Annotated in this window: 40 protein-coding genes; 25 read left to right on the forward strand and 15 right to left on the reverse strand. The window is 71.0% G+C overall.

The window, feature by feature from the left end; genetic code table 11:
- The coding region (locus tag MKK67_RS15240) for a methyl-accepting chemotaxis protein (protein ID WP_279601652.1) at positions 1 to 333 on the forward strand (333 nt) is incomplete at its 5' end.
- Positions 334 to 439: 106 nt separating this feature from the next.
- Here MKK67_RS15240 and ppsR read toward each other — a convergent pair.
- Together ppsR and MKK67_RS15250 are read right to left on the reverse strand one after the other, a co-directional pair.
- Positions 440 to 1885: a transcriptional regulator PpsR gene (gene ppsR, locus MKK67_RS15245; protein WP_243965896.1), complete on the reverse strand. Its 1446-nt coding sequence runs from the start codon at positions 1883 to 1885 to the stop codon at positions 440 to 442.
- A gap of 30 nt (positions 1886 to 1915) precedes the next feature.
- Complete coding sequence (locus MKK67_RS15250) at positions 1916 to 2827, reverse strand: B12-binding domain-containing protein (RefSeq protein WP_243965898.1); 912 nt, start codon at positions 2825 to 2827, stop codon at positions 1916 to 1918.
- Positions 2828 to 3151: 324 nt separating this feature from the next.
- Here MKK67_RS15250 and bchF point away from each other — a divergent pair, with 324 nt between their 5' ends.
- From bchF to MKK67_RS15330, 16 genes are all read left to right on the forward strand, one after another.
- The gene (bchF, locus tag MKK67_RS15255; protein ID WP_243965899.1) at positions 3152 to 3658 is read left to right on the forward strand and encodes a 2-vinyl bacteriochlorophyllide hydratase; all 507 of its coding nucleotides are present in this window, start codon (positions 3152 to 3154) and stop codon (positions 3656 to 3658) included.
- On the forward strand, positions 3655 to 4929 hold the full coding sequence (locus MKK67_RS15260; RefSeq protein WP_243965900.1) for a ferredoxin:protochlorophyllide reductase (ATP-dependent) subunit N: 1275 nt from the start codon (positions 3655 to 3657) through the stop codon (positions 4927 to 4929). Before bchF ends, MKK67_RS15260 begins: the two co-directional genes overlap by 4 nt.
- Positions 4930 to 4933: 4 nt before the next feature.
- A complete protein-coding gene (gene bchB / locus MKK67_RS15265) occupies positions 4934 to 6529 on the forward strand; it encodes a ferredoxin:protochlorophyllide reductase (ATP-dependent) subunit B (RefSeq protein WP_243965901.1) in 1596 nt (531 codons plus the stop codon).
- Positions 6519 to 10247, forward strand: a complete 3729-nt coding sequence (locus MKK67_RS15270; RefSeq protein WP_243965902.1) for a magnesium chelatase subunit H — start codon at positions 6519 to 6521, stop codon at positions 10245 to 10247. The genes bchB and MKK67_RS15270 overlap by 11 nt, the downstream gene beginning before the upstream one ends.
- Positions 10244 to 11137, forward strand: coding sequence for a ferredoxin:protochlorophyllide reductase (ATP-dependent) iron-sulfur ATP-binding protein (bchL, locus tag MKK67_RS15275; RefSeq protein WP_243965903.1), 894 nt, complete (start codon positions 10244 to 10246; stop codon positions 11135 to 11137). Before MKK67_RS15270 ends, bchL begins: the two co-directional genes overlap by 4 nt.
- Positions 11137 to 11991 carry a magnesium protoporphyrin IX methyltransferase gene (gene bchM / locus MKK67_RS15280; RefSeq protein WP_243965904.1) on the forward strand — a complete coding sequence of 285 codons (855 nt, stop codon included), beginning with the start codon at positions 11137 to 11139 and terminating at the stop codon, positions 11989 to 11991. Before bchL ends, bchM begins: the two co-directional genes overlap by 1 nt.
- On the forward strand, positions 11988 to 13415 hold the full coding sequence (locus MKK67_RS15285) for a BCD family MFS transporter (RefSeq protein WP_243965906.1): 1428 nt from the start codon (positions 11988 to 11990) through the stop codon (positions 13413 to 13415). Before bchM ends, MKK67_RS15285 begins: the two co-directional genes overlap by 4 nt.
- Before the next feature lie 18 nt (positions 13416 to 13433).
- Positions 13434 to 14213, forward strand: coding sequence for a photosynthetic reaction center subunit H (gene puhA / locus MKK67_RS15290; protein ID WP_243965907.1), 780 nt, complete (start codon positions 13434 to 13436; stop codon positions 14211 to 14213).
- A complete protein-coding gene (puhB, locus tag MKK67_RS15295; protein WP_243965908.1) occupies positions 14210 to 14866 on the forward strand; it encodes a photosynthetic complex putative assembly protein PuhB in 657 nt (218 codons plus the stop codon). Before puhA ends, puhB begins: the two co-directional genes overlap by 4 nt.
- A gap of 11 nt (positions 14867 to 14877) precedes the next feature.
- The gene (gene puhC, locus MKK67_RS15300) at positions 14878 to 15357 is read left to right on the forward strand and encodes a photosynthetic complex assembly protein PuhC (protein WP_243965910.1); all 480 of its coding nucleotides are present in this window, start codon (positions 14878 to 14880) and stop codon (positions 15355 to 15357) included.
- On the forward strand, positions 15357 to 15653 hold the full coding sequence (locus tag MKK67_RS15305; RefSeq protein ID WP_243965912.1) for a hypothetical protein: 297 nt from the start codon (positions 15357 to 15359) through the stop codon (positions 15651 to 15653). The genes puhC and MKK67_RS15305 overlap by 1 nt, the downstream gene beginning before the upstream one ends.
- Positions 15650 to 16738, forward strand: coding sequence for a magnesium-protoporphyrin IX monomethyl ester (oxidative) cyclase (acsF, locus tag MKK67_RS15310; protein ID WP_243965914.1), 1089 nt, complete (start codon positions 15650 to 15652; stop codon positions 16736 to 16738). The genes MKK67_RS15305 and acsF overlap by 4 nt, the downstream gene beginning before the upstream one ends.
- A gap of 1 nt (position 16739) precedes the next feature.
- The gene (puhE, locus tag MKK67_RS15315; protein WP_243965915.1) at positions 16740 to 17534 is read left to right on the forward strand and encodes a putative photosynthetic complex assembly protein PuhE; all 795 of its coding nucleotides are present in this window, start codon (positions 16740 to 16742) and stop codon (positions 17532 to 17534) included.
- 111 nt (positions 17535 to 17645) lie between these two features.
- On the forward strand, positions 17646 to 18863 hold the full coding sequence (gene hemA, locus MKK67_RS15320) for a 5-aminolevulinate synthase (RefSeq protein WP_243965916.1): 1218 nt from the start codon (positions 17646 to 17648) through the stop codon (positions 18861 to 18863).
- A 176-nt stretch (positions 18864 to 19039) separates the two neighbouring features.
- Positions 19040 to 20056 (forward strand): magnesium chelatase ATPase subunit I, encoded by a 1017-nt coding sequence (gene bchI, locus MKK67_RS15325; protein WP_243965917.1) that lies wholly within the window; start codon positions 19040 to 19042, stop codon positions 20054 to 20056.
- A gap of 77 nt (positions 20057 to 20133) precedes the next feature.
- The gene (locus MKK67_RS15330; protein ID WP_243965918.1) at positions 20134 to 21912 is read left to right on the forward strand and encodes a magnesium chelatase subunit D; all 1779 of its coding nucleotides are present in this window, start codon (positions 20134 to 20136) and stop codon (positions 21910 to 21912) included.
- 39 nt (positions 21913 to 21951) lie between these two features.
- On the opposite strand, the gene MKK67_RS15335 is transcribed toward MKK67_RS15330, so the two are convergent.
- Positions 21952 to 22197 carry a hypothetical protein gene (locus MKK67_RS15335; RefSeq protein WP_243965919.1) on the reverse strand — a complete coding sequence of 82 codons (246 nt, stop codon included), beginning with the start codon at positions 22195 to 22197 and terminating at the stop codon, positions 21952 to 21954.
- A gap of 108 nt (positions 22198 to 22305) precedes the next feature.
- On the opposite strand from MKK67_RS15335, the gene bchO reads away from it, so the two are divergent.
- From bchO to MKK67_RS15365, 6 genes are all read left to right on the forward strand, one after another.
- Positions 22306 to 23211 (forward strand): alpha/beta fold hydrolase BchO, encoded by a 906-nt coding sequence (gene bchO / locus MKK67_RS15340; protein WP_243965920.1) that lies wholly within the window; start codon positions 22306 to 22308, stop codon positions 23209 to 23211.
- A 200-nt stretch (positions 23212 to 23411) separates the two neighbouring features.
- A complete protein-coding gene (locus MKK67_RS15345; protein ID WP_243965923.1) occupies positions 23412 to 24194 on the forward strand; it encodes a gamma-glutamyl-gamma-aminobutyrate hydrolase family protein in 783 nt (260 codons plus the stop codon).
- A 294-nt stretch (positions 24195 to 24488) separates the two neighbouring features.
- The gene (gntA, locus tag MKK67_RS15350) at positions 24489 to 25247 is read left to right on the forward strand and encodes a guanitoxin biosynthesis heme-dependent pre-guanitoxin N-hydroxylase GntA (RefSeq protein WP_243965925.1); all 759 of its coding nucleotides are present in this window, start codon (positions 24489 to 24491) and stop codon (positions 25245 to 25247) included.
- A 69-nt stretch (positions 25248 to 25316) separates the two neighbouring features.
- Positions 25317 to 25913, forward strand: coding sequence for a DUF1989 domain-containing protein (locus tag MKK67_RS15355; RefSeq protein ID WP_243965927.1), 597 nt, complete (start codon positions 25317 to 25319; stop codon positions 25911 to 25913).
- Between the two features lie 302 nt (positions 25914 to 26215).
- Positions 26216 to 27955, forward strand: a complete 1740-nt coding sequence (locus MKK67_RS15360) for a methyl-accepting chemotaxis protein (protein ID WP_243965928.1) — start codon at positions 26216 to 26218, stop codon at positions 27953 to 27955.
- A gap of 108 nt (positions 27956 to 28063) precedes the next feature.
- Positions 28064 to 28447 (forward strand): VOC family protein, encoded by a 384-nt coding sequence (locus MKK67_RS15365; RefSeq protein WP_243965929.1) that lies wholly within the window; start codon positions 28064 to 28066, stop codon positions 28445 to 28447.
- A 420-nt stretch (positions 28448 to 28867) separates the two neighbouring features.
- On the opposite strand, the gene MKK67_RS15370 is transcribed toward MKK67_RS15365, so the two are convergent.
- The 3 genes from MKK67_RS15370 to MKK67_RS15380 are packed head-to-tail and all read right to left on the reverse strand — an operon-like array spanning position 28868 to position 31653.
- Complete coding sequence (locus tag MKK67_RS15370; RefSeq protein ID WP_243965930.1) at positions 28868 to 30121, reverse strand: cytochrome P450; 1254 nt, start codon at positions 30119 to 30121, stop codon at positions 28868 to 28870.
- Positions 30122 to 30131: 10 nt separating this feature from the next.
- Positions 30132 to 31406 (reverse strand): NAD(P)/FAD-dependent oxidoreductase, encoded by a 1275-nt coding sequence (locus MKK67_RS15375; protein WP_243965931.1) that lies wholly within the window; start codon positions 31404 to 31406, stop codon positions 30132 to 30134.
- A gap of 1 nt (position 31407) precedes the next feature.
- Complete coding sequence (locus tag MKK67_RS15380; RefSeq protein ID WP_243965932.1) at positions 31408 to 31653, reverse strand: ferredoxin; 246 nt, start codon at positions 31651 to 31653, stop codon at positions 31408 to 31410.
- Between the two features lie 284 nt (positions 31654 to 31937).
- On the opposite strand from MKK67_RS15380, the gene MKK67_RS15385 reads away from it, so the two are divergent.
- The gene (locus tag MKK67_RS15385) at positions 31938 to 32486 is read left to right on the forward strand and encodes a hypothetical protein (RefSeq protein ID WP_243965934.1); all 549 of its coding nucleotides are present in this window, start codon (positions 31938 to 31940) and stop codon (positions 32484 to 32486) included.
- Here the strand turns inward: MKK67_RS15385 and MKK67_RS15390 are convergent.
- The 9 genes from MKK67_RS15390 to MKK67_RS15430 form a co-directional block, all read right to left on the reverse strand.
- Positions 32453 to 34225, reverse strand: coding sequence for a class I adenylate-forming enzyme family protein (locus MKK67_RS15390; protein WP_243965935.1), 1773 nt, complete (start codon positions 34223 to 34225; stop codon positions 32453 to 32455). The genes MKK67_RS15385 and MKK67_RS15390 overlap by 34 nt on opposite strands.
- Positions 34222 to 34992, reverse strand: coding sequence for an SDR family NAD(P)-dependent oxidoreductase (locus MKK67_RS15395; RefSeq protein ID WP_243965937.1), 771 nt, complete (start codon positions 34990 to 34992; stop codon positions 34222 to 34224). Before MKK67_RS15395 ends, MKK67_RS15390 begins: the two co-directional genes overlap by 4 nt.
- 241 nt (positions 34993 to 35233) lie before the next feature.
- On the reverse strand, positions 35234 to 36016 hold the full coding sequence (locus tag MKK67_RS15400; RefSeq protein WP_243965939.1) for an SDR family NAD(P)-dependent oxidoreductase: 783 nt from the start codon (positions 36014 to 36016) through the stop codon (positions 35234 to 35236).
- A 1-nt stretch (position 36017) separates the two neighbouring features.
- Positions 36018 to 37076: a phosphotransferase family protein gene (locus MKK67_RS15405; protein ID WP_243965941.1), complete on the reverse strand. Its 1059-nt coding sequence runs from the start codon at positions 37074 to 37076 to the stop codon at positions 36018 to 36020.
- The gene (locus tag MKK67_RS15410) at positions 37073 to 38308 is read right to left on the reverse strand and encodes an acyl-CoA dehydrogenase family protein (RefSeq protein WP_243965950.1); all 1236 of its coding nucleotides are present in this window, start codon (positions 38306 to 38308) and stop codon (positions 37073 to 37075) included. Before MKK67_RS15410 ends, MKK67_RS15405 begins: the two co-directional genes overlap by 4 nt.
- A gap of 215 nt (positions 38309 to 38523) precedes the next feature.
- A complete protein-coding gene (locus tag MKK67_RS15415; RefSeq protein WP_243965942.1) occupies positions 38524 to 40029 on the reverse strand; it encodes an ATP-binding cassette domain-containing protein in 1506 nt (501 codons plus the stop codon).
- Positions 40026 to 40946 carry a branched-chain amino acid ABC transporter permease gene (locus MKK67_RS15420; protein ID WP_243965944.1) on the reverse strand — a complete coding sequence of 307 codons (921 nt, stop codon included), beginning with the start codon at positions 40944 to 40946 and terminating at the stop codon, positions 40026 to 40028. The genes MKK67_RS15415 and MKK67_RS15420 overlap by 4 nt, the downstream gene beginning before the upstream one ends.
- Positions 40947 to 41157: 211 nt before the next feature.
- Positions 41158 to 42033: a branched-chain amino acid ABC transporter permease gene (locus MKK67_RS15425; protein WP_243965945.1), complete on the reverse strand. Its 876-nt coding sequence runs from the start codon at positions 42031 to 42033 to the stop codon at positions 41158 to 41160.
- Between the two features lie 24 nt (positions 42034 to 42057).
- Positions 42058 to 43317 carry an ABC transporter substrate-binding protein gene (locus MKK67_RS15430; protein WP_243965946.1) on the reverse strand — a complete coding sequence of 420 codons (1260 nt, stop codon included), beginning with the start codon at positions 43315 to 43317 and terminating at the stop codon, positions 42058 to 42060.
- Positions 43318 to 43635: 318 nt separating this feature from the next.
- On the opposite strand from MKK67_RS15430, the gene MKK67_RS15435 reads away from it, so the two are divergent.
- Positions 43636 to 44661, forward strand: a complete 1026-nt coding sequence (locus MKK67_RS15435) for a cyclase family protein (RefSeq protein ID WP_243965948.1) — start codon at positions 43636 to 43638, stop codon at positions 44659 to 44661.
- The last annotated feature ends 182 nt before the right edge of the window (positions 44662 to 44843 follow it).

The following is a 44843-nucleotide window of genomic DNA, read 5'->3' on the forward strand; positions in this document are numbered from 1 at the left end:
GCGACGATGGCCGACCGTGCGAGCGTGGACGCGGCCGGTACCCACGAGCTGAAGCAGGTCCTGTCCCGAGGGACGGAACAGATCAGGGACGTGACTGGCCTGATCGCCGGCATCGCCGGGCAGACCAACCTGCTGGCGCGGCACGCCACCATCGCGGCCGCCCGGGCCGGCGAGGCGGGCAGGGGCCTCGCGCCTGTCGCCGGGGAGGTGCAGGCGCTGGCGCGGCCGACCGCCGACGCCCGCGACACGCGCGCCGGCCAGCCCGCGCCCCGGCCGGGCGATCCCTGGAGGCCTCCTTCGAGGCCTCCGCTGCGCTTCGGCGCCTCAGGATGAGGGGGTTGGGTTGGAGACCCCGCCCTTCCAACCCAACCGCATCACAGCATCATCGCATCCGGGCCAACCCGGGCCGAAGACGCCGCGCCCAAAACCCCCAAAAAAATCAATCGTCTTCGCCGGGGGCGTCGAGGTCGCCGACGCCGTAGCGGCGCATCTTGGCGTAGAGGCCCTGGCGGCTGAGGCCGAGCATCTCGGCGGCCGAAGCGCGGTTGTCCCGGGTGATCCGCAGGGCCGCCTCGATGCATAGCTTCTCGATCAGGTCGGTGGTCTCGCGGACCAGGGTCTTCATCGAGACCCGGCCGACCAGCTCGGCCATCTGCTCCACCGAACGCGGCACGTCGCGGCTGCCGGCGAGCCGCCCCTCCGGGATCCGCCGCGGGGCGGAGCGGATCGCGAAGCCCAGGCACGGACGCGACCCGGGCACCGAAACGGCGGCGACCTCGACATCCTCGACGCCGCCATAGGTGCCGCGGATCACGGTGGCGAAGCGGCGCACGGAACCGTGGTCGACCAGACTGGAGAACAGGGCCTGCGCCTCGGTATCCTCGCGGCCGAGCCACTGGTCGAGGGGCCGGCCCCTGGCTTGGCTCTCGGTGGCGAGCTGCGCCAGTTCCAGGAAGGCAGCGTTGGCCATCAGGACCCGGCGGGTGGAATCGGTCACGACGAAGCCCTCGGGCATCGCCTCGATCACTGCGCGGGTCGGCGCCTCCTGGTCGGAGCCCGCCTCGGCGGCGGCCGGATCGGCCACGAGCCGCATCAGCGCGCTCGGGCCGCCCTCGCCCCGGAACAGCGAGACCGCGACCGTGACCTCGCCGCGCCCGTGCTGGAGGGCGGCGCGGACCTCTCCGGCCTGACCGGTCGCCCGCAGGGCGGCGAACTGCGCCTCCAGGGAGCGGGCGCTGCCGGCATCGAACAGGTCGACGGCATCCTGCCCGGTCAGGCGCTTGGCCGGGCGGCCGAGCAGGCGCGCGGCGGACGGGTTCGCCTCCGCGACCCGGCGGGTGCCGGCATCGACCACCAGCACCGGCTCGCCGGAGATCTGGAACAGCAGGCGGTAGCGGGTCTCGGCGGCGCGGAGGCGGTCGTAGTCGCGCTCCAGGGCCTGCTGGGCGTCGGTGAGCCGGCGCTGGAGTGCGGCCACCGCCCGCATGTCGCGGCCCAGGATGACGATCGGGCCGCCCTCGCCGGAGCGGATCGAGGCGTAGCGAATCGGTAGGTCGATGCCGCTGGGAGAGGGGTGGTTGATCTGGCGCCAGCGGGTGATGCCGTCGGGCCGGGCGTCGCGCAGCAGGGCGTCGACCTTCGGCCGGCTCTCGATCGTCACGATGTCGATCCAGCGCCGCCCGAGCCAGCCGGGGATGTTCTCCGCTTCGAGATCGGCCGCGGCGGTCGCGTCCCGGATCACCCCGTCGGCATCGACCACCAGGGACAGGTCGGCGGACGCCGCGACGAGACGCCCGACCGCCTCGCCGTCGAGGTGGTCGGCCACCTGGAGCAGTGCCGGAGGTGGCGACTGCGGGGTGGGGTGAGGCTGGGGCGTCACGGTCACCGTATTGTGATGGTTGATGTGGCAGCCCTTTCAGCAGGCCAAGGCGCGTCTGTCCAGCAACGCTTCGGCCGTGGCCGGCGCCAGGAACCCGTCCGGCGCGCAGGCATCGGCGCCGACGATGCCCGCCTCGCCGCCGTAGCGAGCGAAATACGGGCCGCCGACAATCACCCGGATCTCCTTGTTGCTGGAGGCGCGCCGGACATCCGTCACCGTGCCGGACAGGGCCGGCAGGAACACGTCGCAGGACAGCGACAGGCCGACCACGTCGAACCACTCGGAGCGCAGGAGGGTCAGGGGGTCGACCTCCGGGCCGGGGACCGCCGTGGTCACGTCCCAGCCGGCCTCGCGGAAAAAGCTCGCGACGATCGACAGGCCGAAATGATGGGTCTCGCCGGGGCAGGGCAGCAGCAGCACGCTGCGGCCGTTGGCCTGCACCGAATCGTCCTCGAGCTGCGCGCAGAGGCGCCGGCTCACCGCCTGCAGCCGTCCGAGCCCCTCGGTCACGGCCAGGAAATCGCAGGCGTCGTCTTCCCAGAGCTCGCCGAGGTGGCGCGCCGCCGGGGCGAGCAGGTCGAGGAGCAGGCGCGGCAGCGGCAGCCCGCCCTCGCGCAGGGCGGCGACCTGGGCGTCGAGGTCGATCGGCCCGGGGGCCAGCAGGAGCGCGCTGAAGGCGGCGATCTCGTCCGGGCTCGGCGCCCGGTCGGGCTGGGCGCGGCGGCCGGCGGGCCGGTGGGCCAGCATCAGCCGGGGCAGGATCTCCGCCTCGACCAGGCGGGCCAGGGCATCCGGCACCGCCTTGTCGTCGGAGGAGGGGCGCGGGATGGCCTGGTGGCGGACTCGCGGCCCGTCGCCGAAGACGGACCGGCCGTCGCTCATCGCGCCACAACCGCCGGCAATCGGCCCAGGGTCCAGACGCTCACCGAAATGCCTCCAGTCTCCCATCGGCATCCCTCCCAGAAGCGGCCCCGGCCCGGGTGGGCCGGCGGTTCCGCAAGCGCGTCGAGTGCGGCGTTGCCCGCCGGTCTTCTCAAGTCTTCGTCGCCGCAGATCCTCGGATCGAACCAGCCGAGCTGCCAAAACCAGAGGCCAGCGTTTGGAACGATACCCGAGTCGTCGATCTTGGCAATGACTGGAACAAAGAAAATATGTCAAACCCCATGTCACCTCATTCGAGCGTAAAGCGCACTTGACACTTTTGGGGCTGCGGCCCTAGCCTCTGTCAACGACGGCGCTCTCAGGCGTCGCCGAGCACAGGGGAGCGGATGCATGGGTCCCGGGGACCGGCCATCACGACCGCTCTACACGGCCGCCGAACGGCAGCTTCGCGACGCTTCGCCCTGGACTCTGGTGCAGGGGGTGCTGGCCCCGGTGCAATTCCTGATCTTCCTGGCGAGCCTGGTCCTAGTGCTGCGGGCGCTCGCCACCGGGCAGGGCCAGCTGGCCGCCGAGGCCTCGGTGGTGGTCAAGACCCTGGCGCTCTACGCGATCATGATCACCGGCTCGATCTGGGAGAAGGCCGTGTTCGGCCGCTGGCTGTTCGCCCCGGCCTTCTACTGGGAGGACGTGGTCAGCATGCTGGTGCTGGCGCTCCACACCGCCTACCTCGCCGCCCTCGCCACCGGCGCCCTCGGCGGGCAGGCCCTGCTGATCCTCGCGCTGGCGGCCTACGCGACCTACGTGGTCAATGCCGGCCAGTTCCTGCTCAAGCTCCGGGCCGCCCGCCTGGAAGGCGCCGGACCGCGCCAGCCGCATTTCGCGGAGGCGCTGTCGTGAACGCGCCCGTCCCGCCCCCCACCGCCTGCGGCGGTATCGATTTCCATCAGGAGAACGGCCAGCGCGCGGTGTTCTGCGGGCTCACCGGCATCGTCTGGCTGCACCGGAAGATCCAGGACGCCTTCTTTCTGGTGGTCGGCTCGCGCACCTGCGCCCATCTGATCCAGTCGGCCGCCGGGGTGATGATCTTCGCCGAGCCGCGCTTCGCCACCGCGATCATCGACGAGCGCGACCTGGCCGGGATCGCCGATGCCAACGAGGAACTCGACCGAGTCGTCACCCGGCTGATCGAGCGCCGGCCCGACATCAAGCTGCTGTTCCTGGTGGGCTCCTGCCCGTCCGAGGTGATCAAGCTCGACCTGTCCCGGGCAGCCCAGCGCCTGTCGGGGCGCCTCGCGCCGGTGCGGGTGCTGAACTATTCCGGCTCCGGCATCGAGACGACCTTCACGCAGGGCGAGGATGCCTGCCTCGCCGCCCTGGTGCCGGAACTGCCGCGGGCGCCGGCCGAGGCCGCGCCGTCGCTCCTGATCGTCGGGGCGCTCGCCGACGTGGTCGAGGACCAGTTTCTTCGGATCTTCTCCGCGATGGGGATCGCCGACGTCCGGTTCCTCCCGGCCCGCCGTGCCGGCGCGATGCCGGCCATCGGGCGCGGGACCCGCTACCTGCTGGCCCAGCCGTTCCTGGCCGACACCGCCCGCGCCCTCGACGAGCGCGGCGCGCACCGGCTCGCCGCTCCGTTCCCGCTCGGCGCCGAGGGCACCACCGGCTGGCTTCAAGCGGCCGCCGACGCTTTCGGCGTGGACGACACGACCTTCGCGGCGGCGACCGCCGCGGGGCGCGGCCGGGCCGAGACCGCGCTCGCCCCCCACCGCGAAAAACTCGGCGGCAAGCGGGTGTTCTTCTTCCCCGATTCACAGCTCGAAGTTCCGCTGGCGCGCTTCCTCGCCCGCGAACTCGGCGTGGCGCTGGTCGAGGTCGGGACCCCGTACCTGCACCGGGCGCATCTGGCGGCCGAGATCGAGATGCTGCCGGCGGGCACACGCGTGACCGAAGGCCAGAGCCTCGACGACCAGATGGATCGCTGCCGGGCGGCGCGGCCGGACCTGACAGTCTGCGGCCTCGGCCTCGCCAACCCGCTGGAGGCCGAGGGCCTCTCGACCAAGTGGTCGATCGAGCTGCTGTTCACGCCCGTGCAGGGCTACGAGCAGGCCGGCGACCTCGCCGAATTGTTCGCGCGCCCGCTCCGGCGCCGCGCGCTGCTGGAGGTGTAGGGCGATGCAGCTCACCCTCTGGACCTACGAAGGCCCCCCGCATATCGGCGCGATGCGCGTCGCCACCGCGATGACCGGGCTGCACTACGTGCTGCACGCGCCGCAGGGCGACACCTACGCGGACCTGCTGTTCACGATGATCGAGCGGCGCGATGCGCGCCCGCCCGTCACCTACACCACCTTCCGGGCCCAGGATCTCGGCCGCGACACCGCCGAGCTGTTCAAGACCTCGGTGGCCGCCGCCTACGCGCGCTTCCAGCCCCAGGCGATGATCGTCGGCGCCTCCTGCACCGCCGAGCTGATCCAGGACGATCCCGGGGGGCTCGCCAAGGCCCTCGACCTGCCGATCCCGGTGATCCCGCTGGAGCTTCCCGCCTACCAGAAGAAGGAAAACTGGGGCGCGTCCGAAACGTTTTATCGGTTGGTCCGGGCGCTTGCCGGAGCCCCCGCACCGCGTCTCGCGCGGGAGCCGGGCCGGCGCCCGACCTGCAACATCCTCGGCCCGACGGCTCTGGGCTTCCGCCACCGGGACGACCTGATCGAAATCCGCCGGCTGCTCGACAGCCTCGGGATCGACGTGAACGTCGTCGCGCCGCTCGGCGCCAGCCCGGCCGATCTCGGCCGGCTCAAGGATGCCGACTTCAACGTCGTGCTCTATCCGGAGACGGCCCGCAGCGCGGCCGAGTATCTCAAGAAGAGTTTCGGGCAGCCGTTCACGCGGGAAGTCCCGCTCGGCGTCGGCGCCACGCGCCGCTTCGTCGCCGAGGTCGCGGCTCTGGCCGGTATCGATCCGGCGTCGTTCCTCGACGGCCCCGGCTCGCGCCTGCCCTGGTATTCGCGTTCGGTCGATTCGACCTACCTGACCGCCAAGCGCGTCTTCGTGTTCGGTGACGCGACCCACGCGATCGGCATCGCCCGGATGGCGGCGCGGGAACTGGGCTTCACCGTCGTCGGCCTCGGAACCTACAGCCGCGAATTCGCCCGCGAGGTCCGGGCCGAAGCCGCCGAGCACGGCATCGAGGCCCTGATCACCGACGATTACCTCGACGTCGAGGCCGCGATCCGCGCCGCCGCCCCCGAACTGGTCCTCGGCACCCAGATGGAGCGCCATGTCGCCAAGCGGCTGGGCATCCCCTGCGCGGTGATCTCCGCCCCGGTCCACGTCCAGGATTTCCCGGCCCGCTATGCCCCGCAGATGGGTTTCGAGGGTGCCAACGTCCTGTTCGACACCCTGGTCCATCCGCTGATGATGGGCCTCGAAGAGCACCTGCTGGGCATGTTCCGGGAGGATCCCGAATTCCACGACGGCGTCGGGCCGTCGCATCTCGGCGGCAACCCGCGCGCGGCCTCCACGGCGGAGGCCCCCGAAGTCACGCAAGCGGCCGATCCGGTGCCGGCGGCCGCTCCGATCCTCCTGGACGAGGACGTGGTGATCACGGCCGCCCCCTGGGCGCCCGAGGCCGAGAAGGAACTCAAGAAGATCCCGTTCTTCGTACGCGGCAAAGCGCGCAGCAACACGGAGAAGTTCGCCCGTGAGCGGCGGCTGCCGCTCATCACCCTCGAAACCCTCTACGACGCCAAGGCGCATTATGGCCGCTAGAGCGCTCTCCCCCGGACGCGAGGCCGGCTCGACGCGCCGCCCGCCGATCCGCGTCGTCATCGTCACGCTCGACAACCACCTGGCGAGCGCGGTGGAGCGGGCGCGCCTGCGCCTGCGCTCCGAGATGCCGGGGCTGGTGCTCGACTTCCACGCCGCGGCCGAATGGGACACCGATGCGTCGGCGCTCGACGCCTGCCGCAGCGACATCGCACAGGCCGACATCGTGCTCTCGGCCATGCTGTTCATGGACGAGCATGTCCGGGCGATCCTGCCGGCGCTCGCGGCCCGGCGCTATGCCTGCGACGCGATGGTCGGCTGCATGTCGGCGAGCGAGGTGGTGAAGACGACCAAGCTCGGCCGCTTCGACATGAGCGGCGACAAGCGCAGCGCCCTCGATTTCCTGAAGAAGCTGCGCGGCAAGCCCGGCCAGCAGGGCAATGCCGGCCGGCAGATGGCCCTGGTGCGCAAGCTGCCGAAGATCCTGCGCTTCATCCCGGGCTCGGCGCAGGACGTGCGCGCCTATTTCCTGACCCTGCAATACTGGCTGGCCGGCTCGGACGAGAACGTCGCCGCCCTGGTCCGCTTCCTGGTGCACCGCTACGCCGCCGGCACCCGCGCGGTGTGGCGCGAGGGACCGGCCGCACCGGCGCCCCTCGATTACCCCGAGACCGGCCTCTACCACCCGCGCCTGCCTAGCCGGATCGGCCAGGATCCGTCCCGGCTGCCGCGCTCGGCGGACACGCGAGGCCGGGTCGGGCTGCTGCTGATGCGCAGCTACGTGCTGGCCGGCAACACCGCCCATTACGACGGGGTGATCGCCGCCCTGGAGGCCAAGGGCCTCGACGTGGTGCCGGCCTTCGCCAGCGGCCTCGACAACCGTCCGGCCGTGGACGCCTTCTTCATGCGGGATGGCCGCGCCCGGATCGATGCCCTGGTGTCGCTCACCGGCTTCTCGCTGGTCGGTGGCCCCGCCTACAACGACGCCGCCGCCGCAGAGGCGATGCTGGCGCAGCTCGACGTGCCCTACCTCGCCGCGCAGGCGCTGGAATTCCAGACGATCGAGCAATGGGAATCCGGCGAGCGCGGCCTGTCGCCGGTCGAGGCGACCATGATGGTCGCGATCCCCGAGCTCGACGGCGCCACCGCCCCGATGGTGTTCGGCGGACGCTCCTCGGCGTCGGGCAGCGACAACGCCCGGGACATGCGCGCGCATCCCGAGCGGGTCGCGCGGCTGGCCGAGCGGGTCGAGCGCCTCGTCTCCCTGCGCCGCACCCCGAAGGCCGAGCGCAAGCTCGCCGTGGTGCTGTTCAACTTCCCGCCCAATGCCGGCGCCACCGGCACGGCCGCGTTCCTGTCGGTCTACGCCTCGCTGCTCAACACCCTGAAGGGCCTGGCGGCGGACGGCTACGCCGTGGAGATCCCGGAGAGCGTCGACGCCCTGCGCGAAAAAATCCTGGACGGCAACGCCAAGCGCTACGGGACCCAGGCCAACGTCCATGCCCGCATCCGGGCCGAGGACCATGTCCGGCGCGAACGATACCTCGCCGAGATCGAGACCCAATGGGGTCCCGCGCCCGGCCGCCACCAGACCAACGGCTCCGACCTGTTCGTGCTCGGCGCCCAGTTCGGCAACGTCTTCGTGGGCGTCCAGCCGGCCTTCGGCTACGAGGGCGACCCGATGCGGCTGCTGTTCGAGCGCGGCTTCGCGCCGACGCACGCGTTCTCGGCCTTCTACCGCTACCTGCGTGAGGATTTTTCCGCCGACGCCGTGCTGCATTTCGGGACGCACGGCGCGCTCGAATTCATGCCCGGCAAGCAGACCGGCCTGTCCGAGGCGTGCTGGCCGGAGCGGATGATTGGGGCGCTGCCCAACATCTACCTCTACGCCGCCAACAACCCGTCCGAGGGGACGCTGGCCAAGCGCCGCTCCGCCGCGACGCTGGTGAGCTACCTGACCCCGAGTCTCGCCACCGCCGGGCTCTATCGCGGCCTGCTCGACCTGAAGAGCTCCATGGAGCGCTGGCGCGGGCTCGATCTCGAAGCGGTCGCGGAACGCGAAACCCTCGCCAGGCTGATCCAGGAGCAGGGCGCCGCCGTCGATCTCGTGCCGGCCGAGCCGGCCTGGACCGGCGATCTCGGCGCCCGGGTCGCAAACCTCTGGTCCGCCGTGCAGGAGCTGGAGCAGACTCTGATCCCGCACGGGCTGCACGTGGTCGGCGAAGGCGTGCCGGCGGAGGAACGGATCGACCTGCTGCTCGCGCTGGCCGAGGCCTCGCACGGGCTGAAGCCCGACCGCGCCGCCATCGCCGCGCTGGTCGCGGGAGAGGGTGCCGAGGCGGCCTTCGCGGTCTCCGGGCTGCCCGGCGACCCCGAGACCCGCGCCGCCTTCGCGGTCCTCGCCCAGACCGACAGCTTGCTGGCGCGGGACCACGAGCTCCCGGCCCTCTTGCGGGCGCTCGACGGCCGGTTCATCCCGCCGGTGGCCGGGGGCGACCTGTTGCGCAACCCCGCGATCCTTCCGACCGGGCGCAACATCCACGGCTTCGATCCGTACCGCCTGCCCTCCGCCTTCGCGGTGGCCGACGGCGCCCGGCAGGTCGAGCGCATCCTCGAGCGCTTCGCCGCGGACGGGAAACCCTGCCCGGAGAGCGTCGCCCTGGTCCTGTGGGGCACCGACAACCTCAAGAGCGAGGGCGGCCCGATCGCCCAGGCGCTGGCCCTGATCGGTGCTACCCCACGCTTCGACGGCTACGGTCGGCTCAGCGGCGCCGAGCTGATCCCGCTGGACACCCTCGGCCGCCCGCGGATCGACGCGGTCGTCACCCTCTCAGGCATTTTTCGCGATCTCTTGCCTTTGCAGACGAAGCTGCTGGCCGAAGCCTCGTATCTCGCCGCCACCGCCGACGAGCCATTAGACAAAAATTTCGTCCGGAAGCACGCTCTGGCGATCCAGGCCGAGCAGGGCTGCGATCTGGAAACCGCGGCGCTGCGGGTCTTCTCCAACGCCGAGGGGGCCTACGGCGCCAACGTCAACCAGTTGGTCGATTCCGGGGCCTGGGACGACGATGCCGAGCTGTGCGAGACCTTCTCGCGCCGCAAGAGCTTCGCGTATGGCCGCTCGGGCAAGCCGGCGCCGCAGCGGGCGTTGATGCAGGCGGTGCTGGCTTCCGTTGACATGGCCTACCAGAACCTCGACTCGGTCGAGGTCGGCGTCACTTCCGTGGACCATTACTTCGACGGGCTCGGCGGCATGGGCCGGGCGGTGGCGAAGGCCCGCGGCGCGGCGGTGCCGATCTACATCAGCGACCAGACCCGCGGGGAGGGCCGCGTGCGCTCCCTGGAGGAGCAGGTCGCGCTGGAGACACGCACCCGCATGCTCAACCCGAAATGGTACGAGAGCCTGCTCGGCCACGGTTACGAGGGCGTGCGCCAGATCGAATCCCACCTGACCAACACGGTCGGCTGGTCGGCCACCGCCAACGCGGTCCAGCCCTGGATCTACGAGCGGATCACCGAGACCTACGTGCTCGACCCGGCCATGCGCGAGCGCATGGCCTCCCTCAACCCTACCGCCTCCGCCAAGGTCGCCCAACGGCTGATCGAGGCTCACAAGCGCGGCTTCTGGACCCCCGACGCAGCGATGCGGGACGCCCTCGATCGGGCCGAGGAGGAACTGGAAGATCGTCTCGAAGGCGTCACCACAGGAGTCGCCGCATGAACATCGCCATTCGCAACCCGGTCGTTGCCCGGAAGGAAGAAGGCAGCGTGCAGGTCGATCTCGACCCGGACCTGAAGATCGAGACCGCGAAGGTGTTCGCGGTCTACGGCAAGGGCGGCATCGGCAAGTCGACGACTTCGTCGAACCTGTCGGTGGCGTTCTCGAAGCTCGGCAAGCGGGTGCTGCAGATCGGCTGCGACCCCAAGCACGACTCGACCTTCACCCTGACCAAGCGCCTCGCCCCCACGGTCATCGACGCCCTCGAAGCCGTGAACTTCCACTCGGAGGAGCTGCGCGTCGAGGACTTCGTGGTCGAGGGCTATAACGGCGTCATGTGCGTCGAGGCCGGCGGCCCTCCGGCCGGCACCGGCTGCGGCGGCTACGTGGTCGGCCAGACGGTGAAGCTCCTGAAGGAGCACCACCTCCTGGAGGACACCGACGTCGTGGTGTTCGACGTACTCGGCGACGTGGTCTGCGGCGGCTTCGCCTCGCCGCTCCAGCACGCCGACCGGGCGCTGATCGTCACCGCCAACGACTTCGACTCGATCTTCGCGATGAACCGGATCGTGGCGGCGATCCACGCCAAGGCCAAGAACTACCCGGTGCGGCTCGGCGGCGTCATCGCGAACCGCTCGGCCAAGACCGACGAGATCGACCGGTTCAACGACGCGGTCGGCCTGAAGCGGCTGGCCCATTTCCCCGATCTCGACATTGTCCGCCGCTCGCGGCTCAAGAAGTCGACCCTGTTCGAGATGGACTCCTCCCCCGAACTCGACGCGGTGACGGCCGAGTACATGCGGCTCGCCGAGACGCTCTGGGCCGGCGGGGAGCCTTGCGAGGCCATCCCGATGAAGGACCGCGACCTGTTCGAATTTTTGGGATTCGATTGATGGCGGGCGCGAGCTACGACACCCGCAGGGGTGAACTGACCACCTACTTCGACCGCACCGCGGTCGAGGCCTGGTCGCGGCTGACCTCCGACGCGCCGGTGAGCCGGATCCGCGCCACCGTGCGGGCCGGCCGGGACGCGATGCGCGGGACGCTGCTGTCCTGGCTTCCCGCCGACATGACCGGCCTGCGCCTGTTGGACGCCGGCTGCGGCACCGGGGCGCTCAGCGTCGAGGCCGCGCGGCGCGGCGCCGAGGTGGTCGCCATCGACGTCTCGCCGACTTTGGTCGGCCTCGCCCGGGAACGGCTGCCAACGATCCCCGGCGCGGGCAGCATAGATTTCCGCGTCGGCGACATGCTCGACCCCGGCCTCGGCCGGTTCGACCACGTGGTCGCGATGGATTCGCTGATCCATTACAGCGCCGCCGACATCGTCCGGGCGCTCGCGGCCCTCGGCGCCCGCACCGACGGGTCGGTGCTGTTCACGGTGGCGCCGCGCACGGCCCTGCTGACCGTGATGCATGCGGCCGGACAGTTCTTTCCCCGCGGCGACCGCTCGCCGGCGATCGTGCCGGTGACCGAGGGTGGCCTCCGGCGCCGGATCGCTGCCGAACCGGCACTCGACGGATTCACCTGGTCACAGAGCCATCGGATCAACAGCGGCTTCTACCTGTCGAACGCGATCACGCTGACACGCGCCTCCCAACCACGCCCTCATCCTGAGGCGCCGAAGCATAGCGGAGGCCTCGAAGGAGCCCTCCAGCCAGCTGCGCGATCCCTGGAGGGCTCCTTCGAGGCTGCTGCGCCGCACCTCAGGATGAGGGGGATGGACGAAACGGGGGGGACCGCCGCATGAGATCCGGCCGCGCCCTGACCAAAGCCCTGATGCGCCTCGGCCCGGCGATCCTGCCCTTCGCCGATGCCGCCACCGTCGAGCTGCCGCTCGGCCGGCTGCTGCGGCTCGCCTTGTTCCAGGTGACCGTCGGCATGGCGGCGGTGCTGCTGATCGGGACGCTCAACCGGGTGATGATCGTCGAGCTCGGCGTCCCGGCCTGGATCGTCGCGGTGATGCTGGCCCTGCCGCTGATCTTCGCGCCGTTGCGGGCCCTGGTCGGGTTCCGGTCGGACACGCACCGCTCGGTGCTGGGCTGGCGGCGGGTGCCGTATATCTGGTTCGGCACCCTGCTCCAGTTCGGCGGCCTGGCGATCATGCCGTTCGCGCTGCTGATCCTGTCGGGCGATACCACCGGCCCGCTCTGGGTCGGGGATGTGGCGGCGGCGTTCGCGTTCCTGCTGGTCGGGGCCGGGCTGCACACCACCCAGACCGTCGGTCTCGCGCTCGCCACTGACCTCGCCCCCGCGCATGCCCGGCCGAAGGTGGTGGCGCTGCTCTGCGTCGCCCTGCTGTTCGGCATGATGGCGAGCGCCCTGCTGTTCGGGCTGTTCCTCGCGCATTTCTCACCCGTGCGGCTGATCCAAGTGATCCAGGGCGCGGCGCTCGTCACCATCGTGCTCAACGGGATCGCCCTGTGGAAGCAGGAGCCGCGCGACCCGAACCGGAGCCGGGCCGCCCCGGCGCGGGACTTCCGCGCCTCCTGGCGCGACTATGCCGGGCAGGGCACCGCGCGCCGCCGCCTCGTGGCGATCGGGCTCGGCACCGCCGGGTTCTCGATGCAGGACATCCTGCTCGAGCCCTATGGCGGCCAGATCCTGCACCTCTCGGTCGGGGCGACCACGGCGCTGACGGCGCTGCTCGCCGCCGGTGGCGGGCTCGGCCTGCTGATCGCCGCCCGCTGGCTCGGGCGCGGCGGCGACCCGTTCCGGGTCTCGGCCGTCGGCGTCGGCATCGGCATCCTGGCCTTCTCGGCGGTGGTCTTCGCCGCGCCGCTCGCCTCGGCCGACCTGTTCGCGGTGGGCGTCAGCCTGATCGGATTGGGCGGCGGCCTGTTCGCCCACGGCACGCTCACCGCCTCGATGAACCGGGCCGGCCCCGAGGATACCGGGCTGGCGCTCGGCGCCTGGGGCGCCGTCCAGGCCAGCGCCGCGGGGATCTCGATCGCCGCCAGCGGCGTGGTGCGCGACATCGGCGGCGCCATCGCCCAATCGGGGGTGCTCGGCGAGGGCATGAACGAGCCCGCGATCGGCTACCTGATCGTCTACCACATCGAGATCGCTCTCCTGTTCGCGGCCCTGATCGCCCTGGGACCGCTGGTTCGGGAGGACGCGCGTGCAGCAGGGAAAAATCGGCTCGGCGGCACTCTTGCCGAACGGGCGGCCTGAGACTCGGGGAGGACAGCCATGCCAACCGGCGCCATTACGGGTTACGTCGACGTCGCCCAGGTCGTGCTCTACGCCTTCTTCATCTTCTTCGCCGGGCTGGTGTTCTGGCTGCGCCGGGAGGACCGGCGCGAGGGCTACCCGCTGGAGAACGAGATCGTCGGCCGCCGCAAGGCGCCGGACCCGGTCCTGATCCCACGGTCCAAGGCGTTCCACCTGCCGGGCGGCGAGACCACCTACGCCCCCCAGGCGGTGCAGGGCCGCGACGACATCGAGACCGGCATCCCGGCCCGCAAGGTCGAGCCCTGGCCCGGCGCCCCCTACGAGCGGACCGACACGTCGCTCCAGGCCGGCGTCGGCCCCGGCTCGTGGGTCGTCCGGCACGACGTGCACGACAAGACCTGGGACGACGAGTACCGGATCGTGCCCCTGCGGGTCGCCAAAGCCTTCGTCATCCACGAGGCCGGCCCGAACCCGATCGGCATGACCGTGTTCGGCACCGATAACGGGGTGGCGGGTGTCGTCAGCGATGTCTGGATCGACCGCGGCGAGTCGCTGATCCGCTACTACGAGGTCGAATTGCCCACGGGCGGCCGCCGGCTGATGCCGTCCACCTTCTGCCGGGCCGGCGGCTTCACCAAGACGGTGAAGTCCGAGGCCCTGCTCGCCGCCCAGTTCGCCGACATCCCGGCGACCCGGGATCCCGACAGCGTCACCTTCCTGGAGGAGGAGCGGATCATGGCCTATTTCGGCGCCGGCACCCTCTACGCCACCCCGGCCCGGGCGGAGCCCCTGCTATGAGCGGCGATTTCCTCCCCGAGGGCACCCTGCGGGGTCTGCCCGGCCCGCTGCCGGCGAACGAGCGCATCCTGTGGCAGGGGGCGCCGACCACCAGCGGCCTCTGGGTCCGCGCCTATCATGCCCGCCTGGTCGCCGCCTGGTTCGCTGCCTGCGCCCTGGCCTTCGGGCTGATGGCCGGCTCGCCCGTCTCGGCGCTCACCACCGTCGGCCTGACCCTGCTGGTCGGCGGGGTCGGCCTCGCCCTGCTCTGGCTGTTCGCGTGGCTCAGCCACCGCACCGCGGTCTACACGATCACCGACCGCCGGATCGTGCTGCATGCCGGCATCGCCCTGCCGGTGACCCACAACGTGCCCTTCGCGCAGGTCGAGGGTGCGGCGTTGCGTGCCTTCACGGACGGGAGCGGAGATCTGCCGCTCCGGTTGCGGCCGGGCCTGCGTATCGCCTACCTTCAGCTGTGGCCGCATGCCCGGCCCTGGCGTCTCGCCCGGACCGAGCCCATGCTGCGTTCCGTACCCGATGCGGAGGCGGTGGCGACGCTGCTGGCGCGGGCGATCGAGGCCCATGCCGAGGCGTCGCAGACGGTGCGGCCCCTGATCGTCCCGCGTCCGCGGGCGGTCCAAGACAATCCCGGCCGCGTCGTCGCGGCCGAATAGGGAGAGGCGCGATGGGCGAGCGGGCGGAGAGCGTCGGCCGATCCGCAGGACCGGCACCGGCCCTGCTGATGATCGGCGCCGGCGCGCTGATGGGCTTCACCATGCTGGCCGTCCTGGTCGGGCGCAGCGAGGGCATCGGCATGATCGCCCTGCCGCCGGCCAAGCCGGTCACGCGGCTCGAATTCCGCGCCGAGGACCAGGTCGACGGCTCGATCGCCCTGCGCAACGCCGCCGACCGGCAGATCGTCGCCTGGATCCGCCCCGGCGAGGACGGTTTTCTGCGCGGGACCCTGCGCGGTCTGGCCCAGGCCCGCCAGCGCGACGGCCTCGGCCCGGAGCAGCCGTTCAGCCTGACCCGCTACGATGACGGCCGCCTCGCGCTGGCCGACGACGCCACCGGCCGCCGGGTGCCGCTCGAAGCCTTCGGCCCGACCAATGCCGGGGCCTTCGCCCGGCTGCTCGCCGTCCCCGCCGGCACGGAGACGCGCTGATGGGCCTGTTCGGGAGCCGCACCGTCACCGTGCCCTGCACGATCGAGATCGAGCAGACGCCCGAGAGCCTGCACGCGCACGTCACCCTGGATTCCGGCTTCGAGATCGAGCCCGGTGACGAGGTCCAGGTCCACGACGCCCCGACCTCCGTACCCTATGGCGAGCGGCTCACCGTCCGCCGCACCGCCACCGTCACCCGGGCCGGCCCGCTGGAGCGGGCCTGGACCAAGCTCGTCGCCCATCTCGAACTGACCGAACTCTACGAAGTCAGTTTTTCCGAGAGGAGGAAGCTGTGAACGCTCCCGTCCCGCCGCTCTCCGGCCAGCCGGTTCCGAAAACGCCGGTCAACGAATCGACCAAGGCCGCCCAGGAGACGACCTTCCTGAGCCCGCGCTTCTACACCACCGATTTCGACGAGCTCGACCGCACCAACGTCGAGCCGGTGCGCCGGGATTGGGACCTGCTCATCGCCGAGCTGCGCGCCGACCCGAACAAGCGCCACTTCACCCGCAACGCCGACTTCGACTGCGACCTGTCGCAGATGGAGCCCGAGCTGCGGAAGGAGTTTTTGGATTTTCTGGTGTCTTCGATCACCGCCGAGTTCTCCGGCTGCGTGCTCTACGCCGAGATGAGAAAACGCGCGAAGAACAAGGACATCAAGGAGCTGTTCGGTTTCATGAGCCGTGACGAGGCCCGCCACGCCGGCTTCATCAACGACACGCTGAAGGATTTCGGCATCGGCGTGGACCTGGGCTTCCTGACCAAGTCCAAAAAATACACGTTCTTCCGGCCGAAATTCATCTTCTACGCGACGTATCTGTCCGAAAAGATCGGCTACGCCCGCTACATCACCATCTTCCGTGAGCTGGAGAAGCACCCGGAGCGGCGCATCCACCCGATCTTCAAGTGGTTCGAGCTGTGGTGCAACGACGAGTTCCGCCACGGCGAGGCGTTCGCGCTGCTGATGCGCGCCAACCCGAAGCTGACCAGCGGCATCAATCGCTACTGGATCCGGTTCTTCCTGCTGGCGGTGTTCGCCACGATGTATGTGCGCGACCATCACCGCCCGGCCTTCCACGCCGCGCTCGGGGTCGATCCCACCGACTACGATTACACGGTGTTCCGCATCACCTCCGAGATCTCGCGGCAGACCTTCCCGCTGGAGCTCGACCTCGACAACCCGAAGTTCCACGCCGGGCTGGAGACCCTGCTCGCCTGCTCCCGGGCGATCGCCGAGGCTCGGGCCCAGGGCGGCGTCCTGGGCAAGCTCAAGCACGGCATCCAGGTGCTGCGCGCGGCCGCCACCTTCGTCCGGCTCTACTTTCTGCCGGTCAAGGCGAACGCCCTGCCGGCCGACATCCGCCTCCAGCCGGTCTGGTAGGATGGCGACTTACGCCGCCCCGGTCGTCTATGCCCTGGTGCTCTGGTGGTTCTCCACCGGGCTGATCCTGCTGCTCGACCACGCCCCGCGGCGCACGCATCCGTGGAGCATGGCCGGCGCGACGCTGCTGCTCGCCGGCGCGCTGGTGGCGATCCGCACCAGCGCCCAGGATACCAGCTCGACGGGGGCCTACACGGCGTTCACGGCGGCCCTGGTGGTCTGGGGCTGGCAGGAGATGAGCTATTACATGGGCTTCGTGTCGGGCCCGAAGCCGGCGGCCTGCGCACCGGGTCTGCGCGGCCTCGACCGGTTCCTGGCGGCGCTCGCCACCAGCCTGTGGCACGAATTCGCCATCGTGATCGGCGGCCTGGCGATCCTGGCCTTGGTCTGGGGCGGGGCCAACACCATCGCCCTGTGGACCTACGGCGCCCTGGTGGTGATGAACCTGTCGGCGCGGCTCAACCTGTTCCTCGGGGTGCGCAACCTGCACGCCGAGTTCCTGCCGGACCATCTCGGCTACCTGGCCTGCTACCTCTCGCGAAAACCGATGAACCTGCTGTTCCCGGTCTCGGTCAGCCTCGGGACCATCGCGGCAGGCCTGCTCGGGCGGGCGGCCCTCGGGCCGGACCTGCTGGCGCACGAGTTGATCGGCTTCACCGTCCTGGCGACCCTGATCGCGCTGGCGACGCTCGAACACTGGTTCCTGATGCTGCCGCTGCCCTCGGCCGAGCTGTGGCGGTGGAGCCTGCCGACGCGCAATCCGGACGGCGCGGCGCGGCCGGGGGACAACGGCTAGATCCGACCATCACAGCGGGATTTCGCGCGCGCACCACTTTGGAACTGGTCTCGTGCGAAGGACGAACCTCACAGGCGGGGACAACCCGCGAACCAATCGGGGAGAGGCGACATGGACTACGAGACCTTCTTCGGAGCCGAGATCGCCGGACTCCACCGCGAGGGACGCTACCGGGTCTTCACCGATCTGGAGCGCCATTCCGGCAACTTCCCGCACGCCACGCATCACCATCCGTCCGGCACGCGCCCGGTCACGGTCTGGTGCTCCAACGACTATCTCGGCATGGGCCAGCACGCCTCCGTCACCGGGGCGATGCACGAGGCGATCGACCGCTGCGGCGCCGGGGCCGGCGGCACCCGCAACATCTCCGGCACCAACCACTACCACGTGCTGCTGGAGCGCGAGCTCGCCGACCTCCACGGCAAGGAGGCGGCCCTGCTGTTCACCTCCGGCTACGTCTCGAACTGGGCGGCGCTCGGGACCCTGGCCTCGCGGCTGCCGAACTGCGCCGTCTTCTCCGACTCCGAGAACCACGCCTCGATGATCGAGGGCATCCGGTTCTCCCGGGCCGAGCGTCACATTTTTCGTCACAACGACCCGGAGGACCTGAACCGGAAGCTCGCATTGGTCGATCCGGCCCGGCCGAAGCTGGTCGCGTTCGAATCCGTGTATTCCATGGACGGCGACATCGCCCCGATCGGCGAGATCTGCGACGTGGCCGAGGCCCACGGGGCGCTCACCTATCTCGACGAGGTCCACGCGGTCGGCCTCTACGGCGCGCGGGGCGGCGGCATCTCGGAGCGCGACGGCGTCGCCCACCGCCTCGACGTGATCGAGGGCACCCTCGGCAAGGCGTTCGCGGTCCATGGCGGCTACATCACGGCCTCGGAGAAGCTCTGCGACTTCGTGCGCAGCTTCGCCTCGGGCTTCATCTTCACCACCTCGCTGCCCCCCGCGGTGGCGGCGGGCGCGGCGGCCTCGATCCGCCACCTGAAGGTCAGCGGCACCGAGCGCGCCCGCCATCAGGAGCGCGTCGCCAAGGTCCGCCAGGCGCTGGAAGCCGCCGACATCCCGGTGATGCCCAACGACAGCCACATCGTGCCGGTGATGGTCTGCGATCCGGTGCTGTGCAAGGCGATCTCCGACACCCTGCTCGACGAGTTCGGCATCTACGTGCAGCCGATCAACTACCCGACCGTGGCCCGCGGCACCGAGCGGCTGCGGATCACCCCCTCGCCGCTGCACACAGACAAGGACATCGCGCATCTGGTCGGGGCGCTCTCCACGATCTGGGCGCGGATCGGGCTCCGGCAGAAGGCGGCGGAGTAGGGGTTCCCTTCTCCCACCCGCTCCCGCATCCTGAGGTGCCCGCGTCAGCGGGCCTCGAAGGAGCCCTCCAGCCGGCAGCACGATCCCTGGAGGCCTCCTTCGAGGCCTCCGCTGCGCTTCGGCACCTCAGGATGAGGGGGTGGATTGGAAGCCCCCTCGCAGCATCGAGTCAGCGCGTGCCAACCTTCCCCTTCTCGGCCATCGTCGCGCAGGACGAGATGCGCCAGGCGCTGCTGATCGCGGCGGTGGATCCGTCCATCGGCGGCGTGCTGGTGTTCGGCGACCGCGGCACGGGGAAATCCACCGCGATCCGGGCGCTGGCCGCCCTGCTGCCGCCGATGCGGGCGGTGGTCGGCTGCCCGTACAATTGCGACCCCGACAACCCGGCGGAGAGCTGCCCGCACTGCGCGAGCCTGCCGGGCACGCGGAGAAAGTCCGAAAAAAAGCCGGTGCCGGTGGTGGATCTGCCGCTCGGGGCGACCGAGGACCGGGTGGTCGGCACCCTCGACCTGGAGCGGGCGCTCGGCGCCGGCGTGAAGGCGTTCGAGCCGGGGCTGCTCGCCCGGGCCAACCGCGGTTTTCTGTATATCGACGAGGTGAACCTGCTGGAGGACCACTTGGTCGATCTCCTGCTCGATGTCGCGGCCTCCGGGGTCAACACCGTCGAGCGCGAGGGCCTCAGCTTGCGCCATCCCGCAAAATTCGTCCTGGTCGGCTCCGGCAACCCGGAGGAGGGGGAGCTGCGCCCGCAGCTCCTCGACCGGTTCGGGCTGGCCTGCGAGGTCACGACCCCGCAGGACATCGCCACCCGGATCGCGGTGGTGCGCGCCCGCGACGCCTACGAGCGCGACCCGGAAGGCTTCTGCGCCGCCCGCGCGGGTGACGAGACCGCGATCCGAAAAAAAATCCTGCTGGCCCGGGAGCGCCTGCCGCATCTGAACGTGCCGGATTCGGCCCTGGAGCGCGCGGCGCAGCTCTGCTTGGCGCTCGGCACAGACGGCCTGCGCGGCGAGCTGACCCTGATGCGCACAGCCCGGGCGCTGGCAGCCCTCGACGGCGCCGAATCGGTCACGGACGACCACATCCGCCGGGTCGCCCCGGCCGCCCTGCGCCACCGCCTGCGCCGCAACCCGCTGGACGAATCCGGCTCGACCGCCCGGGTCGAGCGGGCGCTGGCAGAGGTGTTTTCGTGACGGGGCCGGCGCAACCTCTCCCTCCCCCCTCTGCGGGGGAGGGTACCCTGCGCAGCAGGGGGGGAGAGGGGAGCGCCATGTCCGGAAGTGGCGCGTCGGGTGCGAAACCCGCTGTCGTCGCGCTGCCCCTCTCCCGACCCTCGCTGACGCGAGGGCCACCCTCCCCCGCAGAGGGGGGAGGGAAGGCGGAAGCGCCTCAAAACATCTGGCCCGATGCCCTGCGCGCCGCCCGCCTCCTCGCCACCGACCCGCATGGCTTCGGCGGCGCGGTGTTGCGGGCCGGGCCGGGGCCGGTGCGGGAGCGCTGGCTCGACAGCCTGCGGGCGATGCTTCCCCCGGAGACGCCCTGGCGGCGGCTGCCGCCGGGGATCGGCGACGACAGCCTGCTCGGCGGCCTCGACCTCGCCGCGACCCTGGCGGCGGGCCGGCCGGTGGCGCGGGCGGGATTGCTGGCTGAGGCTGATGGCGGGTTGATCGTCGTGCCCATGGCCGAGCGGCTGCCCCCCGGCATCGCGGCGCGCTTGGCGGGTGCCCTCGACACCGGCACCGCCTCGGAAAGCCCGGCGCGCTTCGGCCTTGTGCTGCTCGACGAGGGCGAGGGCGACGAGACCGTCTCCGACGCCCTGGCCGACCGCCTCGCCTTCCGGATCGACCTGACCGGCCTCGGGGTCGCGGCATGCGACACGCCTGCTGTCGCGACAGACTTTGATCCGGGCGACCCGGAGGCCGATCCGCTCGGCACGCTGTGCCGGCTGGCGGAGGCGCTCGGCGTCGCGTCCTTACGCGGGCCGATCCTGGCGGCCCGGGTGGCGCGGGCGCTGGCGGCGGAGGAGCCGGTCGGCACGGACGCGATCATGGCAGCCGCCCGCCTGGTCCTGGCCCCGCGCGCCACGCGCCTGCCCGCACCGGAGGAGGTGATGCCGGAGGAGGCCGAGGCGCCGCCCCCGCCGCCCGCGGAGGATGGCCTCCCGGAGGACGCGACGGATCCGGCCCCGGCCGACGCCGCCGAGGATCGCGTGCTGGAGGCGGTGCGGGCGGCGATTCCCGCCAAGCTGCTCGATCAGTTGCTGGCGGGGGGCGTGCGCCTCTCGGCCGCGAAGGCCGGGCGGGTCGGCCAGCCGGCGGCCTCGCGCACCGGCCGCCCGATCGGCAGCCGGCGGGGCGACCCGCGGCGCGGGCGCCTCGACCTGCTGGCGACCCTCCGCGCGGCGGCCCCCTGGCAGGGCCTGCGGCGCGCGGCCGGCGAAACCCGCCCGATCGTGGTCCGGCGGGACGATCTGCGGATCCGGATCCTGCGGCAGCGGACCGAGACCACCACGGTGTTCTGCGTCGACGCCTCGGGCTCGGCTGCCCTGGAGCGGCTGGCCGAGGCCAAGGGCGCGGTCGAGTTGCTGCTGGCCGAGGCTTATGTCCGGCGCGACCGGGTGGCGCTCGTGGCGTTCCGCGGGGCAGGTGCGGAGCTGGTCCTGCCGCCGACCCGCTCGCTGACCCGGGCCAAGCGCGGCCTCTCGGGCCTGCCGGGCGGGGGCGGGACGCCGCTGGCCGCCGGGATCGACGCGGCGCTGAGTGTGGCCCTCGGCGTGCGCCGGAGCGGCAGCCGGCCGGTGATCGTGCTGCTGACGGATGGGCGCGCCAACGTCGCGCGCTCGGGGGAGGGCGGCCGGGCCCGGGCCGGCGCGGAGGCCCTGCAGGCGGCTCGCGCGCTCAGGACGGCCGGGATGCCGGCCCTGGTGATCGATACCGGCGCCCGTGGCGAAGGCGCGCGCGCGGTCGCCGACGCGATGGCCGCCCGTTACCTCGTACTGCCCCGGGCCGATGCCGGCCTGCTCAGCGCGGCGGTGCGGGCCGCGCTCTGAGCGTGGTGACGGGCCGGGCGGAGCCGACGAGGTCGCGGATCAGAGGTGATAACCGGCGCCGAGATCGGCGACGCGCTGGTTGTGAGACATCCAGGCGTTCAGCATCTCGCGGAACAGGCCGCGGAAGTTCCAGCGGCCCGCGGTCGAGCCGGCGAAGTGATGGGTCGAGGAGGTGAAGACGATCATGGCCGGTTCCAACGGTGAGAGATGCGCGGTGCCTGCGTTCGCCCCTGTGATGCCCCCATTGTTGCGTCGCAGCAATCCGGTCTGCGGCAGCGGTGGCATGCGGTTTCCGCATGCATTCTCAATGTCTTACGAAATACTTCCAACCCGGCACGATAGCGCAGGCGCGTGGCGCGCCTCCCGATTTGGTGCACCGCAGGATACAAGCCGGTGCTGAGCCCGCGCGACGCGGACCGGCCCGACTGGGGGGTCGAGGGGCGGGATTGGCCGCACCGGGAGGCGAGCCGCTTCGTGGAGGCGGCGGGCCTGCGCTGGCATGTCCAGGAGTTCGGTCGGCCCGAGGCGCCGGTGCTGCTGCTCCTGCATGGGACCGGGGCCGCCACCCATTCCTGGCGCGGGCTGGCGCCGCTCCTGGCCCAAAATTTTTTTGTGATCGCCCCGGACCTGCCGGGCCACGGCTTCACCGATCCCCTGGCGGATGCCGACCTGTCGCTGCCCGGCATGGCTCGGGCCGTGGCGGGCCTCGTGGCAGCGCTCGGGCGCCCGCCGGTCGTGGCCGCCGGTCACTCGGCCGGGGCGGCGGTCCTGGCGCGGATGTGCCTCGACGGCGCGATCGCTCCGCGGCTGCTGGCGGCCTTCAACGGCGCGCTGGCGCCGCTGCCGGGGGCGGCGAGCCTGCTGTTCCCCGGCATGGCCCGGCTGCTGTTCCTCAACCCGTTCACCCCAAGAATCTTCGCCTGGACGGCGGACCGGTCGGCGGCCAAGCGGCTGATCGAGGGCACCGGCTCGCGCCTCGATCCGCAGGGTGTCGATCTCTACCGGCGGCTGTTCGCCCGGGCCGGTCATGTCCGCGGGGCGCTCGGCATGATGGCGAACTGGGACCTCGCCGGGCTGCACCGGGCTCTGCCAGGCTTGACGACCCGCACTCTGCTGATCGTCGGCGGCGACGACCGGGCGATCCTGCCCGACACCGCCTTCACTCTGCGCGACCGCCTGCCCGACGCCCGGGTCGCCCTGATCCGGGGGCTCGGCCATCTCGCCCACGAAGAGGCGCCCGAGCGCGTCGCCGAGGTGCTGTTCGAGGAGGCCCGGGCCGTCGGCATCCTCGAAGCCTGACGCGCCCGGCGGGACTGGCGCCGGCTTTGCCTGGGTCGTAGAGCGCTTGCCGCCGAAATGGATACCAGTTCGGCGTCAGCGAGCGCGTCACATCAAGGACTGAGAGTCGAGCCCGATTGCAACGCGATCGGGAACGGCTCTAGTGCCAACCGCAAGGTGTTGGACCTGCGGCGAAGCCGGGATGAGGAGTTGTCGGGACGATGGCGAGACCCGTGATCGGCGTCGTCGGAAACGCGCGCCTGCTCGACAACCGGTTCACGGCCCAGATCGTCGGCGAGAACAACCTCCGCGCGCTGGCCGAGGTGGCCGGCGCCCTGCCGCTGATGTTCGCCGGCTGTCCGGCGGTCACCGATCTCGGCGACCTGCTCGACGTGGTGGACGGCGTGCTGCTCACGGGCGGGCGCGCCAACGTCCATCCGACCCACTTCCGGACCGAGCCGCACCCGGCGCACGAGCCCTACGACGAGGCCCGCGACGCGGTGGCGCTGCCGCTGATCGAGGCCTGCGTGGCCCGGGGCGTGCCGCTGTTCGGCATCTGCCGCGGCTTCCAGGAGATGAACGTCGCCTTCGGCGGCAGCTTGCACCCGGAGATCCGCGACATACCCGGTCGCCTCAACCACCGCATGCCGCGGCTCGAGAACGGCGAGATCCATCCGGACATCGAGGTGGTGTTCGCCGAGCGCCACGCGGTCCGCCTGACGCCGGGCGGCGCCTTCGCCCGGCTGCTCGGGTGCGAGACGATCCGGGTGAACTCCCTGCACGGCCAGGGCATCCTGGAGCCGGGCGCCCGCATCGTGATCGAGGGCATCGCCGAGGACGACACGATCGAGGCGATCCGCATCGCCGATGCGCCGGGCTTCGCCCTGGGCGTGCAATGGCACCCGGAGCACGACGCCGCGACGAACCCGATCAACCGGGCGCTGTTCGAGGCGTTCGGAGCCGCGGCGGCGCGGCACCATGCCGAGGCGGGCAGCCGGCGCTGAACTGGATCGCGCAGGCGGATCATGCGGCGAAGTTACGACGCCGACCTCGCAGCATTCATGAGCGCGCCGGCCGAGTCTTACCCACCTTAATCTATGTTCGGACGTCTGATGAACATTGGTGCAGGTCTTCCGAACGCGGCGACGATTCTTTTCGCGACGCTGCGCGATTCACCTTTTCCCCGGACGACCTGTCGCAGCCGGGAACAGCATCCTTGGAAGGGGGGTTGCCCGAGTCCCGAACAGCGGTTGCCTCCTCCCGAGGCACACCTGCGCAGATCTTGAGCCATCGACCGCATGCAGTTTCCCCGCGACGACCAAGAGCATCCGCGCGCCCAGGCCTTTCGCGACTTCATCCGGAATCCCCCCTTTCCCTGCGTCGGCGCCAAGTCGGCCCTGTCGCGGGGGCGTATGAAGATCGTCGTGGCCCGGGACATCACCTCGGGCTGGGACGACATGCGGATCTACCCGGCCCTGCTCGCCTTCGTGGCGCGCTACCGGGAGACCCCCGACCTGTTCCAGAGCTTCGCCGTCGTGTTCGAGGGACCCGGCGACCTCTCGGAGGAGGCGTTCGAGCAGAATCTCTGGGCGCGGGCGCAATCGCTCACCGACAAGGATGCGTGGCTCGGCCAGCCGCACGACGCGCGCGTCGCGGATGATCCCGACAACCCGCACTTCTCCCTGAGCTTCGGCGGCGAGGCGTTCTTCGTGGTCGGGCTGCACCCGAACGCGAGCCGGCCCGCGCGGCAATTCTCCTCGCCGGTGCTGGTGTTCAACCTGCACGCCCAGTTCGAGCGCCTGCGCGCCGAGGGCCGCTACGAGAAGCTGCGCGCCTCGATCCTCGAGCGCGACGAGGCCCTGGCCGGCAGTCTCAATCCGATGCTGGCCCGCCACGGCGAGACCTCCGAGGCCCGCCAGTACAGCGGCCGCGTGGTCGGCGAGGAGTGGCGCTGCCCGATGCAGGGCCGGCCTGCGGCTCCGGCGACGCCGGCCACGGACGACTGGCATCCTCTGGCTTCGCCGCTCGATCCCATCTTCCCGACGAACGGCGCCTGAGACACCGCCGCTGGATCGCGGCGGCCCCTGCCGCGTTTCCGGCCGGACCGAAGCGGAAGCGGAGACATCATGGACCAGGCGGACGTGCAGCAGATCGAGCCGCGCTCAGGCGTTGCCTTCACCCTCGACCGGGGGCAGCGCCTCACGGTGATCGACCCGCGCGGCGAGCAGGTGGCCGACCTTGTCGCCTATAACCGCCACGATACGGCTGAGGTGATCTCGTCCGGGCGGACCCTCGACTATGCCAGCCGGATCTACCTGACCACCGGCGATCCGCTCTACTCCAACCGCTCGAACGTGCTGCTGCGCATCGTCGAGGACACGGTCGGGCGCCACGATTTCTTGCTGACGCCGTGCTCGGCCGACACGTTCCGGATCATCTACGGCGACACCGACCCGCATCGCGGCTGTTTCGGCAATCTGGCGGCGGCCCTCGCGCCCTACGGCATCGCGCCGGACGCGATCCCGGTGGCGTTCAACTGCTTCATGAACGTGCCGATCGACGGCACCACCGGAGCACTGACGGTCGAGCCGCCGCTGAGTCGGGCCGGCGACCGGATCGTGTTCACCGCGGAGACCGACCTCATCATCGGCCTGACCGCCTGCTCGGCGCTGCAGTCGAACAACGGCAGCTTCAAGCCGATCCACTATCGGGTCGAAGCTTAGCGCACACCTCTCAGTTGACGCTGCAGCTAAGATAGCGCTGAATTTTGTATTTTTTGCCTGTCCGCGTCGAAGAACTACCTAATCTTCGCACGGGATGACTTCCGAATAGGCATCTCAAGACGCGTTCCCGCCGAGATCCGTCAAAAATCTGTTGCTGACGATCGGCGTGTAGTTTGCGTTTACCAATCTTGTGTTTAAACGTCGCCGTGGAACAGCGCCGGGGCGTACGAGTCGCCGCATGCGGCAGCGCGCTCGACGCTGACAGCTCTCGACGGCCTGCCCGTCTCCTTCCCGGTGCCCCGATGACACGCTCGCAGACCGACCGCTCGCCCGGGGGCCATTCCGCGCCCCGGTGGAGCCTCTCCAACGTCAGGCTGAGCCACAAGCTGGCGGCGGTGATGGCCCTGGTTCTGGCAGCGGTCGGCGCCCTCACCGGCCTGAACTACCTCGATACAAGGTCCTCGGCGCTCGAAGACCGCGCGCTCATGACCAAAAACCTCGCCGACGTCGCGCAGAGCCTGCTGGTCCATTACGCGGCGCTGGCCTCCTCGGGCCGGATGCCGGTCGATCAGGCTCAGAAGGCCGCCCTCGAGGCTGTCAGCGCGCTGCGCTTCGGCGAGGCGGATTACTTCTTCGTCCTCGACATGGAGGGCCGGCTGATCGCCAACGCGTTCAACGCCAAGAATGTCGGCAAGGTGGTTCTGGACCAGACCGACATGCCGGGCGGGAAGCGCTACTTCGCCGAGATCGTCGAGGTGGCCAAGCGCGACGGCTCCGGCTTCGTCGACTACATGAAGCCGCGCGCCGGCGGGGCCGAACCGGTCGAGAAAGTCGTGAGCGTGCAAGTGTACAAGCCCTGGGGCTGGATCCTTGCCGCCGGCCTCTACCGGGACGATGTCCACGCGGCCGTGCGCCACCGTGCCCTCACCAACGCCCTCTGGGCTGCGGGCCTGGTGATCCCCGTCCTGGCCCTGCTCCTGCTCATCGGCAACGGCCTGTCGCGGCCGATCGTGCGCCTGACCGAGGCGATGCGGGCGCTCGCCGGCGGCGACCTCGCGGTGCCGGTCGCCGATCAGCAGCGCGGCGACGAGGTCGGCGCGATGGCGCGGGCCGTGCAGGTGTTCAAGGACGCGCTGATCGCCAAACGGGAAGCCGAGGTGGTCGCCGCCGCCGAGACCGCCGCCAAGATGCGCCGGGCCCAGGCGCTGGACGAACTCACCGGCCGGTTCGACGCGCATGTCGGCGCGCTGACGCAGAGCCTGTCCTCGGCCGCCGTGGAGATGGAAGCCACCGCCCGCGAGATGACGCGCACCGCCGCGCGCACCACCGACCAGTCCGGGCGGGTCGCTACGAGTTCCGAGCAGACTTCGGCCAACGTCCAGACCGTAGCCGCCGCGAGCGAGGAGATGTCTGCCTCGATCCAGGAGATCGCGTCCCGCGTCGCCCAATCCTCGACGATGGCCGACCGGGCGAGCGTGGACGCGGCCCGCACCAACGAACTGATGCAGGTCCTGTCCCGAGGGACGGACCAGATCAGCGACGTGATGGGCCTGATCGCCGGGATCGCCGGGCAGACCAACCTGCTGGCGCTGAACGCCACCATCGAGGCCGCCCGGGCCGGCGAGGCGGGCAGGGGCTTCGCCGTGGTCGCCGGGGAGGTGAAGGCCCTGGCGGCGCAGACCGCCAAGGCCACCGACACGATCGCCGGCCAGATCGCCGCCATCCAGGGCGAGACCCGGAACGCCGTCGAGTCGATCCAGACGATCGGCGGCACGATCGACGCGATGCGCACGGTCGCCCTGAGCGTGGCCGCGGCCATGGAGCAGCAGGGCGCGGCCACGAGCGAGATCGTCCGGAACGTCGCCCAGGCGGCGCAGGGGACGCAGGCGGTCAGCGAGGACATCATCGAGGTGCGCCAGGCCGCCGGCGAGACCGGCGCGGCCGCAGGCCAGGTGCTGAGCGCCGCGCAGGACCTGGCGCGCTACGCCTCGGGGCTGGGCCAGGAGGTGACCACGTTCCTGGCCGCGGTCAAAGCCGCGTGAGAGGGCGGACCGGACGGGGCGCATCAACCTTGGGGTGGTAGACGGCACCGGGCCGGGTCGGCGACCGTGCGGGTTTCGGAAGGCTCACGCTCGCGAGGGACCGGCCCGATGCGCTTCGCCCATGTCGCCCTGTGGACCCCCGACCTGGATACGGCCGCGGCCTTCTGGCGGCGCTATTTCGATGCCGAGATCGGTGCGCCGTACCACAGCCAGCGGCAGAAGGGATTCGTGTCCCGGTTCGTCACCCTGCCCGGGGACGGCGCGCAGATCGAACTGATGACCGCGCCCTGGGTCGCGGACGGGACGCACGACGAGCGCGTCGGCTGGGCGCATGTCGCGATCGCCCTCGGCAGCGTCGAGGCCGTCGACGCCCTCGCGGCCCGCTGCGCCACGGATGGCTGCCTCACGTCGCCGGCGCGCCGCACCGGCGATGGTTTCTACGAAGCAGTGATCGCCATGCCGGACGGAACGCCGATCGAGATCACCATCTGAGGGACGGGCGCAACGAGGCCTTTACGGGCCTCTCCCGGCCTGCACGGAAGATGACAATGGCCGCGTGAGCACGCGCCTCTCCCTTCCCCCTCTGCGGGCATCGGATTCACACATCCCTGGATGTGGCGCGGGTCCCCTCTCTCGTGCGGGAGAGGGACAGGGTGAGGGATGCGCGCTTTCCGGAAAAACATGGTCCCTCACCCCAACCCTCTCCCGCACGGGAGAGGGGGCGCGTGGCAGCCTTCGCAAGCCGATGTGTAAACATCGTAGCTCTGCGGGGGAGGGAGGGCGCGCGCTCTGGATTGAGCGTCCTTTCAGGATGCGCACCGGCCTGAACGCTATGCGTGAAGACCGTATCCTCTCTGGGCTGAGGGAACGTGCACGAAGTCCAGCTTCGATCGAGACCCCTCCCAAAAGGATTCAAACAATCCCGTCGATCGCCACCCGCAGGTGCTCCGGCCCGCGCAGGGCGGCTCCGGACCGGTAGGGCGGCGGGTCTTCGATCAGCCGGGGGGCCTTGAGCCGGCGGGCGAGCGCCGTGAGCGCCGCCTCGGCCTCGAACCGGGCGAGCGGAGCGCCGACGCAGTAATGCAGGCTGCCGCCGAAGCCGAGATGGCGGGTGCCGGTGCGGTCCGGGTCGAAGCGGTCGGGATCCGGGAACATTGCGGCGTCGCGGTTGCCGGAGGCGAGCAGCAGGACGAGGTCGGCACCCTCGGGGATCGTGACGCCGGCGATGTCGATGGAAGACAGCGTCTTGCGGGTCCGGAACTGCACGGGCGGCTCGTAGCGCAGCAGTTCCTCGATCAGCCGAGGGGCGCGGCCGGGATCCTGGCGCAGGCGCTCCAGCTCGTCGGGGTGGCGCAGCAGCGTCAGCAGCCCGTTGGTGATCAGGTTCACCGTGGTCTCGTGGCCGGCCACCAGCATCAGGATCGAGGTGGCGACCAGGTCGTAATCGCCCATCTTCGCGCCCTCCGGCGTCGCCTCGTTGGCGAGGCCCGAGAGCATGTCGTCCTGCGGGTGCCGGCGCTTCTCCTTGATCAAATCGGCCATGTAGCCGCCGATCGCGTCGAAGGTCCGGCTGTTCGCGGCGCGGATCTCGGTGTCGGACAGGCTGTCGGGCTCGAGCGCCGTGGCGAGCTGGGTCGCCCAGCCGTGGAACTTCGGCTCGTCCTCCCGGGGCACGCCGAACAGCTCGCAGATCACCGTCACGGGGAGCGGGTAGGCGAGGTCGTCGACGGCGTCGATCTCCCGGGCATCGCGCTTCTCGTCGAGCAGGTCGGCCACCAGCCGCTCGGAGCGCACCCGCATCGCCTGGATCCGCGCGCGGGAGAACTGGTGCATCACGGACGCGCGCAGGACGTCGTGGTCCGGCGGATCCCGGAAGATGAAGACCCGGTGCCGGTCCATCATCCAGTCCTTGAGCGGTTTGACGATCAGGTCGGTGAGGGGATTGCCGGTGCGGGGCCGGTCGGCCGGGGGCAGGGTCTCGGAGCTGACCCGCGGATCCTGCAGCAGGCTCGCGATCGTGCCGTGTGTCGCGGCGACCCAGGTCCCGGATTCGGTCCCGTCGTCCTGGCGCGAGACCGGATTCTTCCGCAGCTTGGCGTAGATCGGATAGGGGTCCGCCCGGTTGGCGAAATCCTTGACCTGGTCGAGGAGGGTGGCGTCGGGCATGGGGGTATCCTCAGGGAAAGCCCAGGGCGAGGACCATGATCCCCCGCGACGGGCGGTCGGCTGCGGCCCCCTGCGGCGGGAACGGCGCGCCGGCGGCGACCAGCTCGGCATGGGCCGGCAGCCAGCGGGCGGAATCCACCGATACGGCCGCGATGCAGCGCCCCGCCCGGCCATAGACGGCGATGAAGCGCCCGGAGCCCGGCTCGCCCTGGGTGAACGCCACGGCATCCGCCCCCTCGGTCAGCCCGGCGGACTTGACCACCACATCGCCCTGCGTCGACCAGAAGGTCGGCAGCGCCGCGTAGGGACTTTCGGGCTTCGCCCCGGCCAGAAGCTGTCCGGCGTGGGTGCCTTGCATCACGGCGTGGCTCCAGTGCTCCAGCGCCACGCGCCGGCCGCCGTAGAGCGGGTGGGGGAAGCGCGCAACGTCGCCGGCCGCGGCGATGCGCGGATCGGGCTGCCCCTCGGTGTCGAGGACGAAGCCCGCCGCGTCGCAATCGACGCCGCCCGGATCCGCCGAGAGGCCGGACCCGTCGAGCCATTCCGTGTTGCGGACGGCCCCGAGGGCGATCACCGCCACATCCGCATCGATGCGGGTGCCGTCGGTCAGGTGGGCGCGCACGAACCGGCCGCCCTCGCCCTCCAGCCACTCGACCTCGCTGCCGCTGCGCAGATCGACGCCCCGGCCCTCGAGCATCGCACCGATGAACGCCCCGACCGCGCTGCCGAGAACCCGGCCCAGAGGCGTCGGGCCGGGCTCGACCAGGGTCGCGGGCAGGCCGAGTTGCCGGCACAGGCTGGCGACCTCGCAGCCGATGAAGCCGGCACCGATCACCAGCACCCGCCGGGGACCGGCGGCGAGGGCGGCCCGCAGGGCGGCGGCATCGTCCCGCCCACGCAGGGTGAAGACGCCGGAGAGCCGTCCCTCATGCGGGTTCGGCCAGGCCCGGGCACGGGTGCCGGTGGCGATCAGCAGGCGGTCGTAGGGCAGGGTGCTCCCATCCGCGCGATGCAGGGTGCGGGATTCGCGGTCGAGGCGCGTGACAGGGCTACCGAGCTGCCACTCCACATCCGGGCCGAGGCTGCTCGGCAGGGTGGTCGCATCGGCTCGGATCTCGCCGGCCAGGACATGTTTCGAGAGCGGCGGGCGGTCATAGGGCCGGTACGGCTCGGCGCCGACGATGGTCAGCGGGCCGGAAAACCCGGCCTCGCGCATCGCCTCCGCGCCGCGCAAGGCGGCAAGCCCGGCGCCCACCACCACCGCACGGTCTGAACTCGGTGCCATCTCAGGCGCCCCGCCCCGGATCCTCGACCCGGATCGCCTGGACCGGGCAGGCGACGCGTGCCCGCTCGATGTCGGCCCGGTCCTGCGCGGCCGGAGCGGGATCGTAGATCAGGGCTTCATGCCCCTCGATCCGGAAGGACCGCGGCGCCGCGTAGCAGCACTGGGCATAGGCCTGGCAGAGATTGAGATCGACGCTCACCCGCAAGCCGGGTGCTGGGCCGGAGGACGCATCGGCGGGGACGGACATGCCGATGCAACCGTGGCGGAGGCGGCGGGTTCCGCGAGGGTTGCAGCAACGCCGTCGCAGGGGGCTCGCGAACCAGTTCGCTAGGCGTATCGCGGCCGTGAGTCGGGATCCTCGCCCCCAACGAAGGGATTGTCGATCCGAAGCTGAACCGATTCACTGATCTAAAAATGTCCTGGGGGATCGCCGTCGAATTGAAGCGGCGGAATTCCCCTTCGCGACGGTTCGCTCTATTGTCACGCCGCCCCGCGGACCGTCCCGAAGTCCCGCGATCTCAGGAGGGCACCATGCCGTACGGTGCACGACCGAGTCTCGCCGCTCTTATCCTGTCCCTCGCCCTGAGCGCGACCGGCGCGCGGGCCGAGCAGGCCTCGGGCTGGACCGACCCGCCGGCCCGCAAGCCGGCCCCGGCGGCGAGTCCGGCCGAGGCTCAGAAAGCCGTTCCGCCGCCTGCGTCGACGCCTGCCGCTGCGGCCCCGGCGAGCAAGGCGGTCGCCGCTCGGGCTGTCCCGAAGCGGGTCGCGACGCGCCATCCCGCCCCGGCACTCAAGCCGGTCGCCGTCATCCCACACCGGCCGCGCGTCGCCGCAGCCCCGGCCCGGCCCATGCGTCCGCACAGGATGGTCGCGATCGCACCGCCGCCTCCACCGCTGCCGGACGGCTACCCGCGCTACCGCGCCTACAATTACGGCCCGGGCTATGCCGACGAACGGCTGGAGCGCCTGCGCGCCGCGGAGGCCGCGGGCTATCTGGTCGTGCGCCGCCGCTCGGTGGAGTTCCCGGACGGCCGGTCCCTGCGGGTCTACCGGCCGGACGACGAGGGCGAGCCGTTCTGAGCTGAAACCTCCGCGAACACCGTTCGCAGCGGCGCCCGCAGGATCTTGCCGGCGGGGTTGCGGGGCAGGAGCCCGTCCCAGACGATTACGCGCACCGGCACCTTGAAGGCGGCGAGCCGCTCGGCCGCGAAGGCCCGGATCTCCTCCGGCCCGGTCCGGGCGCCCTCGGCCAGCGCCACGATCGCGCCGGGCTCCTCGCCGAGAGTCGGGTGGGGCACGGCCAGCACCACGGCGTCGATCACGTCCGGATGCGCGTAGAGGGCGTTCTCCACCTCGCAGCAATAGATGTTCTCGCCGCCGCGGATCAGCATATCCTTGATCCGGTCCACGATGGTCAGGAACCCCTCGTCGTCGGCGCGGGCGAGGTCGCCGGTGCGCAGCCAGCCCTCCGAGAGCACTTCGGCGGTGGCCACCGGGTCGGACCAGTAGCCGCGGACGACGTTCGGGCCCTTCACGCAGAGTTCTCCGACGCTGCCCGGCGGGAGATCCTGCCCGAGCGGGTCGAGGATCCGCACCTCGCAGACCGCGAGGGGCGGACCGCAGGATTCGGGATGGGCGCGATAATCCTCGGCTTGGTGATGGGTGAAGGTCGCCGAGGTCTCGGTCATGCCCCAGCCGGTGGCGGGGATGGCCTTCGGGAAGGCCTCGCCCAGCGCGCGCACGAGGTCGCCGGCCGCGGGGGCGCCGCCATAGGTCACCGAGTCGAGACTCGGCAGGGGCCGGCCTGCCTCCCGGGCGGCGGTTGCGAGCTGCCAGGCGATGGTCGGCACGCCGCCGGCGCCGGTGCAGCCCTCCCCGTCGATCAGGTCGAGGGCCTCGTGGGCGTCCCAGCGATGCATCATCACCAGGCGGTGGCCGCCATAGAGCGCCGCCCCGAGGCTCGCGTGGCAGCCGGTGACGTGGAACAGCGGGATCACCAGCAGCGAGGCCCGCTGCGGGGCGGACGGGTCGGGCCTCGGCGGCGCCTCGCCCCGGCGCAGGGCGCTGCGCGACGCGGAATAGGGATAGGCCATCACGGTGGTCGCGGCCGCCCGGTGCGTGCCGACCGCGCCCTTGGGCCGGCCGGTGGTGCCCGAGGTGTAGAACAGGGTCGCGTCGTCCTCCGGGTCGAGGGCGATGTCGGGCGGGGCTAAGTCGGGCAGGGCGGCCCAATCCGCCACCGAGCCGATCACGTCGGCGAGCGGCGGCGCCCGGTCGTCAGGCTCCATCCGCGTGACAAGAATCCGCTCCAGGGCCGGGCACTCGGCCCGGTGCGGCGCGATGCGCTCGAACCGCGCCCCGTCGGCGATCAGCACCCGTGCGCCGGAATGCTGGAGCGCGTAGGCCAGTTCCGGCCCGGTCCACCAGGCGTTGAGCGGCGTCGCGATCGCCCCGGCCAGCAGGGCGCCGTAATAGCAGACCGGCCATTCCGGCAGGTTGCGCAACGCGATCGCGACCCGGTCGCCCTTGCCGATGCCGGCCGCCACGAGGGCATGGGCCAGGGCGGTCGCGGCGCGAGCGAAGCCCGTGAAGGTGACGCGCTCGTCCCGGTAGACCACGAAGGTTTTGTCCCCGTGCCCTCGGGCGATGCGGAACAGGTCACGCAGGGTCGGCGGCGCTTTCGTCCAGATCTGGGTCGGGACACCACGGATCGGCACCGTGGCGATCGCGAAGGGCGCACCGGGCGCCGTGAGCCGGGCTTCCGCCTCGCGGAAGGAGAGGGCGGGCCAGCCGGCGGGGAGGCGGGGATCGGGGCTCATCGGGCGATCGTCACGCCGCCGTCGATCACCAGCGCCTGGCCGGTGACAAACCGGCCGGCCGGGGAGGCCAGGAACACGGCGGCCCCCGCGATCTCGTCGGGCTCGCCGATCCGGCGGAGCGGCGCGGCGTCGGTGGTGGAGGCCAGCATCTCGGGATCCTCCCACAGGGCCCGGGCGAAATCGGTGCGGATCAGCCCCGGGCAGAGGCAGTTCACCCGGACATTGGCCGGGCCGTATTCCACCGCGTAGTTGCGTGCGAGCTGAAGGTCGGCGGCCTTGGAGACGTTGTAGGCGCCGATCACCGGCGACCCCTTCAGCGCGCCGATGGAGGAGACGATCACGATCACCCCATCCCGCCGCGCGACCATGCCGGGGGCGACCATCTGGATCAGCCAGTGGTTCGACAGGACGTTGTTCTCCAGGATCTTGCGGAACTGCGCGTCCGAGATACCGGCCAGCGGCCCGTAATACGGGTTGCTGGCGGCGTTGCAGATCAGCACGTCCACCGGCCCGAGCCGGGCTTCGGTCTCAGCGACCAGATTCTCCAGCTCCGCCTTCACGGAGATGCTGGCCGGGATCGCCACCGCGCGGCCCGGGCGGTGGGCGGCTTCGATTTCAGCCACCACGGCGTCACAGGCCTCGCGCTTGCGCGACGAGATCACCACCCGGGCGCCGTGCTCGGCCATCCGCAGGGCGATCGCCCGGCCGATGCCCCGGGACGAGCCGGTGATCAGCGCGACCTTGTCGGTCAGATCGAACAGGGACATGGGCTGGCTCTATTCGGGACAGGGCAGCACGCGCCCACCGTCCTCATTCCGTGGGCTCCGATCGTCACGCCTCGGCCTTTGAAGGCCACGACGCGCCCCCTCTCCCGTGCGGGAGAGGGTTGGGGTGAGGGGTGCGCGTTTTCCGGAAAGACCTGTCCCCTCACCCTGTCCCTCTCCCGCTTGGGAGAGGGGACCTGCGCCACGCTCGGCCGGCGGTCCAATTGTCCGACGCCAGCCATCGTCACAGCTCCGCCTCCCCCAGCATCGACCGGCGCAGGCGCGCCATGCCGGCGAGCCAGCGCTCGGGGTCGTCGGCCCGGCGGCGGGCGTAATCCGCGACCTGCGGATGCGGCAGGATCAGGAACCGGCCCATCGCCAGCCCGTCGAAGGCGGCCTCGGCCACGGATGCGGGCGACAGCACGCCGTCGCGGGCGGCGGCGCTGGCCGCCTTGAGCATGGCGGTGTCGACGCCCTGCGGGCACAGGGCGGCGACCCGGATGCCGTCCTCGGCATGCGCGATGGCGAGGTGCTCCAGGAAGGCGAGGGCGGCGTGCTTGGTGGCCGAATAGGTGGCGCTGCCGATCTGGCTCAGCAATCCGGCCGCCGAGACCGTGCCGAGGAAGGCGCCGCCGCCCCGGGCGAGCCACAGCGGGACCAGCACCCGCGCCGCGTGGACATGGCCCATCACGTTCACCGACCAGGCGCGTTCCCAGCTCGCGGGATCGGCCGAGGTCGCGAGCCCGGGATCGGGGTCGCGCTCCAGGATGCCGGCATTGGAGCAGTATAGCGCGACCGGCCCGATCTCGGCCTCGATCCGGGCCAGAATCTCGGCGACGGCCGCGGCATCCGCCACGTCCAGCGCATAGGCCCGGCCGCCGAGCCGGGCGGCAACGGCCTCTGCCCCGGCGCCGTCCCGGTCGAGGGCGACGACGATGGCGCCTCGCGCCTGCGCGGCCTCGGCGAGCGCCCGGCCGATGCCCCTTGCGGCTCCGGTGACGACGACGACGCGGCCCGCGAGATCCATCTCAGGCCCCCGCGCGCTCGGCGAACGCCCAGGCCGAGGCGGCCAGCGTCGGCACCCGCGCCGCCATGGCGGCGGCGTGCTCGCTCGCGGCATTGCCGGCCTTGGCGCGGGCGGCCACCCCCTGGAGGATGCCGACCAGCCGGAACAGGTTGTAGGCGAAGTACCAGTCGAGATCGGGCAGGTCCGCCCGGCCGGCGGCCCGGCAGTAGAGCGCCACCGCCTCGTCCCGGGTCGGGATGCCGAGCGCCGGCAGGTCGAGGCCGCCGAGGCTGCTGCGCCCATCGGCCGGCAGTGCCCATTGCATCAGCAGGTAGCTGAAATCGGCGAGCGGGTCGCCCAAAGTCGACAGCTCCCAGTCGAGCACCGCGCTGACGCCGCCGTCGGGCGAGAAGATCAGGTTGTCGAGGCGGTAATCGCCGTGGACGATGGAAGCGCCCTGCTGCTCGGGGACGGTGCGGGGCAGCCAGGCGATCAGGCGCTCGACATCTTCCAGCCGACCATCCTCGGCGGCGCGGTACTGGCGGGTCCAGCGATCGATCTGCCGGGCGAAGTAGTTGCCGGGCTTGCCGTAATCGGCGAGCCCCGCCGCCTCCGGCTCGATCGCGTGGAGGCGGGCCAGCGTGGCGATCAGGGTCGCGTAGTGCCGGTGCCGGGCATGCGGGTCGAGGCCGGGCAGGGTGCCGTCCCAGTGCACGCTCCCGCCCACCGCCTCCATCACGTAGAAGGCCGCGCCGATGATGTTTTCGTCCTCACAGAGCGCGAAGGGCCGCGGAACCGGAAACCCCTCGCCGTAGAGCGCGCCGATCACCCGGAACTCGCGCTCCACCGCGTGCGCGGAGGGCAGGAGCGGCCCGAACGGCTTGCGCCGGAGCACGTAGGCCTGGCCGGGCGTCTCCAGCCGGTAGGTCGGGTTCGACTGGCCGCCGCGGAACTGCTGCAGGTTAAGCGGCCCGGCATAGTCGCGCACGTGCTCGGCGAGCCAGGCGGCCAGCCGCGCCTCGTCGATCCGATGGCGCGGCTCGACCGGCTTCACGCCGGAGAAGGCGTCGGGGCCGCTCATGTACCCTCCCGGGCATTGGTGTAGCGCCCGAATTCGAGGCGGGCGATGGAGCGGTTGTGCACCTCGTCCGGCCCGTCGGCCAGCCGCAGGGTGCGGATATGGGCGTACATCTTGGCCAGTCCGAAATCCTCGGACACGCCGGCGCCGCCATGGGCCTGGATCGCGTCGTCGATCACCTTCAGGGCGATCCGCGGGGCGGCGACCTTGATCATGGCGATCTCGAGCTTGGCGCCCTTGGCGCCGACCTTGTCCATCATGTCGGCGGCCTTCAGGCAGAGCAGCCGGGTCATCTCGATGTCGATCCGCGCCTCCGCGACCCGCTGCTCCCAGACCGATTGCTCGCTGATGCGCTTGCCGAAGGCGACCCGCGAGACCAGGCGCCGGGCCATGGCCTCGAGCGCCGCCTCGGCGACCCCGATGGTGCGCATGCAATGGTGGATGCGCCCCGGCCCGAGCCTCCCTTGCGCGATCTCGAATCCGCGGCCCTCGCCGAGGATCAGGTTCTCGGCCGGGACGCGGACGTTCTCCAGCACCACCTCGCCGTGGCCCTTGGGCGCGTCCTCGTAGCCGAAGACCGGCAGCAGGCGCTCGACCCGCAGGCCGGGCGTGTCCATCGGCACCAGGATCTGCGATTGCTGCCGGTGCCGGGGGGCATCCGGATCGGTCTTGCCCATCAGGATTGCGATCTTGCAGCGCGGATCGCCGACCCCGGTGGACCACCATTTGCGCCCGTCGATGACGTAATGGTCGCCGTCGCGGCGGATCGCGGTCTCGATGTTGGTGGCGTCCGAGGAGGCGACGTCCGGCTCGGTCATCAGGAAGGCCGAGCGGATTTTTCCGTCCATCAGCGGCCGCAGCCAGCGTGCCTTCTGGGCCGGGCTGCCGTAGCGATGCAGCACCTCCATGTTGCCGGTATCGGGCGCCGCGCAATTGAAGCATTCCGACGCGATCCCGACCTTGCCCATCGCCTCGGCGCACAGCGCGTAATCGAGGTTGGTCAGGCCGGCGCCGCGGTCGTCATCCGTGTCGTGCTCGGGGGAGGGCGGCAGGAACAGGTTCCAGAGCCCTTCCCCGCGGGCCTTGTCCTTCAGCCGTTCCATCGTGGGCGAGGGTTCGCGGCTCGCCGCCCGCTCGGCCGCCACCGCAGCAGCGGCCGGCAGGATCGCGTCGGCGATGAAGGCGCGCACGCGGGTCAGCCAGTGCGTCTGCGACGGGGAGAGGTTGAAATCCACGGTGTCCGCTCCGCTCAGGCCCAGCGCCGGATGCGCCGCCTCGATGACCTTGTCCGTCCAACCCACCCCCTCATCCTGAGGTGCCCGGCGATCGCAGATCGCCGGGCCTCGAAGGAGCCCTCCAGCCCGCTCGCGATCCCTGGAGGCCTCCTTCGAGGGCTACGCTGCGCTTCGCCACCTCAGGATGAGGGGAGGGGTGGGATGCGCGGAAGCGATCACAAATACTTCGCCCCCATCTCACCGGCGAAGCGGTCCGGCGGGCCTTCCCAGACGATGCGGGCCTGTTCCAGCACGTAGACCCGGTCGGCATGGGGGAGCGCGAAGGTGACGTTCTGCTCGCCGAGCAGGACGGTGATCGGCGTGGTCTGGCGCAGGCGCTCCAGGGCCTTCGACAGCAGCTCCAGGATCACCGGGGCGAGGCCCAGGGTCGGCTCGTCGAGGATCAGAAGGCGCGGGCGCATCATCAGCGCGCGGGCGATGGTCAGCATCTGCTGCTCGCCGCCGGACAGCGTGCGGGCGGTCTGGCCCTCGCGGGCCTTGAGGATCGGAAACAGCTCGTAGAGCCAGTCGCGCTGCTTGGCGCTCTCGGCCTTCGGGAAATGCTGGCCGCCGAGATCGAGATTCTCGCGGACGTTGAGATCGCCGAACAACTCCCGGGTCTCGGGCACCTGGACGATCCCGGCCCGGGCGATCGCGGCGGGCTTCATCTGTGAGAGGTCCCGGCCATCGAACCGGATCGTGCCGGTATGCGGGACCAGCCCCGAGATGGCGTTGAACAGGGTGGTCTTGCCGGCGCCGTTGAGGCCCACCACCGAGACGAATTCGCCCTCGTGGACGTGGATCGCGGCCCCGCGCAGCGCCTGCGCCTTGCCGTAGAGCACGTCGACATTCTCGACCGTGAGCAGCGAGTCCGGCTTGAACGCGGCTTCGGGCCGGGCCGCGGTCTCGATGCTGCCACCGAGATAGACCCGGCGCACGGTCGGGTCGGCCATCACGGATTCGGCCGAGCCCTCCGCGATGCGCTCGCCGAGATACATGGCGAAGACCCGGTCCACGAGGGCCGCGACGCTCTTCACGTTGTGGTCGACGAGGAGCACGGCCTTGCCCTCATCGCGAAACCCCCGGATCAGCTCGGAGAAGGCCGCGACCTCGCCGCCGGTGAGGCCCGCGAAGGGCTCGTCCACCAGCACCACGCGGGGATCGCGGGCGATCGCCTTGGCGAGTTCCAGCCGGCGCAGATCCGCGAAGGGCAGGGTGCCGGGGCGCCGGTCGGCCACGGCGCCGAGGCCGACGCGCTCGGCGATCTCCTTCGCCCGGCGTGCCACGTGGGGATCCGCGACCAAGCGGATCAGGCTGTCGGGCAGGAGCGCGAGGCTGATATTCTCCAGCACGGTCTGCCGCTGGAGCGGGCGGGCGTGCTGGAAGACGAGGCCGATGCCCTGGCGCGCGACCCGGTGGGCCGGGAGCCCGCCGATTTCGGCGCCGTCGAGGCGGATCGAGCCGGCGGTGGGCCGCTCCAGCCCCATGATCAGCTTCATCACGGTGGACTTGCCCGAGCCGTTCGGCCCGATCAGCCCCAGGATCTCGCCGGGCCACAGGTCGAGGTCGATATCCTTGACCGCGACAAGGCCGCCGAACCGCTTGGTCAGGCCGCGCACGGTGAGGCAGGGCTCGGCGAGGGACGCGGTACGCGGGGGCGTTGGCCGGACGGCGACGGTCATCGTGCTCTCCGGACGGATGCGAGGCCGAGCAGCCCCGAGGGCACGAACAGGATGACGAGGAGCGCCACCGCCGAGACCACGAAGGTCGAGAGCGGCCCGAGCGGCCGCAGCAGCTCACCCGCGGCGATCAGGAACACGGCCCCCAGCGCCGCGCCCACGATGGTCCGGCGTCCGCCGAGCACCGCCGCGATGATCACCTGCACGCCCACCGCGGTGTCGATCAGCGTGCCGACCGAGGCGGTGCCCATGTAGAACACCACCAGCCCGCCTGCGAGGCCCGAGAAGGCGGCGCTGACCGCGAAGGCCGCGAGCTTGTGCTTGGCGACGTTGAAGCCGAGCGCGCCGGTGACGATCGGGTCCTGGCCGGCGGCCTGGAGGATCAGCCCCACGGGCGAGCGGGCGATGGCGGTGAGGACCAGCCCGGCGAAGGCCATGAAGCCCAGCGCGATCCAGTAATTGATGTCGGCGTCGATGGAGATCACGTCCGGCACCGTGAGCCCGATCTCGCCGCCGGTGATGCCGGAGAACACCACGATCATGTTCTGCAGGAGCAGCACCGCGACCAGGGTGATCAGCCCGAAATACGGTCCCCGCACCCTCAGGGCCGGCAGCGCCAGGGCCATCCCGCCGACCACCGCCAGCACCGTCCCGGCCGCCAGGCAGTAGGGGATCGGTACTTCGTAGCGGTTGTTGAGGATCCCGGCGCCGTAGGCCCCGAGCCCGATCAGGAAGGTCGGGCCGAAATTGACCTCCCCGGCAAAGCCGAACAGCAGGTCCCAGGCCATGGCAAAGACGCCGAAATAATACGCGATGGTGAGGAGCCCGAGGATGTAGCCCGAGACCCACCAGGGCAGGAACGCGGCCAGGGCGAGCGCCAGGAGCGCGACCCAGAAGCCCGGAGCGGTGAGGAGCTTCATGGGGTCAGCCTCGCCAGTGAACCAACCGGCCTCACCCGGCGCCGAGACCCATCCCATCCAAACCCCTCATCCTGAGGTGCCGCGTCAGCGGCCTCGAAGGAGGGCTCCAGGGATCGCGCGGCCGGCTGGAGGGCTCCTTCGAGGCCTCCGCTGCGCTTCGGCACCTCAGGATGAGGGCGCGGGTTAGGGACCTGTGGGATGGAAAAAACCATCACCGCCGCCCCAGCAGGCCCTGCGGGCGCAGGTACATCACCGCCACGAGCAGCAGCAGCGCCGGGATCACCCGGTAGGCCGGGGAGATCAGGTAGGCGGTGGCGGTCTCGAGATAGCCGACCACGTAGGCCGCGATCAGCGAGCCGGTGACGCTGCCGAGGCCCCCCAGCACCACGATCGAGAAGGCGCTCGCGGTGAGCGGCCCCACCGAGTAGGACGAGACCCCTAAAAACATCCCGAGCAGCACCCCGGCGATGCCGGCGAGCAGGCCGTAGATCGCCCAGACCGCGACGTAGATCCGGGCCATGTCGTGGCCGAGCAGCGTGACCCCGCGGGGGTTCATGGAGGCGGCGAGCAGGACCTTGCCGGCCCGCGCCTTGTTCACGAACACCCACAGCAGCCCGATCACGATCCAGCAGATCACCGCGGTGAAGATCTCGTTCTTCGGGGTGCGCACCCCGGCGATCTCGATCACGCCCTCAACGATCGGCAGCACCGTCTTCGGGTTGTCGGTGAAGAAGTAGGCCACCAACTCTTGGATCATGATCCCCCAGAGCAGGGTGCCGGTGAGCACGAAGATTTCTTTTTCCTCGCGCGGGATCGCCTTGCTGCGCTCGATCGGGGCGACGATCGCGAAGTAGGTCACCAGGGCGGCGGCCAGGCCGCACAGGATGCCGATGCCGGCGCCCGCGTAGGAGCCGAGGCCGAACTGGGACGAGGCCGCCCAGGCGGCGACCGCGGCCATCACCATCAGCGCGCCGTGCGAGAGGTTGAGCACGCCGGAGACGCCGAAGATGAGGGTGAAGCCCATCGCGCCGAGCGCGTAGAGCGCCGAGATCGCGAAGCCGTCGACGAGGATCTGGAGCCCGATCATTGTTTTGGGACTCTCGCGTCGCGATTACTGGACCGCCGGCTTGACCGCGGGCGGCAGGACCAGCTTGCCGTTGGCCACCTCGGAGGGCCAGATCGCGACCTGCTTGCCGTTCTGCCACTGGCCGAGGACGCTGGTCATCAGGCCCGGGCCGTACTTGATCGAGTGGGTGAAGGTCTCGTCCCGGCCGTAGAACTGCAGGCGCCCGACGGTGCCGACCCAGTCGGTCTTCTCCAGGGCGTCCACGAGCTTGTCGGCTTCCGTGGATCCGGCCCGTTTGATCGCCTCCGCGCTATAGTGCATTGCGTCGTAGGCCATGTAGCCGGCATAGGACGGCGCGCCGCCGAAGCGCTTGGTGAAGGCCTCGGCGAACGGCATAGTCTTCTCGGTGAGCGCTACACCGGGCAGCGCGACGCTGTCGAACAGCACGCCCTGCGTGCCGCCATTGGTATTGGCCCAGAAGGTCGAGGAGGTCGCCTGGCCGCTGATCCCGGTCATGGCGATCGGCACCTGCTGGTTCTGCCACTGGACGGTCGGCTGCACCCCGACATGGGCGATGCCGGTGACGATCAGGTCGGGCTTGGCCGCCTCGATCTTGTTGTAGATCGGGGTGAAGTCGCCGGTATCCGGCGAGAACCGGACATGCTCCACGATCTTCAGGCCGGATTTCGGCAGGCATTCCTCGTAGGCGGCATCGAGCGGCCGGGTCCAGGCCGCGTCCTCGCTCATGATCGCCGCGGTCTTGGCCTTCAGCAGCCCGACCAGGGCATCCTTGGCCGAGTCGCAGACCGCCTGCGCCAGGGCGTGCGAGGTCAGGTAGCCGTGGAAGACGTACTTGTTGCGCGCGTAGTCCTTGTGGACGGCGACGCTGATCTCGTTGGAGGCCGCCCCGGGGGTGATCATCGGGGTCTTGAGCCGGGCCGCCCAGGGCATCAGCGCGAGAACCACCTCGGAGATGTAGCTGGCGATGACGAGGTTGACCTTGTCCTCGCTGACCGCCCGCTGGAAAGCGCGGACCGCGTCGGAGGCCGAGCTCTTGTCGTCGTAGGTGACGACCTGGATCAGGCGGCCGTCGACGCCGCCCTTGGCATTGATCTCGTCGGCGGCGAGCTGAACCGCCTGCGGGATCGAGGCGCCGGCCACCGACTGCGCCTCGGCGATCACCCCGACCTTGATCGGGTCGGCGGCGCGCGCCTGTCCCGAGAGGACCAACCCCGCCGCGAGCAGCACGGGCAACGTGCGCCGAATCGGGGCACGCCGAGCGACGACGCGCGTGGTCTCGGACATCGGCGATTCCTCATCCCAGTGCCCGAATTTTTTATTCGCGGGCTTGGGAGAGACTGTATCCGCGCCAAGCCGGATCACAAGGGGCGCGCCGGGACCGGCCGGTGACGTTTCGGCCAAGTCGTTTTCCGCACGGGGTATCGACTCGCGCCGCACCGGCCTAGGCTCGGGGCGGCTCTGCGAAATGCGGGGCCCGACGGCCTCGAAGAAGGGCGACGGACAGGTGAGGAACGCACGCTCGGCCGCGGCCGGGGTTCGCCCCGGGCCGCGGCCCCGGATTCCGGCGGATCGACCCGTGCTGTCGGCACGGGGGACGCGCCCATGAGCCTGCGCTGGACCCGGCGCCCCGAGGGCTCGACCTGGGGGGATTTCGGCCCCGATGACGAGCTTGGGCGCCTGAACCTCCTGACCCCCGAGAAGGTCCGCCAGGGCGTCACCGAGGTCCGCGAGGGCCTGACCTTCTGCCTCAGCCTGCCCTTGGACCTGCCCGGCGGCAACGTCCTCAACCCGCGCCGCCACCCGCCGCAGATCACCCCGACCCGGCGGGCCAACGGCCGGCCGAACATGAACTTCCCGGTCTGCGAGGAGGTCGACGGCGCCACCGACGTGATCTGCGACGACCGCGCGCTGATCCACCTGCAATACTCGACGCAGTGGGATTCGCTCGCCCATGTCGGCTCGCTGTTCGATGCGGACGGCGCGGGCGCGGCGCCGACCTTCTACAACGGTTTTCGCGGCGGCCGGGACATCGTCGGGCCGAGCACGCCCGAGGCGGCCGACCAGCCGTCCCGGGCGAAAAAGCTCGGGATCGAGCGCCTGGCCGAGGTCGGCATGCAGGGCCGGGCCGTGATGATCGACCTGCGCGCGCATCTCGGCGACGCCAAGACCAGAGTCGGCTACGACCAGCTCGCCCGGATCCTCGAGGCCGACGGCGTCGTGATCGAGCCCGGCGACATGGTCTGCCTGCATACCGGCTTCGCCGAGCGGCTGATCGCCATGGGCGGCACGCCGGATCCGAAGCAGGTCCACGACCTCTGCGCCGGCCTCGACGGCCGGGACCCGCAGCTCCTCGACTGGATCACCCGCTCGGGCCTCTGCGCGCTGATCGCCGACAATTACGCCGTCGAGGCCTACCCGGCCGGGGCGGGGCCGGCCTGCTGCGCGACCCTGCCGCTCCACGAGCACTGCCTGTTCAAGCTCGGGGTCAATCTCGGCGAGTTGTGGCACCTGACGCCGCTGGCCAACTGGCTGCGCGCCCATGGGCGCAACCGCTTCCTGCTCACCGCGCCGCCTCTGCGCCTGCCCGGCGCGGTCGGCTCGCCGACGACGCCGATCGCGACGGTCTGAGGGAGCGATACGATGGAGCGGTTCAGCCCCAATCTCGACCGCATCCTGAGCAACCGTTATGCGGGCTCGGTCGCGGGACGCCATGGTGTGCCTCGGGCGAGGACGGTGTTGGCGTAGATGAGCAGCTTTCGGGCGCAGGCGATGAGGGCCTGCTTGTGGGTCTTGCCGCGGGCCTGGAGGCG

The sequence above is a fragment of the Methylobacterium sp. J-072 genome (assembly GCF_022829425.1).
Taxonomy (GTDB): Bacteria; Pseudomonadota; Alphaproteobacteria; order Rhizobiales; family Beijerinckiaceae; genus Methylobacterium.

Coding starts and splice junctions, on each gene's coding strand:
- puhB (WP_243965908.1), top strand. CDS start 14,210: ATGAGCGGCGATTTCCTCCCCGAGGGCACCCTGCGGGGTCTGCCCGGC.
- MKK67_RS15415 (WP_243965942.1), bottom strand. CDS start 40,029: ATGACCGTCGCCGTCCGGCCAACGCCCCCGCGTACCGCGTCCCTCGCC.
- MKK67_RS15345 (WP_243965923.1), top strand. CDS start 23,412: ATGGCGAGACCCGTGATCGGCGTCGTCGGAAACGCGCGCCTGCTCGAC.
- MKK67_RS15335 (WP_243965919.1), bottom strand. CDS start 22,197: ATGCCACCGCTGCCGCAGACCGGATTGCTGCGACGCAACAATGGGGGC.
- MKK67_RS15420 (WP_243965944.1), bottom strand. CDS start 40,946: ATGAAGCTCCTCACCGCTCCGGGCTTCTGGGTCGCGCTCCTGGCGCTC.
- bchL (WP_243965903.1), top strand. CDS start 10,244: ATGAACATCGCCATTCGCAACCCGGTCGTTGCCCGGAAGGAAGAAGGC.
- MKK67_RS15405 (WP_243965941.1), bottom strand. CDS start 37,076: ATGAGCGGCCCCGACGCCTTCTCCGGCGTGAAGCCGGTCGAGCCGCGC.
- MKK67_RS15270 (WP_243965902.1), top strand. CDS start 6,519: ATGGCCGCTAGAGCGCTCTCCCCCGGACGCGAGGCCGGCTCGACGCGC.
- MKK67_RS15355 (WP_243965927.1), top strand. CDS start 25,317: ATGGACCAGGCGGACGTGCAGCAGATCGAGCCGCGCTCAGGCGTTGCC.
- hemA (WP_243965916.1), top strand. CDS start 17,646: ATGGACTACGAGACCTTCTTCGGAGCCGAGATCGCCGGACTCCACCGC.
- puhA (WP_243965907.1), top strand. CDS start 13,434: ATGCCAACCGGCGCCATTACGGGTTACGTCGACGTCGCCCAGGTCGTG.
- MKK67_RS15365 (WP_243965929.1), top strand. CDS start 28,064: ATGCGCTTCGCCCATGTCGCCCTGTGGACCCCCGACCTGGATACGGCC.
- MKK67_RS15375 (WP_243965931.1), bottom strand. CDS start 31,406: ATGGCACCGAGTTCAGACCGTGCGGTGGTGGTGGGCGCCGGGCTTGCC.
- MKK67_RS15380 (WP_243965932.1), bottom strand. CDS start 31,653: ATGTCCGTCCCCGCCGATGCGTCCTCCGGCCCAGCACCCGGCTTGCGG.
- MKK67_RS15250 (WP_243965898.1), bottom strand. CDS start 2,827: ATGGGAGACTGGAGGCATTTCGGTGAGCGTCTGGACCCTGGGCCGATT.
- MKK67_RS15390 (WP_243965935.1), bottom strand. CDS start 34,225: ATGAGCCCCGATCCCCGCCTCCCCGCCGGCTGGCCCGCCCTCTCCTTC.
- MKK67_RS15285 (WP_243965906.1), top strand. CDS start 11,988: ATGAGATCCGGCCGCGCCCTGACCAAAGCCCTGATGCGCCTCGGCCCG.
- MKK67_RS15370 (WP_243965930.1), bottom strand. CDS start 30,121: ATGCCCGACGCCACCCTCCTCGACCAGGTCAAGGATTTCGCCAACCGG.
- MKK67_RS15385 (WP_243965934.1), top strand. CDS start 31,938: ATGCCGTACGGTGCACGACCGAGTCTCGCCGCTCTTATCCTGTCCCTC.
- gntA (WP_243965925.1), top strand. CDS start 24,489: ATGCAGTTTCCCCGCGACGACCAAGAGCATCCGCGCGCCCAGGCCTTT.
- MKK67_RS15430 (WP_243965946.1), bottom strand. CDS start 43,317: ATGTCCGAGACCACGCGCGTCGTCGCTCGGCGTGCCCCGATTCGGCGC.
- bchF (WP_243965899.1), top strand. CDS start 3,152: ATGGGTCCCGGGGACCGGCCATCACGACCGCTCTACACGGCCGCCGAA.
- MKK67_RS15305 (WP_243965912.1), top strand. CDS start 15,357: ATGGGCCTGTTCGGGAGCCGCACCGTCACCGTGCCCTGCACGATCGAG.
- puhC (WP_243965910.1), top strand. CDS start 14,878: ATGGGCGAGCGGGCGGAGAGCGTCGGCCGATCCGCAGGACCGGCACCG.
- MKK67_RS15400 (WP_243965939.1), bottom strand. CDS start 36,016: ATGGATCTCGCGGGCCGCGTCGTCGTCGTCACCGGAGCCGCAAGGGGC.
- MKK67_RS15360 (WP_243965928.1), top strand. CDS start 26,216: ATGACACGCTCGCAGACCGACCGCTCGCCCGGGGGCCATTCCGCGCCC.
- bchB (WP_243965901.1), top strand. CDS start 4,934: ATGCAGCTCACCCTCTGGACCTACGAAGGCCCCCCGCATATCGGCGCG.
- MKK67_RS15395 (WP_243965937.1), bottom strand. CDS start 34,992: ATGTCCCTGTTCGATCTGACCGACAAGGTCGCGCTGATCACCGGCTCG.
- MKK67_RS15425 (WP_243965945.1), bottom strand. CDS start 42,033: ATGATCGGGCTCCAGATCCTCGTCGACGGCTTCGCGATCTCGGCGCTC.
- puhE (WP_243965915.1), top strand. CDS start 16,740: ATGGCGACTTACGCCGCCCCGGTCGTCTATGCCCTGGTGCTCTGGTGG.
- MKK67_RS15435 (WP_243965948.1), top strand. CDS start 43,636: ATGAGCCTGCGCTGGACCCGGCGCCCCGAGGGCTCGACCTGGGGGGAT.
- MKK67_RS15330 (WP_243965918.1), top strand. CDS start 20,134: ATGTCCGGAAGTGGCGCGTCGGGTGCGAAACCCGCTGTCGTCGCGCTG.
- bchM (WP_243965904.1), top strand. CDS start 11,137: ATGGCGGGCGCGAGCTACGACACCCGCAGGGGTGAACTGACCACCTAC.